We start from the raw sequence: 57671 nt of genomic DNA on the forward strand, positions 1-57671 counted from the left end.
TATTCGTCAATGCAGGCTGTTCGATGGCCTTGAACATCCAATACGCTTTTCTCAGCTGAGCATCCGTTTTATCGGCAAATGCGAGCTTTGTATCATTGAAAATACTCATATCAAGAATTTGTCCCAAAAGTAAATATTATTTCGATTTCAAAATGAATTTTTAGCCGAAATTTTATCATTAATTTAAAATTAATTGATCAGAAAATCAATATCTCAACATAATTCTAAATCCATCAAACGAACGATAATTTTTGAGTCTAATTTTTATTAATTATTAAAAATAAAACCCTTTCGAAGTTTGAACTTGAAGGGTTATATTTTATAGAAACGTTGATTTATATTGAATCTGCAGCCCGACTTGAGCGGAAATCCTTTTTTGCGTAAACTAAAGTTCTATTTGGACTGAAATCGTCTGCAAAAAAGATTGGGAGCGGAAGGCGGAAATAGCTGCCCAAACAAAATCAACTATTTTAATATCAATGCAAGAAATGTCTCATTCCCGTAAACAACATTGGGATTTGATGCTCATTCGCCGCTTCAATAGAATCATTGTCTCTCATACTTCCACCTGGCTGAATAATCGCCTTGATGCCTTCCTGCGCGCAGAAATCCACCACATCTCGGAAAGGGAAAAATGCATCCGATGCCAAAACCAACTCACCGTCGAATTTCTCTTTGGCTCTTTCAATCGCTTGTTGTGTTGCCCAAATTCTGTTTACCTGTCCTCCACCAATCCCGATGGCTTGAACGCCGTTTGAAACCACGATTGCGTTGGACTTTACATATTTCACCACCCTTTGAGAGAACAGTAATGCTTTTCTTTGTTCGTCCGTTGGAGCGCTTTCTGTCACTAATTTAATATCTTCTGAGAATTGGTCGTCGGCACTTTGAACCAACATTCCGCCATCAATTTTCACCCAAGCTTGTTTGTCTGTCACCTGGTTTTTGATTTTGATAATTCTCAGGTTTTTCTTTTTTCTGAGGATTTCCAAAGCATCTTCATCAAAGTCTGTAGCCATCACGATTTCGAGGAACGTTTTGTTCAATTCCTCAGCCGTTGCCGCATCAACTTTATAATTCATTCCGATGATACCGCCGAAGATGGAAACTGGGTCGCATTCGAATGTTTTGGTGTAAGTTTCCAAAGCTGTAGCTCCGACCGCAACACCACAAGGCGTCGAGTGTTTTACGGCACAACAAGCCAATTCATCCTTGAACTCATTCACTACTTTCCAACACAAATCCATATCTCTCAAATTATTGAAAGACAATTCTTTGCCTCCCAAAATCTCAAAATCTTTCATTGCGCCATTTTCGAAAGTCGAAGTGTAATAAGCTGCGGATTGATGCGGATTTTCGCCGTAACGCAGGTCTGAAATCTTTTTGTAGGAAGCATTCAGATAAGTTGGATATTCTTCATCTAAAAGCATTCTGGAAATCGCGGCGTCATAAGCAGATGTCAGATTGAACACTTTTCCAGCCAATTTCTTTCTGGTTTCGATGGTCGAATCACCATTTTCTGACATTTCATTTTTGATGATTTCGTAATCGTTCACGTCTGTCAAAACCACAACAGAATTAAAATTCTTGGCTGCAGAACGCAACATAGAAGGCCCGCCAATATCGATGAATTCTACTTTTTCGTCAAGAGAAATTTCTTTGTTCACGTTCTCGAAAAACGGATAAAGATTCACGATGACCATATCAATCAGTCCGATTTCGTACTCCTGAACGGTTTTCATATGTTCCTCATTGGAACGAACCGCCAACAATCCGCCGTGAACTTTCGGGTGCAGGGTCTTCACTCTGCCGTCCAGCATTTCCGGGAAATCTGTGACTTCATCGATTTGAATTGGATTCAATCCGGCGTCTTTCAAATGTTTGAATGTTCCGCCAGTGGAAATCAATTCGTAGTTCTGTTCTTCGAGAAATCTTGCGAAATCCACCAAACCGCTTTTATCAGATACGCTGATAAGTGCTCTCTTTTTACTCATACCTTCTCTTTCAAATTTTACTTTTTACAGTTTTATCCAAACTGTGATTTACCGGTTCTTTCACCTCCGGATTTACTTTTTATTACTTAGATTTTTATATTTATTTAAATAAAGTTATTTCTAAATTAAATATTGTAAACAATTATATGATAAATATTTACAATGTTTTTACTAATTTTTACTTTAAATAATTAATATCATTTATTCAAAACCATATCAATGGCTTTAGGAAAAATATCGTATTCGACAAGATGAACTTTTTCAGCTACCTTTTCAGCAGTGTCATTTTCATCAATCTCAAATTTTCCTTGCAGAATCACTTCTCCTTCATCGATTCCCGAGGTCACATAATGAACGCTTGCACCACTTTCTTTTTCGCCAGCTTCAATGACCGCATTGTGAACGTGATGTCCCCACATTCCTTTGCCACCAAATTTTGGCAGTAATGCTGGATGAATATTTATGATTTTCCCTTCCCATTTTTCACAGAATTCAGGTTTTAAAATAGATAGAAAGCCTGCCAGAACAATCAAATCTGTATTCTCAGGAACGGCTTGTTCAAGATTCTCAGCGAAGTCTTTTCCGCGTTTGATTAATTCATTCGGGATTTGATGTTTCTGCGCTCTTTCAAGTCCGTAGCACTCTCTGTCCGCAATGACCTGGATGATTCTTGCATTTCGGATTTCTCCGCTATCAATGCAGTCGATAATCCTTTGAAGATTGGTTCCTGAACCTGAAATTAAAATGGTGATGTTTTTCATTTATAAATGTAACAATGTATCAGTTTAATAATTTAACAATTGAACAAATTGGTAAACTGGTACATTATTAAATTGCTAGATTGATAATTTTATTTTCTCGCTTCCTTCCGTAATTTCGCCCATTACATAAGCGTCTTCCAAAAGGTCAAGGATTTTATCAACGTGATTTTCGTCGGTCACAAGAACCATTCCAACGCCCATATTGAACGTTCCGAACATCTCTTCTCTTGCGATGTTGCCACGTTTTTCCAATTCCCGCATCACGGTCGGAATTTGGATTTTTGAAGCATCGATGGTTGCGCAAAGTCCTTCCGGGATGATTCTTGGGACATTCTCGTACAATCCGCCTCCTGTGATGTGCGCGATGCCGTAAAGTGGTGCTTCTTCCAACACTTTGTGAATGTCTTGATAATATAATCTTGTCGGCACCAAAAGCGTTTCGTACAAAGGTTTTCCTTCAAATTGCTCTTCAAAATCCGGGAATATTTTTCTCACCAATGAAAATCCATTGGAATGAAATCCAGAACTTGGAATCACAATTATTTTGTTTCCTGCTCTGATTTTGGAACCGTCGATAATCTGGTCTTTTTCTACAATGCCGACGCAGAATCCAGCAACGTCGTAATCGCCTGGCTGATACATTCCGGGCATCTCGGCAGTTTCGCCACCAATCAATGCGCAGTTGTTGTCTTTACAAGCTTTTACCATTCCCAGAACGATTTCTGCTGCAATCTCGGAATCAAGTTTTCCACAAGCTAGATAATCAAGGAAAAACAAGGGTTTTGCACCGTGGCAAAGAATGTCGTTTGCACACATTGCGAAACAGTCGATGCCGATTGAAGCATATTGTTTGGTGTCCAAAGCGATTTTCAGCTTGGTTCCAACACCATCGGTTCCAGAAACCAACACGGGATTTTTGTAGCCAGCAATCTCATAGAAAGCACCAAAGCTTCCAAGATTGTTAAGAACGTTTTTGTTATGGGTTTCGGCAACGGCAGATTTGATTTTATCTACGGTTTTGTAGCCTTCTTCTTTATCGACTCCGGCGGATTTATAGGTATTGCTCATTTTTAGATTTTTAATTTCATTTATTCTTATTCATTGGATTGAAATCCAATGTTGATAAATCGGTCGCCACGCTTTGGCTTGTTTGACTTTTTTTCTCTTCATCAACTCTTTCAGGTTTTTGAGGCCTGAAAGAATATCAGAATTTACTAGATTTATTTCAAACTTACTTCTTCAGATTTTTTAAATAAAAAAGCCGACAATCTTTTAGATTATCGGCCGTTATTTTAGTTCACAAGTTCGGAGGTGCTGATGTAATTCTCTTTGCAAGAATTAGGATATTTCTCAAAATGAACTTGTTGAATTTTCATTGTCCTTATTTGATGGCAAAGTTACGCATTCTTAATATCAATTTCCAAAATCTTATCCAAAAAAGTTTTTAACAATAGATAATTTTTCTTCGAACTCCGCCTTTTTCTCCGCATTCACAATCCCTTGTTCTGCATCAAAACTCTCTTTGAATTTTGGTAAAGTAAAGCTTTGTAAAATATTGGCTCCGCTGAAAGGTGCTCTAGCTTCGAAAGCTGCTACCACATTCTTACCACCTCCAGGACCAGGTGCGGTTGCCAAAAGGAAAACCGGTTTTTCGCCAAAATGCTTGCGGTCTTTGATTCTTGATATCCAATCGAATACATTTTTAAAAGCCACGGTATAAGTGCTATTATGTTCCGCTAAAGAAATGATCAGCAAATCTGCAGCATCCACTTTCTCAGCAAATCTCAAAGCCAAAGTAGGAATTCCGTCGTGCTTTTCTCTGTCTGTGCTGAAGAGTGGCATCTCGAAATCATTAAGATCAAGGACTTCCACTTCTGCGCCTGTAAATTGTTTTGCTGCAAATCCAGCTAATGTTTTATTGATCGAATCTTTGGCGTTGCTTCCGCCAAATGCTAGTATTTTCATTGTCTGATTTTAAAGATGCAAATGTATACACTTTAAAATTTAAATATATCGATTTATGATATTTTCATATTATTTTATTTAATAATGGTTTATATTGAATATTAGTTAAAATATTTACTTTTGTATTTAACTAAAACTAATTATCGTGATAAAAAATCTATCCAGATCATTTTTCTTAATTCTTTTTTCACTATTCATTTTTTCTTGCAGCACCGACGAAGACAGTTTGGATAATGAAAAACCCAGCACTCCAACTAATATTACGAGTAGTGAAATTACAAAAAACTCTTTTTTATTAACCTGGAAAGCTTCTACTGACAACGTTGGCGTTACAGAATACACAATTTATCTTGATAACACCAAATTCACTACTACCGAATCAAAATATACTTTTGCAGGATTAAGCCCCAACACTTCTTACAGCGTTTCTGTGGAAGCTAAGGATGCTGCAGGAAATACTTCGGAGAAATCGCCGGCTATGCCCGTGAAAACACTCATCCCAGAAGTGGATATTTATCTCTCTGCCAGCTCCAAATATCTAAAAAATGGTGTAGCAGTTGAGTTGGAAAATGTTGCAGGTTTTACATCTTCAGGCAATCTCATCCACGTTCAGGCGGGAAATGTTTACAGTGCAGGAAACGTAAACCGCACTTCCCAGCGTATTGCAGCGTACTGGAAGAATGGACAAATCAATCTATTGGAACCAAGCAATTCCACCAGCCTAAGCAACGTAGAAGACATCTCGGTTTCAGGAAATGATGTGTATGCAGTGGGATCTGTCACACAGTACTCTCCTTTCTATTATTATAAATGCTACTGGAAAAACGGCGTCAGAACAATATTGGATGGTTCTCAGTATTCCGGATCATTTTCACAGCCAGAAACCTCCGTAATGAATATTGATAAAGGCGATGTCTATATTGCAAGTGAAAACTATAACCAAATCTACAAGCCTGTCTATTGGAAGAATGGTGTGATGCAAAGCCTTAGTTTCTCTTTGCCAATCAATCAGGTAAGTATTAATTGCATAGATGTTGAAAACAATGATATCTACATCGCAGGCTCAGCATTGGATATCAACAATTCCCGAATTGGTTTTTATTGGAAAAATAATGTGTTTCAGCGAATAGATGGCTGTGAAAATGTCTCTGCAATAGATGTTATAGGTTCTGACGTCTACGCAGCTGGCAGAACTGCTACAGGAGTTGCATATTGGAAAAACGGAAAAAAAACAGACATCCCATTTGGCCAAGGCATTCCAGATATTCAGGTTGTTAATAACGATGTCTATGTATCTGCGCAACAAATTACAGAAACAACAAGCGTTACCAAAATCTTCAAAAACGGCTTAGAAATATCTACAGTTTCCGGGATTGGACACTCCAGAATTTTTGTTGTGGAAAAATAAGACTCCTCAAACTTAATTCGTATTAGCACAACAGAATTAAATTGGTCTTAAAATTGATAATGAAAATTCAAACCAACTTCATTATTGATTGATAATTCTAAATCTGTAACGCTATGATCTTCGACAAAAATTTTATTAAGCCAAGTAACGAGAGTACATATCACGTTTACCAAGAAGAATCTGGAAATGCAGATTTCGTCAATCCATATAATGATAATCCTTACCTTATCAGCTCGCTTCAAAAGTTGAAAAATAAGGTAGTTTGCAAGAGAAAAAGAAAAGCCATCAATGAATGTCTGAATAACTACAAAGATGACATCGTGCCAAATCCAGAGATTAACGTATTTAAAAGCGTGGATGATATGAATACGACAGCTTCATTTGCAGATTACGCCAGATCATCATATTTGAAAGTTCTAAAAGACTTAGAAAACATTCAGAAACTGATTGACAAACTGGATATTAATGAACCTGACACTATCAGAATCATTCAGTAAGGAAAATTTAATCATACTTCAAATCGATATTTTATATAAAAGGACCTGAATCATTAGGTCTTTTTTTATGGTTTTGAATGAATTTAATATGAACAAATCTTACTTTTGCAGAATTACAAAACACTGTAAAGTTTTGATTTAATTCAAAATTCTTTATTTTCCCATAGTGAGATAATAAAGATTTTATTACATTTGTCAACAACCACTAAATAATTTTTATGTTAAAGAAAATTGTCTTTCTTAGTCTAATAACAATGACATATACGGCTGCCACAGCCCAAAACAAAACGACACCAATCTACCTTGACGAAACAAAACCAGTTGAACAACGGGTAAAAGATGCACTCTCCAGAATGACTCTGGAGGAAAAAGTAGCAATGCTTCATGCCCAATCCAAATTCAGTTCACCAGGCGTTCCAAGATTGGGAATCCCGGAATTTTGGACAACTGATGGACCTCACGGTGTACGCGCAGAAGTGAAATGGGACGAATGGGACCAGGCTGGATGGACAAACGACTCCATCATCGCCTATCCAGCCTTGACCGCTTTATCTGCCACGTGGAACAAAAAAATGTCTTTGAACTACGGAAAAGCACTTGGAGAGGAGGCGCGATACAGAAAAAAAGATATTTTGCTCGGACCTGGTGTTAATATTTACAGAACGCCTTTAAACGGAAGAAACTTTGAATATATGGGAGAAGATCCCTTTCTGACTTCCAAAATGGTAGTGCCTTACATCCAAGGTGTACAATCTAATGGTGTTGCGACTTCCGTAAAACATTATGCTTTGAACAATCAGGAGATGTTCCGTCACACGAGTAATGTAAAGGTTGACGATAGAGCGCTGTATGAGCTTTATCTGCCACCTTTCAAAGCCGCTGTCACGGAAGGTGATTCGTGGACTATTATGGGTGCTTATGACATGTACAAAGGTCAATATGCCAGCCAGAATCAGTATCTTTTGAATGATATTCTGAAAGGTGAATGGAATTATAAAGGCGTTGTAGTCTCAGATTGGGGCGCAGTAAATAATACGGAGCAAGCCATCAAAAACGGTTTGGATCTGGAATTTGGAAGCTGGACCAACGGACTTTCTGCCGGAACCAAAAATGCTTACGATAACTATTATTTGGCTCAGCCCTACTTAGATTTAATTAAATCAGGAAAAGTTGGAACGAAAGAATTGGACGACAAAGTTACCAGACTTCTGAATCTGGCTTACAAAACCACAATGAACAAGAACAAACCGTTCGGAAACGTGGCATCTGAAGATCATAAAGCGGTCGCTAAACAAGTGGGTGAAGAAGGAATTGTTCTCTTGAAAAATCAAAATAATGTTTTGCCGATAGACCTTAACAAAGTCAAAACCATCGCAGTAATCGGAGAAAATGCTATTAAAATGATGACTGTGGGCGGTGGTTCTTCTTCTCTCAAAGCTAAATATGAAACGCTTCCATTGGACGGTATCAAATCACGTTTCGGAAAACAGGCTGAAGTGACTTACGCAAGAGGCTACGTTGGTGATCCGGGTGGAGAATACAATGGTGTAAAATCCGGACAAGACCTGAAAGACGACCGACCTGCTGATGTCATTTTGAATGAAGCCGTTGAATTGGCAAAGAAATCCGACTTTGTGATTTTCGTTGGCGGATTGAATAAAGCGGATCATCAAGATGCAGAAGGTGTTGACAGAAAGAGTTATGGACTGCCTTACGATCAGGATAAAGTGATCACAGCACTTGCAAAAGCGAATAAGAATTTTGCAGTCGTTCTGGTTTCCGGTAATGCCGTGGCGATGCCGTGGATCAAAGATGTTCCCGCGATTGTGGAGTCCTGGTATCTAGGTTCTGAGGCTGGTAATTCGTTAGCTTCAGTTCTTGCCGGTGACGCAAATCCTTCCGGGAAACTGCCTTTCACTTTCCCTGTGAAGTTGGAAGATAACTCAGCGCACCAGTTGGGTGAATATCCTGGGAACAAAGAAGAACTGGCGGCCGGAAAAGGCAAAGACCAGAAAAACCCGATCAACATTACTTACAACGAAGGTATATTCGTAGGTTACCGTTGGCACGATACGAAGAAAATCAAACCACTCTTCAGCTTTGGTCACGGGTTGAGTTACACAAGCTTTGAATTTGGTAAAGCGAAAGCAGATAAAACTACGATTGGTCAAGATGAGAAAATCACTTTTACATTTACTGTTAAAAACACAGGTAAAAAAGCTGGTGCGGAAGTGGCGCAACTCTATATTTCTGATTTGAAATCATCCCTTCCAAGACCGAATAAGGAATTGAAAGGATTTGAAAAAGTATTCCTGAATCCTGGTGAGGAGAAAGAAGTGAGTATTACTGTGGACAAAGCAGCTCTAAGTTTCTTCGATGCAGATAAGCACGCTTGGGTAGCTGAGCCGGGAGACTTTGAAGCTTTGATTGGAAACTCTTCTGACAATATCAAAACAAAAGTAAAATTCACTTTAAAATAATCTATTCTTAAATGAATGATAACAAAAAGCCTGAGACATTCTCAGGCTTTGTTTTTGACAAAAACTTATTTCTATAAGTCACGTACAAGTTGTAGTTTTGAAGATATCAGATGACGTTTTACATCTTGTATTCTGTCAGCCTAAGGCTCTCCAAGGCCAAGCAAAACCTCCCAATAAAACAAATAAAAACCCGGAAGACTAATCTTCCGGGTTTTATTATATAAATGATTATTATCAAATATTAATCAACAATAATCTTTGAAGACTGGTTTTTAGTTTTCACAATGTAAACGCCTTTTGACAACTTGTGAAGGCTTACTTTACCTTTGTTCTCCACTTTCTCAATGGTTTGAACCAACTGTCCGCTAAGACTGTAGATCTTTACAGTTTCGTTTTTATCAATTCCGCTGATGTAGAACTCATTGTTCTTCACTGGGTTTGGATAGATCGCGATTTTCTGATTCTTCGCATCGATGTTGTCTGTTGCCAGTTTTGCATAGCAAGTCCAAGAAAGGTTATCAAAAGATACTCTGTTGCTTGTCACATCATCTACCAATTCAATCACGATGTTTCCTTCTACATTGATATCATTCACCGTAAAGGTTGCAGCAGTTCTTGAGTAAGGAATCTGACCCTTCACCACACCATTGATTTTCAAAGTGTAATTACCATTGGAATCTGCGAATGGCAAATAGGTTTTCACAGTCAAAGATCCGATTCCACCAGAGATGGTAGAAGACTTCAACGAACCTTTTCTGATACAGATGGCTCTGTTACTTGTGCCGTCGATATTGATCTGGTTATCTGTTCTTGCGAAGGTTGCATTCCAAACGATGCCTTTGTTTGACCATTCTCTATCTGAATAAGATGAGTTGGCTGCCGGCAAATTCTCAAAATTTTCTATACCACAGCTTGGTGCTTCTTCGCCAGGATTTCCGGGACCAGGTGTAGTCACTAAAATTGCGGCACTCTCTTCAGATTTGTTACCTGCAGCATCTTTTGCAACGACATAGAAGCTATATTGAGTACTGCTCGTAAGTCCAGTTACCGTTCCGCTATTTGTAAACACTGTTTTGTTAAATACATTATCCACATAAATATCATAAGCTGTTACGCCAATATTGTCGCTGGATGCCGTCCAGGCCAAAGAAACAGTGTTGATTGTAGCACCTGTTGAAACCAGATTGAGTGGTGTAGATGGAGCTTCTGTATCAGATGTTGTTCCACCATTGAAGGTATCCGGCCAAGTGTTCTGTGCAGCAGGCCCGCCCCAAATGACAGTTGCCAGATATGGATTATCAATGAATGGATTTCTGTTTTTCTGAATACCAGCTACAACGTTATTTCTTTGAATTTCGAAAGCAGAAACAGGATCTTCCACATTCCATTTTAGAAGGATATCCGGGAAATCAGATGAATAAGTGCTTGGATTCATTGTGATGTTTAGCGGAAGACATCTTGAGTTGTATCTCACATACATGTACATCAGGATTCTAGCTACATCGCCTTTCCACTCTTCGCCAGGATACCATCCGCCACGGCTAGTTTTGTACGCCGTTGCTCCAGTTCCGTCATCAAAAAGAAGACTTCCTCTTGTGCTGTTCAGTGTATTATCTGTTGGTCTCAGGTGATGACCGTCAGAACCAGGACCAGAAGTTCCCAGGTTAGGCGTTCCTTTTGATTTTGCGTACACGTGTTCTCTGTTCCAAGATCCTGTGTAAGGACGGCTTCTCTGGTGTGTTCCCGAACTTTGTGAGCCATACATCAAAAGAAGATTGGATGGGTTCTCCGGATCAGCATCACTTGTTTTGAACAGAGATGCTAACCCCGCAGAATAAGCGATAGTCTGCGTGTGTGTAGTGGTGATAAGGGTTGCAAGATCATTCTTCAATTCGTTTTTAGTTTTGTTGAAGTTGACACCAGAATAATAAGATGGTGCCGACTGTGCAAAAGCCACGAATGAAATAATACTTGCAAAAAATGAAAACTTTAATTTCATACGATATGATTTAATTAATTTTAATAGTTGTTGCAGAATGGTCATCAAAGTAGATTTCCAGCGGATTGTCATGAATAGCGACGGAAACTGGCGCCTCAAATTCCAGAAATAAAATACGGTCAAAGAGGTAAAGTGTAGCAATCATATCAATGTCTGTAACAGCAGAATGAATGCTGACTTCTTTTCCCAACTCAGATTCATCAGGAGTCAGGTTGAGATTCTGCGACTGAATTTGATTTTCTGAGAATGCAAGAACGGTGGTCCAGAGTCCCGGATGCTTTTCACCTTCTCCTACGAACAGCTGATTGGTTTCTTCATTCATTCCAATCACATAAAGCGGGGCATTTTTTCCTCCGACATTGATTCCTTTCCGCTGTCCCAATTTGAAATGTTCCACACCTTGATGTTCTCCTACCAGAAAACCATCAAAAAGTCCGTACTTTCTTTTTGAGACATGCCTCATCAATTCATCTTTCTTAGATTGGAAAGACACTTCTTTATCTTCATAAATTGAAGAGACTGATGGTATTTCTACGATTTGACCTTTATTAATCACTTATAATGGATTATTTGTTGTTGGCGATTAAATTATAGTTCGATATTATTAACTAATATTCAACGGGGGCGCTAAAGTAATTAATTTAATTTAAATAGAGGTGCATTACAGAAAGTTTAACAAATACATGACAAACGATCCTTCATTTCAGCCCAAATCATTTATTTCAAATCTTATAAATTAAAATAAATATTATTGGAAAGACATTTACAATTCCAGATTTACATTCCGAAATACCACAAAAAAAGACCTGAGTAAAAACCCAGGTCTTGATATGATGATCTAAATGAATGGTTATAAATTTTGATCTTCGTGTTTGCCTTCATTAATTTCCTCTACCATCTTTGCATTGAAAGCCGGAAGATCTTCTGGTGTACGGCTGGTAACCAGACCATTGTCCACCACTACTTCACTGTCTTCCCAGATGGCGCCGGCATTTTTAAGATCAATACTGATGGATTTTACAGAAGTTAGCTTTCTCCCATTCACCGCTTCTGCGCTGATCAGGATTTGAGGTCCGTGACAGATTGCCGCTACAGGCTTATGCTGAGTGAAGAAGTCTTGCACAAATGACAAGGCCGCTTCATTGGTTCTCAGCTGATCGGGATTGATGACACCACCCGGCAAAACCAGAGCATCATAATCTGAAGCCGAAACCTCATCTAATGTTTTATCTACCTTATATTCTTTTCCCCAATCCTTTTCTGCCCAAGCTTTGATGCTACCTACCTGAGGACTTACAATGTGTGCTGTCCAGCCTTGTTGTTCCAAATGTTCTTTTGGAGAACTCAATTCACTTTCTTCAAATCCGTGGGTTGCTAGTATTGCAATTTTTTTTGACATAATAAATTATTTTGTGGTTGTATGTCATCTGGTAAGAAAATATAGTGCCGAGCGTGGGTTGGGAAATTATAAAAGTTTGTTAAAGCCGATAGTACTTGATTTTAGAATATTAGATTTTAAATCACTGTTGAGATTGTTTAAATTTGATGCTCCCTAAAAAATAACAGATGACAGTACAAGATTTAGTAGGCGATTATGCGGTCGAAGGCAGCAACCAGGAAGAGAAAGGATATCCTTGCCATGGCATATTGACGCTGAGTCTGGATGAAAACAACCGGATCGTCGCCCGATGGAAGATTGGTGATCATATCCAAAATGGGACAGGCTTTTTTAAGGATCAGATTCTGGTCATTAATTTCAATTATGAAGGCGATGACGAGAAGATCTACAAAGGTGTTGCCGTCTATCGCTGTCTCAATACGAATACCCTGGACGGCTTCTGGTCTGAGAAGCACGGCAACCCGCTTTATCTGGGCAGCGAGTATTGTGTGCGGATTCCTGGGGCTGCGTTTTTGAATTGATTATTATTCAAGCTATTGATTTTACTGTTTGTTTCATACATATATCCAAAAAACCCGATCCAATGATCGGGCTTTTAAGTTTGCTATTTGCTTTTTTGATTAGGGTTTTGTTGCTTTCCTCTATTCCCTTGGTTCTGGGCGTACTGTCTGTTGGTTCCAGAAGTTCCTTTGTTAGGGTTTTGGATATTAGCCTGGTTCTGTGTTGGTGTGATTTTGTTTTTCATTGTTTTTTTTAATTGGTTAAGAATGTTTACTATTTCCACTTTTAAAGTCCTTTCCTATTTATAAAATTCTAATAATTGTAATTGAGTTTGACATAAGAATTTCCAACATCTTCACTCAAAATAGGCTTACTATATTCCTGAATTCCATTTTATTAATATAAAAACTTCATCAATCATAATCACCCGAATCTCCGAAAGGTTCATATGCATCATCCCAATAATCATCGGAATTATCATAATTGGAATTGTTAGAATTTGAATCATTGTTATCCCAATCATCTGGCCTTTCATCCAGACCTCTTGATTGCCAATAAGAATCATGGTTTGGATTTAATTGATTTGAATGATTGTCTAAATCAGATTTTGAATTACTCATTGTTTTGAATTGTTTTTTTAATTACCTACTCTATCTGCTTTTCGGATTCCGCATTTTAATTTGTCGACATTAAGAATCCATCAAACTCAAATCCAAAAATCAAAAAAAATACGCTTCCGAAAACAACATCGGAAGCGCAGGAACAAAAGCTTTTTATGGAGCACCAAAAGCGGTTAGCCAAAAGTTTTTCGGATGACAGGTTGGTAGTTTTCTGCCACTTTTATCAAGTCAGATTTCGTTTTGCCATGCCCGTCAAAAATGCTCACCTCTATCTTTCCAGTTTTGGGGTCGTAGCATTTGATATGTTTCTTGTTCACACGAAAAGATTTATGGACCGTAATAAACTGGGACTTCAGCAGGCCACTCTCTTCCATTCTGGTAAATGAAAAATCTATCAGACTGGCAGCTGCCCTGTTGATGAAATAGATTTGCTTGTTGTTTGACTCATTTTTGTTGGCACAGAGATACACGATATCATCGATAAGAATTCTGTTCTTCTTTTTGTTGAAGTCCAAAGACACATATTGTGGGGGCGAAAAGAAGTTGACCTCCTGCAAAAATCTTTTAAAACTCTTTACAAACTGATCTTCTTTGTACGGCTTTGTGATATGATCAACACAGATCTCGGCATCCCGTTTCAGATTTTCGATATCTTCAATATAATCTGCAGTGTTCACGCTGGCAAAGAAGACCGGAATCTTGACTTCCTGAGCTACTTCCATGCCTGTCATGCTATCATTGCCCAGGTCCAGATCTGCTACCAATATCTCGGGATTCAAAGCTTTGACCTCATCAAAAAAATAATCAGAACTTTTGCTTTTCAGCACAATCTCCACGTTGGGAAGCTGATTGAGGTACGACTCCAATTTTTCGAGTTGCCGACTATTATCTTCTAGAAGGGCGATGCGGTAGGTGTGGGTCATAGTTTAATTTCATTAAATAAATTCAATATCTTTTCACCAAGTAATTTATCCAATTCTTCTTCGTCATTAAATATCGAAATTTTACCGAGTGAACATGAGTGATCTTTATTATCATAAGCAATAAAATCCTCATTTCTTAGCATAGTTTCTTGCGAAGGATATAATAATAATGCTTTTGTTGATCCCCAATAGTCATTATAAACATACATTTGTCTTAAATCATGCGTTGATGGTCTTGATTGGTCAATATTCTTCCATTTAGTATCTACAACTAAAACTTTACTTTTTTCACCATTAATTCTTTTTTCCAAAACAATATCTGGACGAATGGTGATACCATCCCAAAAGCCAGTTGAATTTTGGCCATACACTTGGACATCTTTATCTTGGCAAACTTGTTTCAATCTTACCAAAACATATTCTTCCCATAGACTGTTCATATCAAAAAGCAAAGCCAGCATCTTTTCGGAACCGCTGGAAACATTGGGTGCATAATTAAGAATAATTAGTCTGGCGATGGCTAAAGCATTCTCATAGGGTGCGGTCTTTCTTGACTTTGGAATTTTCGAAAATGTATTTTCGTTGGCTTTGATGGGTTTCACCTCAGGAAAATCGAGTTGTACCTTTTTACACCTGCTGTAGAGGTAACTTCCTTTCGATAACGTAGCAATAATTTCCAAAGCCTGTCCCAAAACCTGGTGTATCAAGTGGTCTTTGTCATAAACTTGATGCGTGGTGTAGAATCTCTCTTTGTGAACAAGATTCTTCTGAATGTGACCTGCAAATTCAAGCTTGCCTTTCAGTGCTTTTACGTTTCCGGTTTCTTTGTAATATTGTTTGATCAATCCTTGATGAATTAATAATTGAACCTCTTTCAAAAACCATTCAAAATAAATATCTAATAAATGGATGGATTGTTTTGTTACGTTTGCCTGACCAACCTGCTGAATGTTCAGTTTTTTGGTGACACGCAACATTTCTATCAGAACTTTCTGCCACTTTGTTTTATTTCCTTCACTTTCACTTTCATAACGGTCTATCTTTGGGAGAATTTCTATCGTAAGGTTATCCACTTGAATGACTCCTACAAATTGCTTGAATACTACTCCATTGTGTTTTAAATCAAAATATTGATAATTGTGTAAAACATTGAGTTTCGATAAAGCCACAAAATGACGTTGCTCAAACTTGCCTTTTTCAATAGGCAAAAAGCTGTGTTCGAAAACTTGAATCCTACTCATTAATTATTAACCTCTATTTTCAGAAGAACTTTTAAAGCTTCGATGATATTAAAACCATCATCAATAACTTTTAAACGAATCATACTGCCACTTTCTGGATAATTCTGTGAGGGGAAACTCGCGAAAACATCTTTGTTATATTTCTCAGGAACATCAAAAAACTTTTCTCCTAAAATCATTCCTATTTTCTCGTAATCTCCGTAGAAATATTCTTGCAACAACGGGATGATATTATTCTTAAAAGTATTTCTGAGATCTTGCTCTGTTTTTACATCAATGAAGTAAGAATGACCGATGGTATGGTCTCTGTCCAGCAATATTTCAACTCTTTTATTAATTGTTGATAATAATTTTTTCAGTTCTATTCCTTCGATAATTTTATCGTTAAGAACTTCAAGATTGGGTAACATTTCTTCAAAACAAAAACGTCTTCTCAATGCGGTATCAAGAGATTCTACGCTTCTATCTGCGGTGTTCATTGTACCGATAATATAGAGATTGGAAGGAACGCCAAATTTATCTTTGCTGTAAGGTAGTTCAACTATAATCTCATCCTTACCGAGCCTTTTTGTATCTTCAATAACAGTGATTAACTCTCCAAATATTTGGGAAATGTTACCTCGATTAATTTCATCAATGAATAAACCGTAAGGACAAGCATTCTCAAACTTAACTACTCTTTCCTCTTTAGTGTAATTTTCAATGGAATCTTTCAAGCTCAAAAATCCAGCAAGCTTTGCTGCCTCATTACAACACTCATAGAAAATTCCTTTTTCAATAGTGTAACTTACTTCAGAAGATTCATCGTTTAATTCCTTATCCAATGTAGGTTTAATTCCTTCAATAAAATCTTCATAAGAAAAAGATTGATGGAAAGTAATGAATTTGTAGTTTTTAGAGGTAACAACTTTTTCCTTATAATTTCTAATCTTTTGTGATAATTCTAGTAGCTCATCAATTAGTTCTTTTTTGTCATCAACAATTTCCCAAACAGAACCAGTTGATTTGTTGAAAATCAGGGGTTCAGTTCTTTTATTATATTGAACAGTAGCTGAGTCTTCAATTGTGTGTGCAGATAATTGTCCCCAAACTGTTTGGCTTAAGCTTTTAGTATTTGAAACTTGCAGTTTATAATCTACAAACCTATGTTTCTTAATATCCGGTACCGTTGAACTTTTATTTTCAAGAAGTATGAGAGCAAATACTTGCCACCAACTAAGTTTATTAATAATTTCAAATTCAAACTCTTGTTTACTTACAGTTTTATTTTGAACTTCGAAATGAGTGTAATACTCATTCAGTAATTTGTGGGTCTTCCCTGTTCCTGGAGGTCCGTAAAGTATTTTATTTAATGGTATAATTATATTATCATTTTCTACGTAAGAAGTAGATTTTTCAAAGTATTCGCGTAAAAACCGTAAGTAATTTTTTTTACCTAATATTGCTTCCTTGCCTCCACTGCCAACTTTGCCATAATAGGAAGAAAATGAGGATTTTTTTTCTTTTAGATTGTTGGCTATTATAGTAATTTGATATTCAATGTTATTACCATTGAAAGTGAATAATTCAGTATCAAAACTACTTCTGTAGAAGTTTTCGTATTCTAAAAATTCAGCTGTAATTACACTTTTGTCAGATTTAAAATTTTTTGAAAAATAGTTGTTTTCTTCTCCGTCCCTTTTAATAAACCAATCAATAAAGTTTTCTTTTACATTTATTGAATATAAACTTCTGACCATAGTGCCTAATATCTCATCAAATTTAAACAAACCACTTTCCAGCTTTTTCAGAATTTCATTGTCGTTGAAATCTATGTTTTCTTTCAGTGCTAAACTTAGTTCACCACCTTTATGATCTGAATTCCAAAAAAAATCTTCATCTAAGCTGTTGATTAATATTTTTTTTGCTTTTGTCTTCCACTTCTTATCAAAATGTAACTCAATCCAAATCTTTTGAGGATATTCTTTTCTCGTAATCAATTCATAATGGCAGAAACCACTTTTACCTATAATTCTTACATTATCGGAAATCCAAACATAATGATCATGGACTTTCTGAATCTCAAAATTATTTATTAGGCAGTTACTGTTTAGAATATATTGTTTGAAATCTTCTGTAATTTCACGAAAATTTTTATTTGTATCCAACTTATTTATATGTTTTTCTAAAAGAATATTATACTCCTTTAGATTTATTACTTTTTCTTTAAGATATTTAGCTGTTGAATATTTTTCTAATGACTGATAATTATCAATATTGCTAATAAGTTTTTCAGCAATAACACTGAAATAAGATCCGAATTGGGTATTCCTATTTTCATCAGGAAAAGTTCGAAACAACCTACATAAAGTATCATAATCATCATTTTGGTGTAAAACTTCTTTATTTATTTGCTTCCAAAACTTATAATATACTGGGTAATTCTGTGGATCTTGACAGTTTTTAATTACTGAAAATAAGTGAGGAATAAAAGATTGTAGATTTTTATTCAATGTAAAATCAAAACTAATTAGAGAATCACTTAATTTGATATAATTAAATAATTCATAAAGTTCTAAGTAACTATTGTTTTGCAGTTTTTTCCCATCTTTGAAATTATTAATTCTGTCTGCAACATTAACAATTGAGTTAATTTTTGATACAAAAATTGATAAAATTCTTTTATGTGATTCAGTAAAACTTTCATTAGATTTTAAAACATTTATAACCTCACTTATAATTCTTTGATCTTTATCATCTAATTTGTATAATTTATCCTCAATTGGAACTAGCCAATTCAAATTTATCTCACTATTAAATCTTGTTCGATATTCATCAGGATACAATTCTTTCAATTTATCAAATGAAATATTATGTATTTCTAAATATTCTTGTATTTTCATAACCTATTCCTCTTAAAATTCTCCGCCTGCTCCAGCACATTTTTATAAACCTCATCCTGCGTAATCGGCGGATACCCAAACTGATGCAGCTTTACAATAATCTCCATTTTCAATTGCGCTTTAATGTCATCTCTATCACTCCAGTCGGGAAATTTAGCGGTATCATCTACAATCTTTTTGATTTCTCGGGCAAGCTCCAGCATTTTGTCTTTGTCGAATTCAAACCCATATTGTTTGCAGACCATATCGAGAATATCGTAGAAAGCTTTCTCTTCATAGTTGATTCCCAGATCTTCAAACGAAGCCATTTCGGTACGCAGCTTTAAGATCAGGTCGAGAATCTGTTCCGAAGTATCAGCTTGGATGCCGTCGTAATCCAACAGGTCAGCTTCACTTCGCTCGTTGTAGCTGTTGATGATTTTCTGTAGTCTTTCAGAGAACTCGATGCCTTTTACTTTGTTTACTTTTTTGAAGTCAGAGATGGCCTGTTTTAAAAGGCGCTCAAGGATTTTTATCTTGGTATTAGGCAATTCAAGGTCATTGATTTTCTCAAGAAACTTATCGTTAAACAAATCAATTGCATTGGCCTTATTGTCATCCAGTTTAAAGATTTCTTCCACGCCTTCCGAGATAATGGCATCTTCTACCATCTTGCTCACTTTCGCATTCATCTGTGCAGTATCTGGAACTTCGCCTTTGGTCAGCTTGACCACAATTGATTTAATGGCAAAATAAAAATGAATCTCATCGGTTTCTTTGTCATTAAAGATTTCCGAACCGCAAGTGAGATTGTAGGCAGCCTTTAGTTTTTTGGTCACATCTACAAAGAACTTTTCCGACTTTTCTGTGAGCAAAACCAATTCAGAGGCACGGTTCAGACAATGCAACTGTTCAACAGGCGAACCTTTGAAATAGTCGGTGGTATCAAACTGATAGAAAAACTGTCGCAGTAAATCCAACTGATCTCTCACGATAATCACCGCTTTGTCAAGATCTTCAAAATCATCGGCTGCAGTGGTATTGTTGAATAAGCCCAAAGCGTGATTCAGGTTTTTCTTGATGCCGATGTAATCGACCACCAGACCTTTATCCTTGCCTTCAAACTTTCTGTTCACACGGGAAATCGTCTGTATCAGATTATGCTTTTGCAAGGGTTTATCAATATAAATCGTATCCAAAAACGGAACATCAAAACCTGTGAGCCACATATCGACCACGATGGCTATTTTGAAATTGGAATGGATCTGTTTAAACTGCCGGTCCAATTCTTTTCGGTCTTCTTTGTTGCCGAGCAGATTCCACAAACTTTCTTCGTCATCTTTGTTTCTGGTCATTACCATTTTAATGCGCTCGATGGGTTTGATTTCTTTCTGCTCTTTTTCGCTAAGGTTTTCCGCAATACTTTTTTCACTCCATTCTGGTCTTAGCCTGATGATTTCTTTATAAAGTTTATAGGCAATCTCACGCGAGGCACAAACGAACATTACCTTTCCGGCAACGGTTGCTTTCTCCTCGATTCGCTTTTCATAATGCGTAATGAAATCCTGCGCAATCGCTTCGATTCTTCCAGGGTCACCCAAAATCACTTCCATTCTTGCAATGGCTTTCTGGCTGGCTTCCACGTGGTATTCCGAAGCGCCTTCTGCTACAGCGTTTTGATAATACTGTTCAATTTCAACCACTTTTATATGGTTAAGATTAACCTTTGCAGCACGTCCTTCATACACCAGTCGAACCGTGATTTCATCCACCACAGATTCAAACATCGTGTAGGAATCTACCACAGGACCAAATACATCCAGAGTTTTATCGATAGGCGTTCCCGTAAATCCTACATACGTCGCATTCGGAAGAGAATCGTGAAGATATTTTGCAAAACCATACGATTTTTTAACTCCATCTTCATCAATGCGGACTTTCAAATCAAGATTGACCTGCGAGCGGTGGGCTTCGTCGGAGATACAGATAATATTGGTACGGTCACTTAAAATCTCACTATCCTCTGCAAATTTCTGAACGGTCGTCAGAAAAACACCGCCACTTTCTCTGCCCCGCAATCTTGATCTAAGATCGGCTCTGGATTCTATATTCACAATATTTTCGTCCCCAATGAAATCTTTTGCATTAGTAAAATCTCTCGACAGCTGATCATCCAGATCGGTACGGTCGGAGATAATAATGATGGTCGGACTTGCCAATTGCGTGGAACGCATCAACAGTCTCGACAGGTAAAGCATTGTATAACTTTTCCCGCAACCTGTCGCTCCGAAGTAGGTTCCGCCTTTCCCATCGCCTTCCGGTTTGCGGTGTTTCTGGATATTGTCAAACAGTTTGTTGGCAGCATAATACTGCGGATAACGGCACAGGATTTTTTCTTCTTTTTTAGACGTATCTGGAAACAGGATAAAGTGATGCAGAATATCACAAAGCCTCTGCTTGTTCAGCATTCCGTGGACAATGGAAGTTACGGTATGGATTCCCGTTAAGGTTTTTTTTTCTTCGCCCGTTATTTTGTGCCAACCGTAGAAGAAATCGTAAGGCGCAAACAGAGAACCTGCTTTGTTGTTCACGCCGTCGCTGATGATGCAGAACGCATTGTATTTCATCAGTTCCGGAATATCTCTTCGGTAGCGTAAACTCAGTTGTTTGTAAGCATCGTGAATGGTAACCCCTTCTTCTATCGTTGTTTTAAACTCAAATACCACCACCGGAATCCCATTGATGTACAGAATCAAATCCGGAATCCGTAGTTCTTTTCCCTGAATCTCCAGCTGGTTTACAATCTTAAACCGATTGGTTTTCAAAAGACTGCTTTCATCAATATCGATATAACGGATGTGCAAATCTTTCTTAGAAGGATTGTTTCTCTTAAAAATGAGACCGTCTGCCAAGAGTTTGCCAATGTATTTATTACTGTCGTAAAGATTGGAGGCAGGTTGATACGCCAGTTCATTGATTAGGGTTTCCAGCTCTATCGTTTCCAAATCGGGGTAGCGAGACAGCAAAAAATCACTCAAATCTTCCCGAATTAAAACCTCCTGATGCGATGCCCGAACTACGCCTTTGCCATTCACGTACTCATAGCCTTCCTCTTTCAGAAGATGGATGAATGATTTTTCTAGTTGGGATTCGGTGTATTTCATTTTTATTTTTATATCGTCCAAACTTTTTCTGCTATATTATAAAGGTCTTTTGCTCGTAAATTTATAGCGTTCTCATCCCAAATACTTAATATCAAGTACTTGTTCATTGTTTCAAGACCTGACGCATAGTCCTCTAACCCTTTTTTATCACCTTTTCCTTCTTTTTTTGTTTGCCAATCCGAATCCCGGATTGACGAATTTAAAGACTGCGTGATGATAGTTAAGTTACCTAGTGTCAACAATTTTCTACTCCTTTTGATGGTATCATCTTGGGTTGGTAATGTTCCCCAGTTTTTAGACCAATTCTTAGGCATTAGGTGCTCTAAACTGTATTTGTTAATTCCTAACAAAGCTGTAGAATGCAGATGAGATTTTCGATGTTTAGATTCTAATAAATATAAAATTCCAGCAGACTGTTTATTGATTAAAATTGATTTATTAAAGCCTTCCAAAACTTCTTGATTTGTCGGAATAAACGTAGATGTATCTGTACTTTTTTCAATAAATTCTTTAATAGCTTGAACAGTCAGAATCTTGTTACCTATGAATCTTTCCGTAAATAATTGATTATAATTTTTATTCATTGTATGTGCAACCATCCTTCTCATTATGTATGACTCTAGGAACTGGAATATATTATCTTGTTCTACGGTATTTGTTACATTTTTTAAAACATAGAGTACATATGAAATCAATGTGCTATTATCTAGTCCGAAAATTATAGCATTTAATCTTTCTATATGGTTGCTTGAAGATATCTCTCTATTGATGATTTCGTAATCAAAGTTTTTTGCAAATATTTCTGCATACTCCTTAATTTCATCTAGTAATGTATTATTGTTTCCATCGAGATAATTTTTTATGAAGTCTTTATATGATTCAAACAGATGTTCACCACGAGCATAAGCAATTTTATCTTCAGTTTTTACACCGAAACTTTTGTCTTGTATCTTAATTTGAAGGAATGCATCAAAAAATAAATCTATAAATGTTCTCTTAACGCGACCAGCTGTTATCTCGCGATCCCAATATTTTTTGACATCTTCATCCTTTTCAAAAAGATTTTTCCAGTACTTTTCGTATAGTTTAATATCACGGTTGAAAAAATAGTTTTTCAACAACTCAGCAGTTGTCAATGTTACCCCTAAAGAATTAATCGTATCAAATATTTGTTGCTCATCTTCATTTGGATCTAAGTCGATTCCAACAAATAATATATTGGCAAGTATTTTTTGAAAATCTAAATTATCAACATTGATTGATTTTTTAAAGTAACCATAACATTTGGTTATGTTATCTTCTCCAGGCAAATCAACTAAATCAATTACAGACAAAACCTCGGTAAACTTATCTATATCATTATGACTGTGTGATAAAGCCAGTTCATCGGTCATTAATCTGAAAGTCCTATCAAACATTGCGTTTTTACCACTTTTCAAACAGAGAACTTTAAAAAAAATATTTAATGTTGTTAGCCTTTGTTGACCATCAATTAAGGTTCGAATATCCCCAACTTTACTTGCTGACGAGGTTGGTTGCTGTTTAAGAATTACAGAACCTAAAAAATAAGGTTTGTTCGTTTTTGAAACTGCTTCCATATCTTCTAAAAGTCTCTCCCATTGTTTTTCACCCCAAACGTAAGCTCTCTGAAAAAAGGGAATTTCTAAAATACGGTTACCGTTAAAAATATCATTAATTGTTTTTTTTGATGCGTCCATTTATATTATACTGTTCTATTTAATAATCGAATAATATTTTAATTTTGTCAAAGAGTGGATTAAAATCGTCAAAATCTTCTTTTGGTAAACCTCCAAATTTTTGAAATGCTTTTGATTTAATTTTATCTTTAATTTTATAAAAAGGTCTATCCAAAATTTGATCTTCTTCCACGCAATCTAAATCTATTAATTTTTGCTGCGAAATCAAATTCTCAATCTCTACAAAACTTTGAAATTTGCCATTAATGACATTACTAGTTACATTTTCTAATCTATCTGGAATTGGTAGTAAGAGCGCAAAAAAATGCTGATGATTTTTTCTTTTCTTGTAAAAGCCCGATTTTTTATCTCCCAATATTTCATTATCCCAATCCGTTCTTTTTTGAAGATGATAGAAATTTTCACAACCTTCCTTGTCGTGGTCAAACAAACCTATGATTTTCTTATCCTCATAACCATCAGTTGTATTCATTGCTAAGAAGCCCGCTACTGATCCTGCCCCGCAAGCCCTTCTAATAGCAAAATAGGCATTTTCCTTAAATTTCTCAATTAAATCATTTTCTTCAAAATCAATATCATTTAATTTAAGATATGCAATCATATATATTTCTGGATATTTATCCTCAACAAATAATATAGGCTTTAAAATTTCTTCAATTTTTTCCTCAGCGGATTGTAGATTATCTGCACAAAGTTTATAATCCTTTTCAAGTTGAGCATAAACACTCTTTTGTTGATCGATCGTCAATGATGATTTTTGAATCTCTTCGGTTTGATTAAGTATTTTCTCTTGTAGTTCATCAATAATTCTCGCTTCTTGAATTACACCTAAATCATCACAGATATCATTCCAAGCATTATTTTTTTCATCAAATCGAGTTATCAATGAAGTTCTTTTTTCATTTTTCCACACTCTGTAAATTGAAACTTTACTTGATGTCAAGCTATCAGATAATTTTGACATTAAGTCATTTCTTATTACAGCAGCTAATTTGGTGTTATTCAATAAATCTTTTTCTTCTTGTGTATAATCACGTTGTGTAGCAAGAAATTCTTTAGTATGTGTTGTAATGAAAATTTGATATTTTTTTGAGTATCTATACTGGAAATCTTCTTTTATCTTTCTAATATTTCTTGCTTCATATGAGTTTTCAGGTTCTTCAAACCCCCAAATAATATTTTTATTTTTTCCTTGGGATATTTCATCTAAAATTTCAGGTATAAATCTGGCTTGCACACCATCACCTCTTTCAAACAGAGAAACATCATTTTCGGTTTGGACAGATAAAGTTCTAAAAAAGTCAACTAAAGTATTTGGTATATGAAAATTAGCCTGAACACCGCTACTATCAAAAAAATTTTCAAAAAGCTTACCTGTTTCGCTCTTTAATACCTTGTTGAAGTCATCAGAACTTTGACGGAATTTGTTTTTTCTAAGTTTATCTTTTTTCTCAAACAAATAGTTTTGCAATCTAGTAAAGAGATAGTTGAAGAAATTCCTATCTTTTATCGCTGGAATGTATTCAAATTGAAAATTATTAAGAAAAGCGGTTGTTTGAGCCTTATTTAGCGCCTCAGGATAATTAAATGCTCCTGCAAAATTATTATACTGTGAAAAAATTTTAGAAATCCAAAATTTTTCAGGTAGACCCCTTTGTTTATTTTTATTGTTAAAAGTTAGCTTAATTGTTAAAACTTCATCAGACCTTCTTAAGTCTTTGAATTTAAATATCTCATCTGTTGTTTCAAGAATTTCTTTGTCAGATTTTTGTTGCTCTCTTCTCTTCTGAATATCGTCATCAAATCTTTGCGAAACAATTTTTGAGAAATCTCTTTCTCTATCGAATTTTACACCTGGCGATATTTCATTATTAAAAAATAAATTTAAGGCTCTCAAAACATTTGACTTTCCACTATCATTTGCTCCAGAAAAAATATTAAAATCTCCTAATTCTTCGATATGAACTTTCTCTTGATCTTTTCCGCCATCAAAAGATCTAAAATGTTTAATTTCAATTTTTGATATAATATCCATAGTTATAGTTTTATTTAAGCACCCACTTCCTCCCCAACCGCCAACCGCGACAACAACAAACTTTGCAGTTGTGTGAGTTTTTCGGTTTCTTGCGTTTTAAATTTTATTAATTCTAGAAGATTATTTCCAACTAAGTTAAATTGGTTCAAAACTTCTTTTTCAGGCATATTTATTTTCAAAGAAGCTAAAATTGGAACATATAAATTCGCTTGAGCACTACCTACAGCCATATCAATTAACTCATTATACTTAGTTCTTAATACAAAAAATATAAAAGGCAAATTACATTCATCATTTGGTTTTATATTTATTACCGCCCTATTTCCACACATATAATCACATAAGATTCCGAGTCGTCCTATTGTTCCCGATTTTGTAATAACAATTGTTTGTGGAGAGAAAAGCAATGCACTCGTTCCTGCACTGTTAAATCCTTCTTCAGTCAATGTTCTACTTGTATTTAAAATAAAACCTCCGTTAACATCATTCGCTCTTAGCCATTTAATATTCCCATCAAAATATTTTGAATGTTCTTGAGAGGGATTTACATAACCCTCCTGAAATGAGCACATATCTTTTAATATTGATTCTTTACATTGGTTTTCTTTAACCATATTGTAATACAAGGTCTGCGCAGTAGCTTCCAACTTTTCGCATATCTGCTCGTTGACTTTTATTTTGTTGGTTATGCTTTGGTATTGCGCAACAATTTGTTGCTGTTCTTCGATGGAAGGAACCGGAAGTTGCATTCCACAAAAATCTTCCCATTCAAGACTTCCTCTTACACCGCCTACTGCGTGAAAACAAGCTTCTCTGTCAAATTCAGAACGGGAAAACCACAACATCAGATAATCAGGTAAAATCACATTTTCATCAATGACTTCAAAAACCGGATATGCTTGCGAAATAATAGCGATGTCAAATTCCTTTAACAAAGCAATTGGCATTTTTTTATCTCTGCGAACCTGCATTGTACTACAGGCAAACTGATTTTTCCTAATCAACTTATAATTTGCCATATCCGTCCCAATAATATTTGCAACAGACGGAATAAACTTTTTATTAATCGTTAATCCCACAAGATGTGTAATCGCCAAATCTCTGTTGCGCTGATCAATAACTTGAATCAAATCTCCAATTTTTCTATAACTCATAGCCCAAAGTTTTAAAAACATTGGAAACCTCTTCTTTCAATTGGCTTTCCTGCTGAAACAGATCTTTCAAATCAGTCTGTAAACTTTGCATCTGCTCAGCATAATCCAGACTTTCGTCACGGTTTACAAATTCAATATATTTACTCGGCACCAGAGAATAGTCTTTCTTTCGGATGTCTTCCAGACTTGCACTATAAGAAAATTCAGGAACGTCCTGATAAGTTTCCTTCCAATCGGTCTGTTGCCAATTGTGATAATGCTTCGCTATTTCCGAAATTTCTTCTTCTCCAAACTGAATGAATTTCTTTTCAAACGGTTCACCTTTCTGACGCAAATCCATAAACAGAACTTCGCCCTTTCGGTTACGGTAATTTTTAATGCCGTCGTTCACTTCAAAAGTTCTCTCTTTTTTATTGCGATTAAGAATCCAAAGCGTCACCGAAATATTGGTTGAATAGAACATATCTTGTGGTAAAATCACAACTGCTTCCACCAAATCATTTTCAATAATCTGCTTTCGGATTTTATATTCTTCGCCACCACCGCTCAAAGCACCGTTTGCCAAAATAAATCCTGCAACACCATTCTGAGAGAGCTTGGAAATCATATTCAGAATCCACGCATAATTGGCATTGGATTTCGGGGGTACTTCATAGCCTGCCCAACGCGGATCGGTGGTCAGTTCATTTTCGGCACGCCAATCTTTTAAATTAAATGGTGGGTTTGCCATAATGTAGTCAGCTTTCAAATCTCTGTGCTGGTCATCATTAAAAGTATCTGCCGCCTTATTCCCCAGATTGGAAGAGATCCCACGGATGGCAAGGTTCATCTTCGCGAGTTTGTAGGTGGTATTGGTCAGCTCCTGACCGTAGATCGAGATGTCTTTTTTGTTTCCCTTATGCTTTTCTATAAACTTCAGCGACTGTACAAACATACCGCCCGAACCACAGGAAGGATCATAGATTTTCCCTTTGTAAGGTTCTATCATTTCAGCGATGAGGTTGACGATAGACTTTGGGGTGTAGAATTCTCCTTTTCCTTTCCCTTCGGCAATGGCAAATTTGCTCAGGAAATATTCATATACACGACCCACAATATCGTGGGCTTCGTCTTTCAGCGTATCAATATTATTGATGGTATCCAGCAAAGCCGAGAACTTTGACTGATCCAGCCCAAGACGTGAAAAATAATTATCGGGCAAAGCGCCTTCGAGAGATTTGTTGGTGCGCTCAATGGTTTTCAGAGCAGAATCGACAATCAAGGTAATATTTTCCTGTTTGGCGTTTTCCATAATGAAAGTCCACCGAGTTTCTTCAGGAAGGTAGAAGACATTTTGGGACTGATAAAATTCAGGAATTTCTAAGAAAGCTTCTTTGTGTTCATTGATAAGTTCCTGTCTTCGTCTCAAAAATTTGTCATTCGCAAACTTGAGGAAAATCAAACTCAACACCACGTGTTTATATTCGGAAGGCTCTACAGAACCTCTTAATTTATTGGCAGAATCCCAGAGGATCTCTTCGGTACTTTTTGTTTTTGCAGCTGTTTTCGTTGCCATTATGTCTTTCTATATATTTAGAAAACAGATACTTTGTACACCTGTTTTACATTCATTAATCTTATGATGTTTTGGAATCTTTCCACATTCCCACCCACTCTTCGAAATAAGCGTGCAGAGAATCAGAACTGCCAAAGTAATATTTGACAGGTTCATTCGGGAAAGAATAAAGTGTGGTCTCATCCGTATCAGGATCGGTAAAAGGAATGATAAGGTTGTTTAATTCAAAAACAAGATTTCCGCCTTGTTGCAAATATTCTATAAAAATAGATTTTACCGTGCTGAGGTCGATGGCAAGGCTTCCGTTGTAAGTAATCATGAAGTAATTTAGTTTTCAATTCCAAATATAACCAAAAAACCAAACTTCAACAATGCGGTTTTCCGTATTCACACAAATTTTCTGGTAATTTATCAAAATAGAACAAGTATACATCCAACATTGAGGTAGATCAAATCACCCCATTCATCTTCACAAAATCAAAAATGCTCTAAAAAGCTTTCTTTAAAAAAAGCAACCTCCATTAATTTGTTTAATAAGGCATTGAAATAATTAAAAAAATAAACACAAAATAATATGCAGTCCTAAATATTAAATAATTATAAATAAAATCAATTCAACAATACAAATTTATAAATCAGAATATAATACCAACAAAACAACATTTATCAGAATTAAATACATAAAAATTAGATTATTATTATAAAAAATTTATACTTGAATTAAAATAATTAATACCTTTATCTTCCAAAATAAGTTAATATGAAAAAACAATTACAATCGGAGGAGGCTAAAAAAATAGCACTTTCCAGTTTAGCTTATGAACATCCAATCAATTTGGAAGACATAGACCTCACAAAAGATGTCTATGATGACAAACAGGTCGCAGAGATTTTCAGAATCTCCTACCGCACGCTGGTAAACCACAGGAAGAAGGGTCTGATCTCCTACTTCAAAATGGGAAGCAAAACCTTATACCTCAAAAAGATTTTGATGCTCGACATCCTAAAAATCTACAACGACTAATATTCAACAACCCAAACAATCCGCAGGCTCCACCAAGCCTGCTTTTTTTATTCCAACACACATCAATTCACCCAACCCACCTCATTCCACCCGCTTTCAAAATAAATTCCCCTCCTCTGGAGGGGTGGCAATTCGCCTCAGTGAATTGACGGGGTGGTTAATTCCCTCCTAAACCTCATCCATCGAACAGTCATCGAACAGTCTATATACAAACCATAAACACAACATTTACAAAAGTCAAACAAGAGATAAACAACAATCTAAAAAAAAGTGGTCAACAACTATTCTGTAATAAAGAATCGCTGTAGCAATCTGCAAATGATAGCAATATAGGGTTAATAAAATGCTGCTATACGAATAATTAGGCATTGTTCGGCAAAGTTGGTCACATAGGTCGTATGGCTCACATTTTTACCCACCTTTACATAACAAATTTTAAAAAACAAATATCATGGGCAAACTTTATGACTCCCTACTTTCAGGCACCTCAGGACGCACAGGACGTATCGTGGTAGCCAATGTCTTTGGAAACGAGTACACCAAGATTCGACCAAGAAAGAGAACCAAAGAGCCAAGTGCAAAACAGAAACTCATCCAGGACAGGATGATCAGCTGCGCAACATTTATGCAGTCGTACCGAAGCTATGCTTGTCACTATTTCGGACACCGCCTAGGAATGAAGTCGTCGTACAATTTGGCAATGACCAATCTGCTGAGCAATTTCAACATTGATTATGTGGCAAATACCATCACGCCACACTATCCGGGCATATTCTTCTCAAAAGGAAACTTGCTCGGAGTCATTGGCAGTCCATTGGCACTTCCCACAGCGGCGACACTGGACATTTCTTGGCAGGACAATTCAGGTGGCAATGTTCTGCGCGAAGCGGATCTGGCTCAGATTCTCATTGCAGCAGAGGACGACCTCAACACTTTGTTTATAGAAAATGCATGTCCACGATCGGATGCGTCATACCAAGTCACGCTCCCCGTGCATCTGCAGGGCAAACAGCTCCATGTATGGCTGGCTTTCAAAAACGAAGATGAAACGAACGCTTGCAACTCCCTCTACTTGGGAAGCATTTAACATCAAAGCAAAAGCACAGATCGCTCTGTGCTTTTATATTTTTTTCTATGCACAAATTGAGACAGTGACTAATGCTTCCAATATCTTGATAGATCTATACTCAATGTTTAATGGCACTTTTATTTCACAAACTCACTCTCAATCCCCGCCTCTTTCAAAAGCTTCTGTAATTCCCGGATGTAAGTGATCACTTGTGTATCGGTTTCGGAAACGAAGGTCATTCGGGTGGTGAAAATGCTGGTGCGACTGGACTTTCCATTTTTGAGGTCGATGCGCATTGTGCCACCGTAACCACCCACTTTGGGATTGGATTTCACCGAGCGAAACACCACTTTTTCAATGTCTTCTATTTTGTATTTTTTGAAAAGCAGGTTGTTCAAGACCAGATGCCCATCTTTGAGAAAGAACGGATGCACCTTCACATTGCGGAACAGAAACGAGATGGCATAGACTAAAATTACGGCACCGAAGATCATCCAATAGGATTTGTACCATTCATTGTTGCTGTCGGTCACGGCTTTCAGAATGGTTTCGCCTTCTGCCTCGGTGATGTTGTTGTTTCTGCTTAATTCCCGGATAGCATCTGTGCCTACTCTGCCAGCACCCGCCAAAGATTTGAGGGTATTGATATCCCTGATCTCGTAGATGGACGAAAGCAACAACTGGGAACTGCCGAGGTCATCAAAATAGAAATAACGGTTGCCAGCCTGCCACACACTGCCTTTGTATGAATCGGGGTGGCTGATCTTTTTGAGACTGGAAGCATGCACGCCTTTGAGCGCCAGGAGATGGGTGGTTCTGCTTTGCAAGCCTGTTTTCCTGCCCCACTGTTCGGTCGCCTTTAAAAAGTAAATTTTGTTGCCACTGGTAAACACATCTGGTGCGATCTCCTGAAACTGGTTGTTTTCAAATGGATTATCGCCTGCGCGCTCCACTTTTTCAGTTTCGGTGTTATAGAAATACAACCCGTCTTTGGAAACGAACAAAGCCTGATAGGCGTGTTCGAGATTTATTCCCAGGAGTCGGTATGGGGCTTTCGATTCGTCAAACGGTTTTCCATCGACATAGACCATTCCGTTTTGGGGATTGATGAGATAATTACTTCTGGAAGGCATATCGCCCTCGATGCCGATCTGATGGATCTGGTCGTTGTAGGTCAACGGAAGAAGATCATTCTGGTAATAGACCTTTTTGCCGTCTGTAAAATAGTCGTTACTGTCCCTTACATCGCGATCCCAATAATGGGTCTTGATCGGGCGGATGGTCTTGGGATCGGATGCCTTCATTTCCTGCCCTTCGAAAAAAGCCACCTCATCATTGACGGCTATGGCTAAACCCGGCTTGGACTGGTAAACTTTTCCTTCCGCCAGTTTTTGGAAAGGGTACCAATAGTTCTGCGGTTTGTCTGCCAGTCCCAACCCTTGCCCACCCAAAAGGATGATGAAGCCGACGGCACTGAGGGATTCGTTTTTCTCAGAGTTGCGGGCACAGTAGTAGGTGGTCTTGCCATCGGTGTAATAGTTGTTGCCAAGCACTTGAAGTTGTGCAGGATCCAGACCTTCCAAAATGATGTTCCCCGCATAGACGTGCTGGTCATCGTAGCCGATGTGGGCGTCGGCATAGTTGCCGGGGATTACCCTAAAGGTCGCAGGATTGGCACCTTTCACTTCATAATAGCCGTTGCTCGGCACCGAGGCGTAGATCTTCCCCTCAAAGCGGGTGAAAACGCTGTTGAGGTCTTTCTTATTGGCACCATAGCTGATGGGATCGCCCTTTTCTGAAAGCGAGATGAACAGCACGCTAAACATCATCACGAAAATGAAAATCAGAAAACCATAAATCAGATAGCGGAATTTGTAGAGCATAGTCAAGTTATTAGTTGGTTTGAGGGTAGCAAAGGGGTTGCCAAAATTTATTGGGGATTGGTGGATTGTGTTATTTAATTCAATTAAGGTAAAATCTGACGATTTTGGTTTATCTTATGGTGCTTCGAGAGCCTCAGCAGGACAATGTGGTGGTGTTTTGATTTTGTTGTCACGATCCTAAAGGGAGCAAAATTCAATTCATCTGTAAATGAATTAATAAACATTTCTCTGTCATTCCGAAGGAATCTAAACTGGTTATTTCAGAGTGTTGAGATTCTTACAGAATGACAAAATACCGCAAAAAAATGATATTAAAGCCAATACTCTCTTGTCATTCCGGAGGAATCTAAACTGATTTACACGTGCTTCGAGAGCCTCAGCAGGACATTGGGTTGTTGTATTGATTTTTGTTTTCCCCGATCCTAAAGGGAGCAAAAATCAATTTTTTGAGTAACTAAATTTAATTAGCAATTGATAATTACTGAGCAAGATATTTCCTCTCGCAGATTGAGCTGATGGGGCAGATTTATTTTGCTAATTATAATGTGAAGTAAAATCTGTATTATCAGTCAAATCAGCGAGGATTATAAAAAATTGAACATCTTGTGCGGAATTGGCGGTAATTTTGCAGGATCCTCAAGAAAAATTAAAAGCTATGAGAAATCTATTATTTGTAATTGCTGTCGTAGGGAGTAGTGTTGCATATGGACAGAAAAAGAAAACCAAAATAATCATTCCGCCACCGCCTATCGTGATGCCAACCAAAGCAGAACCACCACAAAAACCAGCCACAGAAGACCAGTCCACGAAATGTTTTGTGTACATTACCGAGGTTCCAAAAGATTCAATGGTTGCTGTCACCGAAAATCTCTTGGAGTATAAACCGTCCAGCAGCAGCGCAAGAATGGTGATCACCACCTATGAGTACGATCCCAAATTAAGAAGTAAAGCGAATGAGTCTGGCGAAATGCTGGCCCGAACCCAGCAGCTGCAGTTCATAGATGGCACATACGCTATTGAAAAGGACACCCTGACGATGATGCCTAACAATAAAGACCGCTTTGAAACCCGCCGTTTCAAGATTGTGAACAAGCCGAAAACCCAAACCGTCATCAACTTAAAGGACGAACAAAACCACCTTTACAAAAAAGGGAAATGTTTGGAAACAATGACCAACATTTAACGTTGAAAGACTAAATGCACCTCAACACTAACATTCCCTAATGAAAAAACTCATTCTAAAATATTGGAGCATTAACATTCTTTTCTCTCTAACCCTGTTTGTTATATACAGGTTGCTGATTGCCGGAAAAGACTATGAGGACGGAGACTGGCTCGATTTCATTCTCAATATGATGGATATCCTCGTAAACCTGGGTTTTTCGTTGATTTTCCTTGTGGTCCTGCCGATTTGCTCCCTGACATTCTTTCTAAATCTGATTAAAAAAGTCAGACGTCATTATTATTTATCCTTGCTGAGTTTTGTTGCTGGTGCACTGGTGGTTGCGACTTATGTGTTGATTGCTTTCGTTGATCTTTACGCTTCCGAAAGTACTATTTTTATGACTTCCCTGATTTTATCCATCGTGTACTTGATTTTTAATTATTTTCAGTTTAGGTTGTTTCGAAAGAGCATTGCTTTGATGGATGAGATGGTTGTTGAAACCACATAGGCACATAAGGGAAAGGGGATTTTTGTGGTGGTAAAGGTCAAATAGGATTAGTTTTTCTTAGAAGCAAATTACATTTAACTAAAATTGATTTCCCCCGACCCTAAAAGGAGCAATTTAAGTGAGATGCGGAGGTGTTTTTTCATTTTCAAATTGGGAAACAGAAGACTGTCTTGAAAATTATATTTGAATCATTTTTAATCAAACGCTAACGCGTGTAACGGAAATCAATTACTTTTAGTCAACATTTGTATCATCAATTAATACCAATCAAAAAGTTAAGCTATGAGAATTACACTATTATTTCTATTAATCTTAATTTCGACAAGCGCATTTTCACAACAAAAAGAATCTGATATTTGGTCTGGCAGTTACAGCGTGCATCCCACCAACGATGCGGTGGTGCAAGATACATTGGTCATTTCCCGATCCAAAGATTTGAAGCCCGAAGATGTACCTTCTAAGCTTGAAGCGGACTTGGCCAGATGGACTGTAGAATCCAAGAGGGATTCCAAGAAAGGAGATATTTTGGTGAGACGCTTTTTGCAGAATGATGAGAATGATGAGTACAAAGAATTCGGATGGACAGCACTTCACAAAGCAGGCAAAATGAATTGCATCGACGGCGGTCACTTTTTCATCTGTAAAACCGACCCCAACTCCACCGTCGAGCTGAAAGGCGATAAACCTTTCAGAACGGAAAGTGGTGTGTTTGGTATCTGGCTTCACTACGGATTGGTGACGCTTAGGAAATTGTAGCGGGGAGATTGTGGTCTCGCTGATTTGGCGGATGGTGCAGATTAAGATTTATAATTTGATAAACATTGTAATAAAATAACGATGATGAATAGCCGAAAGATTTCGCTTTTGTTGAAACAGATTTTCACTATTAATCTGATACTGATTTCGTTGGTTGCAAATGGGCAAAAGCAAATTTCCTTCAGTACTTTTACCGTTCCTGTTCGTGAAGAAAATGGCGATTTGAATGGCGACGGATTGGCGGATCAAGTCGTCATCAAAATGGACACGGCCGACATCACCAGACCTTTGCAACTGGAGATTTTCTTTCAGCAAAAAGATTCGAAATACAAGTTGGTAGCGTCATCTACAAAACTCTTTGCTCCACAGTATAATAAGGATGGAAAATATGCCGGGAATGTGCTCCCAGACGTTGTGATTGACAATGGAATCCTAAACATATTAACCGAACTAAACGCCAATCATTCGCAACACCAATTTAAATTTCAGAATGAGAATTTTGAGTTGATTCATTACTTCAATGTGATCTGGGATGGGAAAAACACGACAACAGAAACCAAGTTTGATTTGTTAACGGGCAACTATTCCGTGGAATCCCAGCAATTGGGTTCTGATAAATTGACTGTCTTGGAGAAAAAAAAGATCGTGGTAAAACCATTGCCGAAGCTTCAAAATTTTGTACCGTTTGCCAATCAATTGTATTAAATGATGACTGTGCCTCAGAAACTTAAAATCTTAAAATTCATCAACATTCTTTTGATCGTGTTTCTGATTCCTATTCTTTTGATCTATTTGATGCTCATCATTCCGGAATATTCTGCGTGCAATGATGCGATGTTTGAAGGCGAAAAAGGGATTGACATTTGGGGAAGCAAAATAGATTGTGATGCAGAAAGCAGGGCTTTTTCTGAGGCGTTCTTTCAGATGTTTTCGATGATTGTGGGTGGGATTTCTTTTGTTTTGATTTTAATTAATATCTTTTACTTCCGATTGAAGAAGCGATTGTAAGTCCATAAAAACTAAAAACTATGCGAATTCTGATTTTATTAATGATAATTGCACTGACTATTTCAAGTTGCAAAGATAAAAAAGAGCCAGTTGAAACTTCGAAGTCTGAAAAGATAGACTCGGTGAAGATTGAACCTGAGGCCGATTCGGTTAACATTAAAAAAGTTGGTTCATCCTTCTACGATTGGTATTTCAACAATGATTTCAACGACTATGAAATTGTGAAAGATAAAAACGGGAAAGCACTTTTGGACAGTGCCACTTATTTCAAAAAACTGAGGAATTTGGGAACGATTTCAGAGCAATTCATCACGAAAGAAAAAGAAAAACTTTCGACCTGCTCCAAGTTTTTGGCGATCAAATATTTCGACGATTATAATTCGGCAGATGCTTATAACTTCAATGATTACTGTCCGGATTTGTATTATATGTATTGGATCAAAAGTCAGGAAAGACCGGAGAAATTTGTGGCGAAGAACATTAAGCAAATTGATGAAAACAATGCCACAGTCGATATTGATTTGAATTATGGCGGAAAAGATGAACCACTTTCAAAAGTGATTTTAGCTAAGGAAAACAACAGTTGGAAAATCATCGATATCAAATTTATTAATCAACAAAAAACAACCATCGCACCGAAGACGCTCAACGGAAACTGGAGCAATGCGATGGTGACTTTGCACATTGGCGATGACGGTTTGGCATTTGAGTATCACGGGCAATGTATGTACTTCTACCCGACCCGCAAAATCAGCGCGACGGAGTTTGAGATGATCTGGTCGCGGGAAATGGATTGTAAATTTGATAACGGAACCAGTAAAACGTTTGGACTGAAAAATGTGCCGGTGATTGGCAAGCCGTTTGCAAAATTTATTTTGAAAGATAATGTTCTGCAGGCGACCTACTACTATCCGGAATGGGTGAAAAGATATACGGAGAAGGTGCAGGATAATGTTTTTACGGAAGATTATTTTAAGGATGAGGAAAATCTGTAAGGTTTAACACTTAAGTTACTTTAGGATTGTTTATTTCGTATTTGGAAGTTCACTTAAGATTAGAAATTAAATTTTACTTTATGAAAAAAGATCAACGATTTTTATGGACTGGAACTTTCGTAATGCTTGTTGTTTCAGGCTTTATGCAGGCGCAGGCTTTTGAGCAGGAGTTTTTTTTCAAAGGGAAAGTGAAGACGATGACGTTGGAAAAAGAAAATGCGAGTGATAAAAAGAACAAACTGAAAACGGTTTTTGAATATGACCAAAACCAGAGAAAGATCAAGGAGATTTCGCCTTACAATTACACTACTGAGCACTTCTACCTCACGAAATCGGATGACAAACCAATTCTGAAAAAGTCATATGGAACCGGTGAATCAAAGACTCAAACCATCGAAATTGAAGATCATAACAAAGCTGGGCAAACGCTTCTGAGTGGCCATCTCAAACAGGGAAAATGGGATTATTATTTCATCCACGATTATTCAGGAAATGTTCAGAAAATCAGATGGTTCAACGATGGCGAGATCTATCTGGAGAAAACCGAGGAAACGATGGATCTGAGCAAATACAACATTCCAGCCGGGTTTATGCCTTTCGATTGGGACAGAAACCGCTCGTCGGGCACTATCAAAAAAAGCAGAGATTACACTTCAAATCAATATGACCACAATGTCGTTTTTATATTTATAGAGAAAGGAAATCCAAATAACCGTATCACTTTTCAATATAACGGCGCGGATGTTTATGATGCTGGAAAAGGCTATTGGCACCGCTACGAAGATGGCAAAAAGATTGAAGAACGTTATATTTATGGCACAGATGAGATTTCGGATTTTGGACACCGCTATGTTTACAATGCCGATGGAAAGCTGAAGAGTGATCATTACGGGTACTTCAGTCAACTGCCGAACAAATTTCTTCAAAGAAATCTTTACACCTACAACGATAATGGCGACTGCATCAAAAGGACGGAAGACGGCGAAAGTGGCAAAACGTACATCATCCATTACAAATATACTTACGACGATCAGAAGAACTGGACGAGCCAAACTTCTGTGTTTGATGATGGCTCGGGAAGTACGATCAAACGAAGTTTTACCTATTACAAACCCGGAGAATCTGAATTAAAAAACTCACTTTCGGAAACGGTTTACAATCAATATTTGAAAGAATTAAGGGCGTACAAACCCGTTGCAGAACAACAATTCAAAGATTACAATCTTGCCAAAACAAAAAAGGACAATGCGCCATCGGACAAAACCAATTACCGGGAATTGCGCTCCAAAAACTGGAAAGACTTCTTACCCAAAGGTCAAAAAGCCGACACGATCAACACTGGCGATCTCAACAAAGATGGTTTGGATGATCTCGTGATGGTCTATCAACCCGAAAAACTCTTGAAGAAAGAAAACAGCACCGGCAGAACATTGCGGATTTTACTCAAACAAAACGACGGTAATTATCAGCTGGTGGCAGAGAGCAATGGCGCGGTGGCAGGCGAAAGTATGAACAATGTTTATTTCTCCGGTATGGAAATCAAGAAAGGTTTGCTCATCATCAATCACGATTTTATCCGTGGTGGTTCTGTGCATAAATATCGCTATCAGAATGGTGGTTTTTACCTGATTGGTGGAGAAAGTCATTACGGCGATGCGTCTTATCATTCCGGCATCGATTACAATTTGAGTACGGGAAAATATATTTCAACCTACGATAATTGGGATGACAACAAAGATCTGCCGAAATCTTCCAAAAAAGAAGGCACTCAAAAATTGACGACCTTACCCAATATTGAAACGTTTGAAATTTTCAGTTTAGGCGTGGGCGACCACGAATTATAATTTATTTAAAAAAATTGAAATTATGAAAAAAGGAATTGCTGTTCTATTGTTGCTATTGCTCTTTGCGAATGCTTATTCTCAGGAACAAAATGAGGTTTTGCTGAACAAAGTTTTGACGCAACTGAAGCTTAATAAAAAGGACATTCACGAACCGCTTTATCGCTCGAAAGTTCTGCCCAACAAAACTTCCAACAGCGTTCTGGTCATCCCGAAATATAATGTGAATGAAAGCGATGAATATGGCCACGATTTCTTCGTCTTAGACGCTTACATCGTATTGGCAGACAACGAGACGGGGAAAATCCTCAGCCATTATGTTGAAAAAGAAGCGTGGACCTCGGATGCGATGGTTCTTTCGGACATCACAATTGATACGGGGCTTTATCAGCTTAATGAAAAAGACCGCGCCTTTGGAATCCGCGTAAGTTACAGTGGAAGCAGTAAGCCGAATCCTTATTATTACTCGGATTTATCGTTGTTCATCGTTCAGAACAATGCAATGAAAAGAATTTTGAAAAATTACCAAATCAACAGATCGAGTGGCGAATGGGACACGAGATGTGCCGGCGAATTCGAAGAAAGCACTGGAAATATTGATATGGATAAGAACAAAACGAATGGTTTTAAAAATCTAATCATCAAAAGTAAAATAGAACACACAAAAAGTTTTCTGGTCAATGATAATTGCGAGGAAAAAGTTACGACTAAGAATGGCATCAAAAATTTGAAATTCAACGGAAAGGAGTACAAATAAAGTGACGCTTATGAGAAAAAAGATCACGCTTTTTATATTCATTATTCTTGTGCTGATTCTAATTGGCGCGCTGTCCTACACGGCTTTGCTTTCGGAATCTGACACTGAAAAAGGCATTAACAAAATCAGTTCAATCATTTTAAAATCAGAAACTTACAAAAGCGAAGACAAAAGAACCATCACGCAGTTGAAGCTTGATTACAAAGATTCAACTTACGCTTATCAGGAAAGATACATTATGAAACCTGGCGATGACGTTGGTTACGAGGCAAAATCCAAAGGCAAATTCAAAATGGATCAGGACACTTTGATTTTGTATTCTGATATGCCTTCGAACGAATCCTTCACAGAGATTGATTTGACGGCCGAAGAAATCGCAAAGAACAAATTTTCCTACATCTTCCCGACCAATGAAAAAGTGAATCAAAATCAGGTCAAAATCTACTTTGATAATATTGCGGAGATTGATGAATACAAAGCTTTTAACATTATTGATCATCAATTAAAACCTTTAAAAATAACCGAGCGGAAAAAGATGGAAGAGGATGGCTGGATTAAAACCAAAAACGATGATATCATCCTTTTGCATTATCTGAGGATCGAAAAACCTGCGAACAATCAGTTGCTAATCACAGGTTCGAGAGGCGAAAGTTTTCTTTTTGATTTTAATAAAATCCCTTACTCATCTTTCCACTTTTTCACGAGAGCTTACTGGAGTTTTTCAGATTTTACAATGCTTAAGTTTCTTAAAACCGACAAGACTTTGAAGAGGATCATTAATCCAAATGACAAGCGCTATGAATCAAGCGGTGCGTTGAACAGTGATTTCATCAAACAATAAAATTTGAATCGATGAAAAAAATATTGTTTTTAGCTTTGATTATTCTGATGTTTTCCTGCGAAGAAAAGCAAGCGAAAACCATTGTCGCTCAACAAAACCAAACTATTCCAACTGAAGAATCCATCACAATTCGCGAGGAGGAGAAATCAACTGGTGATTCTATAAAGGCGCCAAAACCTCAAGTCATCATTCCTGTCAAAATATCAGAAACACCAGATAAAATTATTAAATGTTTCCCACCAGAATCCGTTGATTGCAAAGACAAAGGTGGCAATATGGAAAATGGTTTCGTAACGGAATGTCTTTATAAAAACCATACTCTCGAAAACGCTTACAACAAATTCCGTGAGATGAATATTTCCAATGACGATGGGAAATTTCTGGAAAAGAAAATGCCTACCGGTAAACACACAGCCGGTTTCAATGATAATCCGATTTCCGTTACTTACACCTATCCGAAACAGCATATTTTGGAGGTTGAGATTTTGTTTCCTGGTGGCGTGACGATCATTAATTTTAAGAAAGAAAAAGATGATGTAAGAGTGAATGTAAACCATTCTCCGGATTAATTTAAAAACAATAATTATGAAAAAATATTTGATGCTACTATTGTTCGCCAGTGCCTTTCTTTTCGCACAAAAACCGAACACCGACAAACGCTACAAAGAATTTGCTGGAAGATATGGCGGAAATGATGGAATCTGTCTTTTTGAAGATGGAAAATATATGTTGTACGGCTATGCAACAGCAATTTTCGGAACTTACACTTTTGAGAAAGATTACATTAACTTCTATCCAGACCAACAGGAATTATTTATGATTTTCGGAAGTCAGAATCCGACGATTGGAAATTCGGCACGACTGTACTTTTCAGGCTTTGAGCGCGATGAAAGTTTTGTGCAGTTGGACAGCGGAAAGACACAACCAGTCTTCAATGAGGATGCCAATTGTTTCGCTTCGCCATACGTTTATGAAATCAAAACTAAGCCTTCGCAAATCATTCTTTCAGGTTTGATTGATAACATTTGGCATCAAAGCAAATTTGACATTCCAAAAGGCTACAACGATCTCGTCATCGTCCACAACAAACCAAGCAGATATGAAGAAAATTTCACGGGAATGGTGAAATCTGAAGGCAAGTCTAGAATCCTAAATATCTCAATGTTCGACAGAGATTTCAAGAAAAATGAAGAGGACAAAAACGACAACAACTGGAAAGAAATCCTCGCAATGAAAAACGAATATTTCCAAGCTGAAAACAATATTAAAACCGGAGTCTTCTTCAACAAGCATTATCAAAATTTTCCAACACCTGAAAATTCAGCTTATACGTTTGACAAGAAAACCAATCAGTTCATTAGCAAAAACGCCAAAGACAACGAAGCCCATTTCCGAAACGATCAATACAATGACAATCGTTATTTGAGAAAATATTTGAAAGTGGAAGGTCAAACCAATGTTGACAAAACTTTTAATAAAAACAGTATTTCGAATAAGAGTTTATTCTTCACGACTTGTGGCGAAGGTTCGGAAAAGTCTTATAAATACAGTGGTTATGAAGAATACGAGAATAAATTTGAGCCTGAACAAAGACAACCAATAAAGACTTTAGCACCTGTGGCGCCAGCAAAGAAAGAGTGAGATATTGTAAAAGATTATAACACATTTGCCTCTTCGATAATCATCTATGTTCCATTATATCTTACGTCATTTTAACCCGTAAAATTTTATATCAAAAAATAGACTCAGAAAAATCTAATTACACGATAATATCTTAGATCAAGATGAATTAGATTTCGCTCGACTACATTTGCTTTAGGATTAAGACAACAAAATCTTACAAGAAATTAATCACAAAACTAAAAAAAGTAAATTATGAGCACACTAAAATTAAAAGACGGAACAGAGATTTTTTACAAAGACCAAGGTGAAGGACCAGTTTTGATGTTTCACCACGGATGGCCTTTATCATCAGATGATTGGGATGCACAGGTCATTTTCTTCCTGCAAAGAGGTTACAGAGTAGTGACGCACGACAGAAGAGGTCACGGCCGTTCCAGCCAGGACATTTACAATCACACGATTGAACAATATGCTTCTGACGCAGCTGAACTGGTAGAATTCCTTGACCTGAAAGACGTGGTTCACATTGGTCACTCTACAGGTGGTGGCGAAGTAATCCGTTATGTTGCAAAATATGCCAATGGAAGAGCGAAGAAAGCGGTGTTAATCAGCGCTGTTCCGCCAATTATGGTGGCAAGTGATAATAATCCGGATGGTGTTCCGATGTCGGTCTTTGACGGAATCAGAGACCAAACTTTGAATAACAGAAGTCAGTTTTATATTGATTTGACTGTCCCTTTCTACGGTTACAACAGAGAAGGTGCAGATGTGAAAGAAGGCGTACAAAGAAACTGGTGGAGACAAGGAATGATGGGCGGAATCGTTGCTCATTACGACGGAATCAAAGCGTTTTCTGAAACTGACCAGACCGAAGATTTGAAAGCGACCGAAATCCCTGTTTTGGTACTTCACGGTGAAGATGACCAGATTGTCCCTTACCAAAATGCAGCTTTGAAATCAATCAAATTGTTGAAAAAAGGAACTTTAAAAACCTATCCCGGTTTCCCTCACGGAATGCCAACTACGGAAGCTGCGACCATCAACAAAGATCTGCTGGAGTTTATTGAGGCTTAAGATAATTCATAATATAAAATTGAAGGATGAACCAACTGGTTTGTCCTTTTTTTGTTTTGCGACAAAAATAAATTATCATTTTGACATTAATAATGCTTAATTTGTACATTATAATTTGAAATTAAAATGAGAACAAGTCTGATCACATTCTTTTCTGTATTAATTGCCGGCAGTTATTTTGCCCAAACCAAAGATTCTTTAGCCGAAAAAATGCTGATTTATCAGTTACCAAATGGCGCTTGGGGAAAGCATCTGGTTGGCGGAACGAGTGTGAATTACGAAGTTGCGATTGATAAAAATTTATTGAAAAAGATAAAATCGACTGGCGATGATCACGCAACAATTGACAATAATGCGACGACGAAAGAAATAAATGCACTTGTAAAAGCTTATAAAACAACTAAAAACCCAGCCTATCTTTCTGCTGCTGAAAAAGGAATCAATTATCTTTTGACGATGCAATATGAGAATGGTGGTTTCCCGCAATATTATCCTAACAAACAGATTTACCGCAAGCAAATTACCTATAATGACAATGCAATGATCAATGCGTTGACTGTTTTATATAATATATCGGAAGGCAAAAATGATTTTGATTCTGTCAACTCTGAATTAAAATTAAAATCAAAAACCGCCCTCAAGAAAGGAATTGAATGCATTCTGACAAATCAGGTTTTGCAGAACGGCATTCCTACAATCTGGGCAGATCAATATGATGAGATTACTTTGCAGCCAGCAAAAGCCAGAGCATTCGAACCAGTTTCGTTAGCAACCGGAGAATCCGTCGGCATTGTCCGATTTCTGATGATGCAGCCAGTAACTCCTGAAATTGAAAAATCAATTAAAAGTGCTGTGAAATGGTTTAAAGAAAATAAGATAGAAGGTTACAGTTACAAAGTTGTAAAACAAGATAAAATAACGGTCCGTGTATTAACTGAAGAAAAAGGTTCTGTTGTCTGGGCAAGATTTTATGATCTTAATACAAATAAACCAATTTTCGGTGATCGCGATGGCAGTGTTAAATATAATTACAACGAAATTTCGGAAGAAAGAAGAAACGGATACAGCTGGTACATTGGGTTTGCTGATAAATTGATTATTAAAGATTTTCCTAATTGGCTGACTTCTAACAAACTTTAAGAATAGGCTTTTATTTTAATTAATGTTAAAAATAGAAATTTGTTTGGCAGTTAGTAACTTTTAATTGTAGTTTTGCTAACGCTGTTAGAAAAATAAAATAATGGGCTTACACGAACGTCGTCAAAGAGAAAAGGAATCTACACGCGCCAATATATTGGATGCGGCTTTTACTTTGGCTAAGACAGAAGGTTGGGCTTCACTTTCTATCCGTAAAATTGCCGATGCGATTGAGTACAGCGCACCTGTAGTTTATGATTATTTTGAAAACAAGGAAGCGATTTTGTATGAAATTTCTTTAAACGGTTTTCACCAATTACACATCGAATTACTGAAAGCTCAGAAAAAACATTCGGAACCCGAAGATCAAATTACAGCAATTGTAGATGCTTACTGGAAGTTTGCTTTCAAAAATAAAGAATATTACCAACTGATGTTTGGACTTGGAATGCAATGCAGCGGAAAAGGAATGATGAAGGAAGAATTTTCCTCATTTCAGGATATGCTGTATGAATGTACTTTGGAAATTATCAATAAAAAAGGATCAAATCCAGATAATGCCTGCCACTCTTCTCACGCTCTTTTTTCAGCCGTTCACGGTTTGATTTCTATTATGATGATGAGAAATGCAGATATTCCTTCTACAATGAATAAAACGACGCTGGACGAAACTGTTTCTGCTTTTATAAAATCATTGTAATTTTTTTTTGGCTTTCAAATTAACACCGTTAGGAAAATTAACATTAAATTAATCTTAGACTTTTTAGGTCTTGAATATTTTCAGAAGTCAATTTTGTCATAAAACATTAACACTGTTAGCTATACTAACATTTTTAAGTGAAATTTAAAATCAATATTAAAATAAATTATTATGGAAACTAAAATCTAAACACCACCGAATGTTATATTTTTTTGAACAAACTATTAACACCGTTAGGAAAAATAACTATAAAACTATTAAGAACATATCTAACTTAATCTAAAATTCAAACTTCAAAATGAAAACTATCACTAAAATAAAATTTATCGTACTTCTATCGAGTATCATACTTTTACAAAACTGCACGAAAGCGGCAGAAGGCGCAGGCGCACCACCTCCAGCTCCGGAATTGCCTGTCTATACTGTCATCACTTCAAATACATCAACATTTCAGGAATTCCCGACCGCATTAGAAGGAAAAAATAATGTGGAAATCAGATCTCAGGTTGATGGTTATCTGGACAAAATTTATGTAGAAGAAGGTGCTTTCGTAAGAGCGGGACAGCCTTTATTCAAAATAGATTCCAGATCTTACGGCGAACAAGTGAATATGGCAAGTGCCAATCTACAAGCTGCAAACGCCAACATTCAAAAAATGAAAGTGGAAGTTGACCGACTTACCACTTTGGTTGCTGAAAAAGTAGTTTCTGACGTTCAGCTGAAAACGGCAAAAGCCAATTACGCAGTCGCAGTTGCCACGGCCGCACAGGCAAAAGCTTCTTTGAGCGGTTCGAGAATTACAAACGGATTTACGACTATCACAGCGCCTGTCAGCGGTTATCTTGGAAGAATTCCTTACAAAAAAGGAAGCCTAATCTCAAGAACTGACGCTACTCCATTAGCTTTCGTATCGGACATTAGCGAAATATACGCTTATTTCTCCATCAGCGAAATCGATTTTATTGCTTTTCAAAAGAAATACGTCGGCGCAACGCTTGAAGAAAAAATGAGAAATATGCCTTTGGTAGATTTAGTCATTGCTGATAACACGACTTATTCCGAAAAAGGAAAAATGAAAATGATCGACGGACAATTCGATAAAAGTACAGGTGCCATAACGGTTCGTGCAACTTTCCCGAATCCAAACGGAACTTTGAGAAGCGGAAATACAGGAAAAGTAAGAATGCCACAACTATTATCAAATGCCGTTGTAATTCCGCAAGAATCAACTTTCGAAATTCAGGATAAAACATACGTTTATGTTCTTGGAAAAGATAAAACCGTGACCAGCAAACCAATCACGATTTCAGGCAAAACTGAAAATTACTATTTCATCTCCGAAGGACTAAAAAAAGGCGATCAGATCGTTTACACCGGATTAGGAAGCTTGAAAGACGGCGCGCCAATCAAACCAAAAATGATTTCTTCTGACAGCTTATTGACAGCAACGCCTCTGTAAATTGCTAATAGCTTTTGGCTTACTGCTAATGGCTATCAATTCAATACTTAAGATTTAATTATTACTAATTTTTACAAATTGGTTTTAAAGCTAATTGCCAAAAGCTATTTGCCGTAAGCCACTTAAAACTATACTTCTTATGTTCAAAAAATTCATAGAAAGACCGGTACTCTCAACGGTTATTTCGATCATCTTATTATTACTGGGATTGCTTTCGGTATTCCAATTGCCGATCACATTATTCCCAGACATTGCGCCACCAAGCGTTCAGGTAACGGCATCATATCCTGGAGCTAACGCCGAAGTTGTCGCCCGTTCCGTAGCCAATCCAATTGAGGAAGCGGTAAACGGTGTGGAGAATATGACTTATATGACTTCGAATTCCAGTAACGATGGATCGATGACTTTGAGTATCTTTTTCAAACAGGGTTCAGATCCGGATAATGCGGCCGTAAACGTTCAGAACAGAGTTTCCAAAGCGATGAGTCAGCTTCCGCAAGAGGTTGTTCAAGCGGGAATTTCAACTCAGAAAGTTCAGAACAGTTTCATTATGTTTATGGGAATCACGAGTGATGATCCTAAACAATACGACGAGCTTTTTCTTCAAAACTATATGAAGATCAATATCATTCCGCAGCTTCAGCGTATTCCCGGCGTTGCTCAGGCTCAGGTTTTCGGGTCTAAGGATTATTCGATGAGAATCTGGCTGAAACCAGATCGTTTGGCTGACAACAATCTCTCGCCTCAGGAAGTTTTGGCCGCGGTCAAAAACAGCAATCTTGAAGCTGCGCCTGGACGTTTCGGACAAGGAAGTACAGAAACTTACGAATACATTTTAAAGTATAAAGGGAAATTAAACAAAAACGAAGATTACGAAAATATCGTCGTAAAGTCCAATAGCGATGGTTCTTTCCTAAGGTTGAAAGATGTTGCCAGAGTAGAATTCGGATCATACAGCTATACCGCAGCAAACAGAGTTGATGGAAAGCCTGTTGCAGGTTTCGCAATCCTTCAAACTGCAGGATCTAACGCGAATGAAATCTTGACCGAAGTTGAAAGACAGGTTGAAGAATTCAAAACAACACTTCCAAAAGGGGTGAAACCGATCATTATGTACAACTCCAAAGACTTTTTGGATGCATCTATTCATCAGGTTGTTGAGACTTTGGTAATTGCATTTATCTTGGTTTTCATTGTGGTTTATATTTTCCTTCAGGATTTCAGATCGACTTTGATTCCCGCGATTGCGGTTCCGGTTGCGATTATCGGGACATTTTTCTTCCTGAATTTATTCGGATTCAGTATCAATATGTTGACGTTATTTGCCTTGGTTCTAGCGATTGGAATTGTCGTCGATGATGCGATTGTAGTTGTGGAGGCCGTCCATTCCAAGATGGAACATACGGGATTACCAGTTGATCAGGCCACCAGAGAATCGATGAGTGAGATATCGGGAGCGATTATTTCCATCACTTTGGTAATGTCAGCGGTGTTTATTCCGGTTGGATTTATGCAAGGACCGGCAGGTGTTTTCTACAGACAGTTTGCCTTCACTTTAGCCATTGCGATTTTGATTTCGGCTATTAATGCATTGACTTTAAGTCCAGCTTTGTGTGCACTTTTACTGAATGATCCTCAGGGAGAACACGCCGATCACCATCAAAAAACAGGTTTCGGATCCAGATTTTTCAACGCTTTTAATACCAGCTTTAATAATCTGACAAAAAAATATATTTACAGTCTTAAATTCTTAATCAAAAACAAATGGGTAAGTGTTGGCGGACTTGTATTGATCACGGCGATTACAATTTTATTGGTTAATAAAGCGCCATCAGGATTTATCCCGACAGAAGATCAAGGTTTCGTTTTGTATGCTGTGAACACGCCTCCGGGAAGCTCATTGGAAAGAACCAACAAAGCGACAAAACAAATTGATAAGATCATCGAGAAAGAAAATATAGCCAAATATCTTTGGGTTTCTGATGGATTAAATTTCATTAGTAATGCCAATGCATCGCCCTACTCTGCTGGTTTTATCAAGCTGAAAGATTATGAAGATCGTGGCGAGGTGAAAGATCCGGATCAAATCGCAGCAGGATTGACAGGAAAAGTAGCGCAGGTAAAAGATGCGAGTGCTTTCTTCTTCAACTTCCCTACTGTACAGGGTTTTGGTAACGTTTCCGGTTTCGAATTTATGCTTCAGGATAAAACCAACGGTTCTTTTGAACAATTGGGAACTACGACTCAAGCTTTTATCGGGGAACTGATGAAACGTCCGGAAATTGCTTTTGCATTCACCACTTATGCGGCAGGAAATCCACAATACACCATTCAGGTAGATGCGGATAAAGCCAATCAGTTAGGCGTTTCTGTCAACGATTTGATGCAAACGATGCAGATTTATTACGGAAGTAGTTTCGTCTCAGATTTCAACAGATTTGGAAAATATTACCGAGTAATGGCTCAAGCAGATATTCCTTACAGGACCGATGCAAACTCATTGGAAGGAATCTATGTAAAGAATAATCAAAGTGAAATGGTTCCGGTTAAAACTTTAGTGACTTTGAAAAGATCTTTCGGACCAGAAACAGTTACAAGAAACAACTTGTTTAATGCGGTGACAATCAATGGAACGCCGAAACCCGGTTATAGTACAGGAGACGCAATCAAAGCGGTGGAAGAAACGGCAAAAAAATCATTACCAAGAGGTTACGGCTATGAATGGACAGGAATCACACGTGAAGAGAGACAAACCGGCGGACAAACGGCTTTCATCTTTATGTTGAGTATTTTGTTTGTGTACTTCCTATTAGCAGCTCAATACGAAAGTTACATCTTGCCTTTCGCCATCATTTTGACGATTCCTACAGGGATTTTCGGAGTTTATGCTTTTACAGGTTTGGCTGGAATTGATAATAATATTTATGTTCAGGTTGGATTGATTATGCTAGTCGGATTACTTGCGAAAAATGCGATTCTGATTGTCGAGTTTGCTGTTCAAAGAAGAAAAGCTGGCAGGACTTTAATCGAATCAGCTTTACAGGCTTCGAGATTAAGATTAAGACCAATTTTAATGACATCATTTGCCTTCATCATTGGGATGTTGCCATTGGTTTGGTCGCAAGGTGCGGCGGCGAAAGGAAATCATTCGATTGGAATCAGTACTGTTGGTGGGATGTTTACGGGTGTTGTTTTCGGGATTTTCATCATTCCGGTGATGTATGTGATCTTCCAATATCTGCACGAGAAAATGCCAAGCAGAAAGAAACGTAAACTGAAAAAGGAAAAAGCGGCTTTAAATTATATTTAAAAAAAGAAAATCAATGAACATCATAACAAAAATAAAAGAGATTTTGGTCTCATCAGTAGTCGTAGCGAGTGCGGTTTCCTGTATGCCAAAATTAGCTTTAGATAAAGTAAGTCCAGAGTTGCCGGAAACATTCAAGTACACGGCAACCGCGGATACAGCAAGTGTTGCCGATCTGGAATGGAGACAATTTTTCAAAGATCCGATCCTGCAAAATTTGATCGAAAAAGGGATCAAGAATAACTATGATTTACAGATTGCTTTGAAACAAGTCGCTTCATCACAGGAACGATTGAATCAGGCAAAATATCTGCAATATCCGGACATCAGTTTTGGTGTTTCGGGACAGATTTCCAGACCTTCGAAAAACAGTATGAACGGACAAAGTCTGAATTTGTTTCTCGGTCAAAGTCACGTTGAGGATTACAACGCCGCTTTCAATTTAAGTTGGGAAGCTGACATTTGGGGAAAGATAAAAAATCAGCAGGAAGTTTCGAGAGTTCAGTTTCTGCAGACTTATGAGGCTTCAAAAGCAATCCAAACCCAAGTTGTTGCAGCTATTGCTCAAGGATACTACAATCTTTTGATGCTTGACAAACAAATGAAGGTGGCAAAATCCAATCTGGAACTCAGCAAAAACACTTTGGATGTGACTGAAAAAATCTGGAAAGGTGGCGAGACAACATCTTTGGGCGTTCAGCAGGCGAAAGCCAGAACAGAATCGACAGAACTTTTGATTACTCAACTCGAACAAAATATCGCCATTCAGGAAAATGCATTGAGTATTTTAGTGGGTGAAAATCCAGATAAAATAAGCAGAACGATTGAAATGTCCGATTCGTCTTTACCACAAAATATCTCGGCAGGAATTCCCGCTGCGATGGTGAGCCGTCGTCCTGACGTTCGCCAACAGGAATTGGTTTTGTTGGAATCAAATTCGATTGTGGGAATTGCTCAGGCAAGCATGTATCCCGCTTTGAGGATTACTGCAAATGGTGGCGTGAATTCATTTAAAATTGATAATTGGTTTCAGATTCCGGCTTCGTTGTTTGGATCTGTTTTAGGTGGAATTACGCAACCAATATTCCAGAAAAAACAATTGAAAACCGATTTGGCGGTTGCAAAAATTCAGAGAGAGAAAAATGTTTTGGCTTTCCGTCAATCTGTTCTGAATGCTGTTGGAGAAGTTTCCGACGCATTGGTTTCGAATGAAAGTTTAAAAGCTCAGGAAGCAAAAGCTTCGGAACAAGTGACAACGCTGAAAGACGGCATCAAAAGCGCCGAACTGCTTTACAAAGGCGGAATGGCTAATTATCTTGAAGTGATCACAGCTCAGGCCAACTCGCTTCAGGCAGAATTGAATCTGGCTTCCATCAAGAGACAAAGACTTAGCAGTATTGTTGATCTTTACAGAGCTCTTGGAGGCGGATGGAAATAAATAAAGTTTAAGTTATTTTTTGTTAAAAGTTACTTCGGTAACAAAGATGGTCGGAAAAGTTCCGGCCATTTTTGTTGTATTATTTTTATTGATATGCATTTAAAGTTATAAAATTCGACAGTAATTACTAAATAATCAATTTAGAAAAACAATATATTAAGTTATTGGAACATCTTTTGTGTAGCTTTGAAATGAGAAAGATTTACAATTGATGGAAAAAAATATACCGGAGAAAACACACACACGCAAAAAATGGTTTTTGGGAATAGGAATTGGTTTCCTGGTTCTGATTTTAGCATTTCCTTTTGCTTTAGATTTCTATCTTCAAAAAAAATTACCAGATCTGGTCAATGATAAAACAGCTTACAAAATTGAGTTGAAAGATTTTTCATTAAGTCTTCTGAAAGGTGATTTCACGGCAGACGAATTGAAAATTTCTACTAAAAATCCCAAAGATTCTTCCATCACTCAAATCAATGGAACTGTAAAGAAAATAGAGCTTCATGATATTTCTATCTGGAAAGCCATTTTCAACAAATCTTATCACGCGGATCAATTGTTATTGACTGATTCTAAAATCAATGTAAGACTTGCTCCTAAAAAGAAAGACCAAAAAAAACAGAAAAAAGCGACGGATATCCATATCAATAATATTTTGATTAATAATGTTTTTGCAGATATCAAAAATGCGGATGGGAAACCGGTTTTCGTTGGAGAAAATATCAATATCAAACTGACAGACATCAAACAAAGCGATAATAACTCTAAAATTCCAATTGCTTTCCAGGAATTTAAAATCGATGCAAAAAGCGTCAAAATTGGCGTAAATGAGTTTTATGAAGTTGACGCTGACGAAATTCTGGCTGCAAACAAAACACTTGAACTTAAGAAATTTCATCTAAAACCATTGCAGAATGCTGCCAATTATAATGCAAAAAATATCTTTGATTTCTATTCTGAAAACTTACTGGCAAAGGATTTCAATGTGAGCGAGGACTCCCTAATTGTTTCTGATATTATCTTCAAACATCCGGATCTTAAAGTGATTTCCACAGGAAAAAACATTGTTGAAAAGGAGAAAGATCCGAAAGAAATCGATATGAAAATCGGTTTGAAAAACATCAGTTTTGAGAAAGGTAAAATTGTGGTTTTGCAGGCAAATCTTGACAAAACAGCTTCGATAGATCAATTCAATTTCAAACTTACTAATATTGTTTTTGATAAAAATACAGTGAAGGAAAAAATCCCTTTCAGATTTACCAATCACGACATCGAAGCGGATAATATTTACTTTAAAGCCAACAAACTTCAAGCAGTCAGAATTAAAAAAATCGATTCTCACGATTCTAATATTCTGTTCGAAAAAGTTCAGGTTACAGCTTTGGCAAAATCTGCGAACAAAGATCTTTTCAACATCAATACGGACGAAATCAAGATCGTAAACAACCAGACAAAATACATCGGTCAAAAACTGAATATCCTGATGGATGGAATCGAAATTAAATCGCCTGACATCAAAATAATTTCATCCAATCACAAACAAAAACCAAAACAGAAAAAATCAAGTTCTACTCTACCTGATTTTGCTGCGAAACTTGGTTTCATCAATATTTCGAATGGAAAAATGTCTCAAACCAGTCAGGGAAAACAGAAATTGGCAGTTGGAAAATTCGATATCAACTTGCAGCAATTGTCTTCCAACACTGCAGATTTTAAAAATCATAAACCTGTGACGATTGGCAAAAGGTTAATCAGTGCTCAGAAAATTGACCTTGATGCCGGGAAATATTATACCCTTAAAATTGCTCAGCTTAAAAATTCCGGGAACAAAACGGACATCAAAGATTTCAAATATCTGCCAAAATATTCCAGAGCCGGCTTCAGCAAAGTAATTGCAAAAGAGACTGATCTTTATACGATTTCTGTAAAAAGTATTGGGATCACAGATCAGAATTCGGACTTCTTCAGAAATCCTTTGATTTATATTAATAAAGTCGAAATCGATGGCTTGAACTGCAATATTTATCACGATTTAGCTCCGGCAGACGATCACGATCCACGAATATTATTCAGTAAAAAATTGAGGAATGTGAAAATGCCTTTGTTCGTCAAAACTGTGGTGATCAAAAACTCAGCGTTGGTTTATGAGGAAAATGCAGAAAATAGCAATATTCCGGGGAAACTGAAATTTGATAATTTCGGAATTTTAATTAATGATGTCAACAACGGAAAAATCAAAGGAAGACCAACCGTGATAACAGCTGACGCTAATTTTGCTTTTTACGGCACTGCTCCTACAAACATCGTTTGGAAATTTGATGTAATGGATATGCAGGACAAATTTACCATCAAAGGCAATATCCAAAAGCTTTCAGCGGATAATGTAAATTTATTTGTGAGACCTTATCTCAATATCACGCTGGATGGAAAAATTGATTATCTGAAATTTGATTATTACGGAACGAATGCCGGAATTGCAGGAAAGTTCTATTTTAAATACAACGATATGTACGTTAATTTCCTTAATAAAAAAGGCAAGGAACGCAAAGTGCTGTCAACTGTCGCAAACTGGTTCGTAAAAGATGAATCGAAAGGTGAACCAACGCATGTAGTGATTGAGAAAAAACGCGATCCGGACAAGAGTTTCTTCAATATGCTGTGGCAGGGCATTATGGAAGGACTCAAAAAGTATGTGATCTAATAAGCAATCAAAAGTTAACAATTTCTTAACAATAAAATTTCTCTTAGGAACTATCTTTGATACTGTTGAGAAAATAAAAGTTATGAATTTTTTTGATCTTTACGTTAGATCTGTATATTTTGAAAATGGCAATATTGGAAAGCTGAAACTTTCTATAAAACATTTTGTCTTCGGAATAATCAATTTGCCACTATTAATTATCTGGGCAGTTTGGAAAGGTCTTTTTCAATAGAGATAAAAAAATCATATCGGAAACTCCACTTTGAAGCCGATTCCACGCACGGATTCGAACTTGATCCTGTCGTCTTTTTGAAGATATTTCCGAAGTCTTGTCATAAAAACATCCAGACTTCTGCCGAGGAAATAGTCATTTTCGCCCCAGAGATTTTCTAGGATTTCTTTTCGGTTGATAATCTTATGATTGCTTCTGGAAAGCATAAGCAAAAGTTCGGACTCCTTCTCTGTTAACTGAATGGTTTCGGATTCAAATTTCAATTGGAGCTGCGATGGAATGAAGGCATAATTTCCGATTTTTATAATATCTTTTGCAGAGTTCTGTTGTCTTTTCAGAATGTTTTTGATGCGCAGAATCAACTCTTCCGGTTCGCAAGGTTTTGTGATGTAATCGTCGGCGCCGAGTTTTAAACCCAAGATTTTATCAATACTTTGACCTTTCGCGGTTAGAAATAGGAAGGGAATATCAGAGGTTTTTCTGATTTCTTTTGAGAGTTCGAAACCGTCCATAAAAGGAAGCATCACGTCCAAAATCGCCAATTGATAATCTTGGATGATTTCTTTATTATTAATGATAAATTCGGGATTCGGAATCCAATTGACCTCGAAATCTGAGAATTCCAGATATTGTTTTAAAACCATTCCCAAGTCTGCATCGTCTTCTACCAAAAAGATTTTAGTTTTCATTTGGAATCTGGATTTTAAAAGTTACACCTTTGCCAAGATTGGATTTTACAGAGATTTTTCCTTTGTATTTATCAACAATGGATTTCACCAAAAATAAACCAACACCCAAACCATTGATGTTCAGATTTTCGGCTCTGGAAACGCGGTAATATTTATCAAAAATAAATTTCAAATCGTCTTTTGGAATTCCGATTCCGTCGTCGGAGATTTCGATTTCAAGATTGTCATTAATGATAATATCAAGATTTTTTGCGCCGTATTTTACAGAATTATCGATGAGATTATCCATCATTTGTGTGAAGTCGTTTTGACGAAAAACATTGTTCTTTAGTAAATCCAGATTAATCTTAAAGTTAATGTCTCTGTAAGTTTTTTTGATGTTCGCAAAGTAATTTTCCATTTCCATCTTATCCATCAAAACATCTTCAGAATCCGAATGGTGAATGGACTTTACAATATTTTCCAAACGTTTGATTTGACGTTCCAGCAAAGCTTTGGTTTCAGAATCTGAGGTTTGGACGATGGAAAATTTCAACGTTGTGATTGGCGTGTTCAGTTCGTGTGCGATGGAATCGATGGTGGTGTGAAGTTGCGAGATTTTCTTTTCTTGGCGATTCAGGTTTTTTAAACTGTTCCAGAATAAATAAACAATTAAAATCACAATCAATAAACTAATGATAATCAACGGAATCACTTTTTTGAAAATCAGAAACTCCATATTCAGCAATTGAAATGTCGCCTTCGATTTTACGAGATAGAAATGTTTTTCATCGAGATTCAAATCCGTGTTTTCTCTGGATTGATGGCTAGACCATTTGCCTTCGTACATCAAAATCGGTGCGGTCATTTTGTTCAACGTTTGAAAAAGAATGATAGAACGATTCTTGGGCAAAAGTTCTTCATTTTTCACTTCATCAAGAACGGAAAACACTTCGTTTTTGATGGCAATCTTAAAATCACTGTCGCCAATATTTTTCTTTAGAATCTGCTCGAGTTGCTTGCTGTGAAATGGTTCTGATGTGTAAATCCTTTCTGGGTGAATGATTTTTTCTTTCTGAATTGTGATTTCTGTTTTGAGCCTTTCGAAATCGCCAACCAACTTGTCATCCCGTTTGTCATTGTCATATTTTTCCATTTCATCAAGCACTTTATCGGCAATCAATCGGGCTTGTCGAGTCAGGTCTTTTTCCTCCAATCGGTAGGAATTGTGGATGTAATACGCCTGAAGCGCAACCAAAATAATCAGGCTGAAGGTGAACAAAATGATGGTGATGTTTCTCTTGCGATTCATAGTTTTTCATAGGAATGAATTCCTATGTTGGGATATGGTCGTCCCAATGGGACTTTGGTTGGTTAAAATTTCCAAGTTCAAAAATACAATCAAATTTCTTTCAAAAATAGCATTAACCGTCCGTTAACCCTTCATTAACAAAACTTTGATGTAAACTGTCTCAATTTTGGAGAAAATTAATGAAATGAAATATTACATCACAATTTTGCTGATATTCCCAATTTTGATTTGGAGTCAAAGCGTCAAAGGACATCTTGAAAATGAAAATCAGGAGCCTATTTCGGACGGCATTATTCAAATTAATGAAAATAAAATTTACAATTCTGATGCGCAAGGGAATTTTGTGATTGATGGAATCTCGTCGTTTCCAGTTTCTTTAATCATCAAAAAATCGGGTTTTCGGGATTATGAATTGACGCTCGAGGAAAGTGATTTGGCATTGAATATTATCCTTAAAAAAGATACTTTGAACAACATCGAAGCGGTGACCATCAAAGCAAATAAACCTTTATTGAAAAGGAAAATCGACCGATTGGAATTCAATATCGATAATACACCACTTCAAAATCTGAACGCTTGGGATATTTTGAAAAGCACGCCGAACGTCTTGGTGAAAAATGAAGAATTGAGCGTTCGTGGGAATTCGCAAATCATCGTGACCATTAATGATAAAAAAACTTTGATGACGCAGGAACAACTGAAACAACTTCTAGAGAACACCGATGGAAGCAACGTCTCGTCCGTGGAAGTCATCACCAATCCGCCTGCGAAGTATGAAGCTCAGGGAAGCGCCATCATTAATATTAAAATGAAAAAAAATGTGCTTTCTGGTTACAAAGGACGGATTTCGACGCGTTATCATCAATCGATTTATGCGAAAGGAATGATTGGAACGGCGCAATCTTACAATACGGGAAAATGGCAACTGAGCGGGAATTACAATTTTGTGACGGGCGATTACGTTCGGAAAAATTTCGATGTCGTGACTTTCAACAATGACAAAACACGCTGGGAAAGCGATATGACGCGGAAAACGCACGCACACGAGCAACATATTTACAATTTCGCCGGACAATACAGTTTGGATAGTTTGTCAACCGTTCAGTTTGGTTTTGATGGCTACAATGCGCCGAATAATAACGGTCATTACAAGGTTCCGACGAATATTTATAGTACGGAAAATGGTCAATTGCAGTCCAACTATTTGACATCGAATCAGAAAAATCAGTTTAATAATAGTTTTAATTCTTATTTGGTTTTTGATAAGAAATTTGTTGACCAGAATTTGACCTGGACCAATAATTTCAGTACTAAAAAATATAAGGAAAATCAGGACATTGAAACGCAACTGAATTTTGTGGACCAGCCGGAAGATTACAACCGATTTGGAAGTAAAAATATGCAGAATATTTCGCTTTACTCTTCGCAGTTGGATTATCGATTGACAAAGGAAAAATTCACGTTGGAAGGTGGAATTAAATATAGTTTTGTACATAATGAAAACGACTTGGATTTTTTTGATGGAACTCGGGAATCCATCATCTACAATCCGTTGAAAAGCAATTTGTTTGATTATAAAGAGAATATTTTTGCTGTTTATGTTTCCTCAGAATATAAATTGAAAAAGTGGGAACTGAAAGCTGGATTAAGGTCGGAAACAACCGCTATCAAAACAAAATCTGACAATCCAACTGTTGAAAACAACAGAACGCGAACTGGACTTTTCCCCACTTTTTACGCGATGTACACTTTGAACGATGACCAGCAATTGGGATTTTCGTACGGCAAAAGAATCGACCGACCGAATTACGATTTCCTGAATCCATCGAGGTCTTATTATAACTTGTATTATTATTTTCAAGGTGATGCGAATTTGAAATCGACGATTATTCACAATC

47 protein-coding genes (2 of these 47 running past the window's edge) are annotated in these 57671 nt (G+C 37.1%); 25 read left to right on the plus strand and 22 right to left on the minus strand.

The genetic code is table 11. The features are described 5' to 3' along the window. The 5 genes from PQ459_12930 to PQ459_12950 all read right to left on the minus strand — a co-directional run. Positions 1-109, minus strand: partial view of a proline dehydrogenase family protein gene (locus PQ459_12930; protein ID WDF45800.1) — the 5' portion only. 1061 nt of this gene lie to the left of the window's left edge; only the first 109 of its 1170 coding nucleotides appear in the window; the start codon lies at positions 107-109; the stop codon falls past the left edge of the window. Between the two features lie 367 nt (positions 110-476). Beyond that, the gene (gene purH / locus PQ459_12935; protein ID WDF45801.1) at positions 477-1994 is read right to left on the minus strand and encodes a bifunctional phosphoribosylaminoimidazolecarboxamide formyltransferase/IMP cyclohydrolase; all 1518 of its coding nucleotides are present in this window, start codon (positions 1992-1994) and stop codon (positions 477-479) included. Between the two features lie 197 nt (positions 1995-2191). Then, positions 2192-2755 (minus strand): phosphoribosylglycinamide formyltransferase, encoded by a 564-nt coding sequence (purN, locus tag PQ459_12940; GenBank protein ID WDF45802.1) that lies wholly within the window; start codon positions 2753-2755, stop codon positions 2192-2194. A 75-nt stretch (positions 2756-2830) separates the two neighbouring features. Further along, positions 2831-3823, minus strand: a complete 993-nt coding sequence (gene purM, locus PQ459_12945) for a phosphoribosylformylglycinamidine cyclo-ligase (GenBank protein ID WDF45803.1) — start codon at positions 3821-3823, stop codon at positions 2831-2833. A 360-nt stretch (positions 3824-4183) separates the two neighbouring features. Next, positions 4184-4720, minus strand: coding sequence for an NAD(P)H-dependent oxidoreductase (locus PQ459_12950; GenBank protein WDF45804.1), 537 nt, complete (start codon positions 4718-4720; stop codon positions 4184-4186). A gap of 145 nt (positions 4721-4865) precedes the next feature. Here PQ459_12950 and PQ459_12955 point away from each other — a divergent pair, with 145 nt between their 5' ends. From PQ459_12955 to PQ459_12965, 3 genes are all read left to right on the plus strand, one after another. Beyond that, positions 4866-6128: a fibronectin type III domain-containing protein gene (locus PQ459_12955; GenBank protein ID WDF45805.1), complete on the plus strand. Its 1263-nt coding sequence runs from the start codon at positions 4866-4868 to the stop codon at positions 6126-6128. A gap of 113 nt (positions 6129-6241) precedes the next feature. After that, positions 6242-6625 carry a hypothetical protein gene (locus tag PQ459_12960; protein WDF45806.1) on the plus strand — a complete coding sequence of 128 codons (384 nt, stop codon included), beginning with the start codon at positions 6242-6244 and terminating at the stop codon, positions 6623-6625. A gap of 254 nt (positions 6626-6879) precedes the next feature. After that, a complete protein-coding gene (locus tag PQ459_12965) occupies positions 6880-9105 on the plus strand; it encodes a glycoside hydrolase family 3 C-terminal domain-containing protein (protein ID WDF45807.1) in 2226 nt (741 codons plus the stop codon). Between the two features lie 241 nt (positions 9106-9346). On the opposite strand, the gene PQ459_12970 is transcribed toward PQ459_12965, so the two are convergent. The 3 genes from PQ459_12970 to PQ459_12980 form a co-directional block, all read right to left on the minus strand. Further along, a complete protein-coding gene (locus tag PQ459_12970) occupies positions 9347-11104 on the minus strand; it encodes an endonuclease (protein ID WDF45808.1) in 1758 nt (585 codons plus the stop codon). Between the two features lie 10 nt (positions 11105-11114). After that, on the minus strand, positions 11115-11660 hold the full coding sequence (locus tag PQ459_12975; protein WDF45809.1) for a hypothetical protein: 546 nt from the start codon (positions 11658-11660) through the stop codon (positions 11115-11117). A gap of 294 nt (positions 11661-11954) precedes the next feature. Beyond that, positions 11955-12503, minus strand: a complete 549-nt coding sequence (locus PQ459_12980) for a type 1 glutamine amidotransferase (GenBank protein WDF45810.1) — start codon at positions 12501-12503, stop codon at positions 11955-11957. Positions 12504-12670: 167 nt separating this feature from the next. On the opposite strand from PQ459_12980, the gene PQ459_12985 reads away from it, so the two are divergent. Beyond that, positions 12671-13024: a hypothetical protein gene (locus tag PQ459_12985; GenBank protein ID WDF45811.1), complete on the plus strand. Its 354-nt coding sequence runs from the start codon at positions 12671-12673 to the stop codon at positions 13022-13024. 83 nt (positions 13025-13107) lie between these two features. On the opposite strand, the gene PQ459_12990 is transcribed toward PQ459_12985, so the two are convergent. The 11 genes from PQ459_12990 to PQ459_13040 form a co-directional block, all read right to left on the minus strand. Further along, positions 13108-13248, minus strand: coding sequence for a hypothetical protein (locus PQ459_12990; GenBank protein ID WDF45812.1), 141 nt, complete (start codon positions 13246-13248; stop codon positions 13108-13110). 169 nt (positions 13249-13417) lie between these two features. Next, positions 13418-13624 carry a hypothetical protein gene (locus PQ459_12995; protein WDF45813.1) on the minus strand — a complete coding sequence of 69 codons (207 nt, stop codon included), beginning with the start codon at positions 13622-13624 and terminating at the stop codon, positions 13418-13420. 173 nt (positions 13625-13797) lie between these two features. After that, the gene (locus tag PQ459_13000; GenBank protein WDF45814.1) at positions 13798-14547 is read right to left on the minus strand and encodes a LytTR family transcriptional regulator DNA-binding domain-containing protein; all 750 of its coding nucleotides are present in this window, start codon (positions 14545-14547) and stop codon (positions 13798-13800) included. After that, positions 14544-15788, minus strand: coding sequence for a restriction endonuclease (locus tag PQ459_13005; GenBank protein WDF45815.1), 1245 nt, complete (start codon positions 15786-15788; stop codon positions 14544-14546). The genes PQ459_13000 and PQ459_13005 overlap by 4 nt, the downstream gene beginning before the upstream one ends. Continuing rightward, complete coding sequence (locus tag PQ459_13010) at positions 15788-18670, minus strand: AAA family ATPase (GenBank protein WDF45816.1); 2883 nt, start codon at positions 18668-18670, stop codon at positions 15788-15790. The genes PQ459_13005 and PQ459_13010 overlap by 1 nt, the downstream gene beginning before the upstream one ends. Then, positions 18667-21813: an HsdR family type I site-specific deoxyribonuclease gene (locus tag PQ459_13015; GenBank protein ID WDF45817.1), complete on the minus strand. Its 3147-nt coding sequence runs from the start codon at positions 21811-21813 to the stop codon at positions 18667-18669. The genes PQ459_13010 and PQ459_13015 overlap by 4 nt, the downstream gene beginning before the upstream one ends. A gap of 8 nt (positions 21814-21821) precedes the next feature. After that, positions 21822-23531 (minus strand): DUF262 domain-containing HNH endonuclease family protein, encoded by a 1710-nt coding sequence (locus tag PQ459_13020; GenBank protein ID WDF45818.1) that lies wholly within the window; start codon positions 23529-23531, stop codon positions 21822-21824. A gap of 19 nt (positions 23532-23550) precedes the next feature. Continuing rightward, a complete protein-coding gene (locus tag PQ459_13025; protein WDF45819.1) occupies positions 23551-25566 on the minus strand; it encodes an AAA family ATPase in 2016 nt (671 codons plus the stop codon). A gap of 14 nt (positions 25567-25580) precedes the next feature. Next, on the minus strand, positions 25581-26720 hold the full coding sequence (locus PQ459_13030) for a restriction endonuclease subunit S (protein WDF45820.1): 1140 nt from the start codon (positions 26718-26720) through the stop codon (positions 25581-25583). Further along, positions 26710-28275, minus strand: a complete 1566-nt coding sequence (locus tag PQ459_13035; GenBank protein WDF45821.1) for an N-6 DNA methylase — start codon at positions 28273-28275, stop codon at positions 26710-26712. The genes PQ459_13030 and PQ459_13035 overlap by 11 nt, the downstream gene beginning before the upstream one ends. Before the next feature lie 61 nt (positions 28276-28336). Continuing rightward, positions 28337-28594, minus strand: a complete 258-nt coding sequence (locus PQ459_13040) for a hypothetical protein (protein WDF45822.1) — start codon at positions 28592-28594, stop codon at positions 28337-28339. 441 nt (positions 28595-29035) lie between these two features. On the opposite strand from PQ459_13040, the gene PQ459_13045 reads away from it, so the two are divergent. Next, positions 29036-29299, plus strand: a complete 264-nt coding sequence (locus tag PQ459_13045) for a helix-turn-helix domain-containing protein (GenBank protein ID WDF45823.1) — start codon at positions 29036-29038, stop codon at positions 29297-29299. A 451-nt stretch (positions 29300-29750) separates the two neighbouring features. Further along, the gene (locus tag PQ459_13050) at positions 29751-30386 is read left to right on the plus strand and encodes a DUF6266 family protein (protein ID WDF45824.1); all 636 of its coding nucleotides are present in this window, start codon (positions 29751-29753) and stop codon (positions 30384-30386) included. Positions 30387-30505: 119 nt separating this feature from the next. Here PQ459_13050 and PQ459_13055 read toward each other — a convergent pair whose 3' ends face one another. Next, a complete protein-coding gene (locus PQ459_13055) occupies positions 30506-32251 on the minus strand; it encodes a DKNYY domain-containing protein (GenBank protein ID WDF45825.1) in 1746 nt (581 codons plus the stop codon). Between the two features lie 655 nt (positions 32252-32906). On the opposite strand from PQ459_13055, the gene PQ459_13060 reads away from it, so the two are divergent. From PQ459_13060 to PQ459_13145, 18 genes are all read left to right on the plus strand, one after another. Further along, positions 32907-33434: a hypothetical protein gene (locus PQ459_13060; protein ID WDF45826.1), complete on the plus strand. Its 528-nt coding sequence runs from the start codon at positions 32907-32909 to the stop codon at positions 33432-33434. Positions 33435-33474: 40 nt separating this feature from the next. Next, on the plus strand, positions 33475-33924 hold the full coding sequence (locus tag PQ459_13065) for a hypothetical protein (protein WDF45827.1): 450 nt from the start codon (positions 33475-33477) through the stop codon (positions 33922-33924). 282 nt (positions 33925-34206) lie between these two features. Next, on the plus strand, positions 34207-34680 hold the full coding sequence (locus PQ459_13070; protein ID WDF45828.1) for a phosphate ABC transporter permease: 474 nt from the start codon (positions 34207-34209) through the stop codon (positions 34678-34680). Between the two features lie 81 nt (positions 34681-34761). After that, positions 34762-35385, plus strand: coding sequence for a hypothetical protein (locus PQ459_13075; protein ID WDF45829.1), 624 nt, complete (start codon positions 34762-34764; stop codon positions 35383-35385). 9 nt (positions 35386-35394) lie between these two features. Beyond that, a complete protein-coding gene (locus tag PQ459_13080) occupies positions 35395-35688 on the plus strand; it encodes a hypothetical protein (protein WDF45830.1) in 294 nt (97 codons plus the stop codon). A gap of 20 nt (positions 35689-35708) precedes the next feature. Beyond that, a complete protein-coding gene (locus PQ459_13085; protein WDF45831.1) occupies positions 35709-36683 on the plus strand; it encodes a hypothetical protein in 975 nt (324 codons plus the stop codon). 80 nt (positions 36684-36763) lie between these two features. Then, a complete protein-coding gene (locus PQ459_13090; GenBank protein WDF45832.1) occupies positions 36764-38527 on the plus strand; it encodes a hypothetical protein in 1764 nt (587 codons plus the stop codon). Positions 38528-38549: 22 nt separating this feature from the next. Beyond that, positions 38550-39281: a hypothetical protein gene (locus PQ459_13095; GenBank protein WDF45833.1), complete on the plus strand. Its 732-nt coding sequence runs from the start codon at positions 38550-38552 to the stop codon at positions 39279-39281. A gap of 10 nt (positions 39282-39291) precedes the next feature. Further along, a complete protein-coding gene (locus PQ459_13100) occupies positions 39292-40122 on the plus strand; it encodes a hypothetical protein (GenBank protein WDF45834.1) in 831 nt (276 codons plus the stop codon). A gap of 11 nt (positions 40123-40133) precedes the next feature. Beyond that, positions 40134-40691, plus strand: a complete 558-nt coding sequence (locus PQ459_13105; GenBank protein ID WDF45835.1) for a hypothetical protein — start codon at positions 40134-40136, stop codon at positions 40689-40691. Between the two features lie 16 nt (positions 40692-40707). Beyond that, positions 40708-41763, plus strand: coding sequence for a hypothetical protein (locus PQ459_13110; protein ID WDF45836.1), 1056 nt, complete (start codon positions 40708-40710; stop codon positions 41761-41763). Positions 41764-41997: 234 nt separating this feature from the next. Next, complete coding sequence (locus tag PQ459_13115) at positions 41998-42819, plus strand: alpha/beta hydrolase (GenBank protein ID WDF45837.1); 822 nt, start codon at positions 41998-42000, stop codon at positions 42817-42819. Between the two features lie 126 nt (positions 42820-42945). After that, positions 42946-43959, plus strand: a complete 1014-nt coding sequence (gene pelA / locus PQ459_13120; protein WDF45838.1) for a pectate lyase — start codon at positions 42946-42948, stop codon at positions 43957-43959. Positions 43960-44059: 100 nt separating this feature from the next. Beyond that, on the plus strand, positions 44060-44656 hold the full coding sequence (locus PQ459_13125; GenBank protein WDF45839.1) for a TetR/AcrR family transcriptional regulator: 597 nt from the start codon (positions 44060-44062) through the stop codon (positions 44654-44656). 298 nt (positions 44657-44954) lie between these two features. Beyond that, positions 44955-46115, plus strand: coding sequence for an efflux RND transporter periplasmic adaptor subunit (locus PQ459_13130; GenBank protein ID WDF45840.1), 1161 nt, complete (start codon positions 44955-44957; stop codon positions 46113-46115). A gap of 139 nt (positions 46116-46254) precedes the next feature. Next, positions 46255-49425 carry an efflux RND transporter permease subunit gene (locus PQ459_13135; GenBank protein WDF45841.1) on the plus strand — a complete coding sequence of 1057 codons (3171 nt, stop codon included), beginning with the start codon at positions 46255-46257 and terminating at the stop codon, positions 49423-49425. Between the two features lie 13 nt (positions 49426-49438). Next, positions 49439-50860 (plus strand): efflux transporter outer membrane subunit, encoded by a 1422-nt coding sequence (locus tag PQ459_13140; protein WDF45842.1) that lies wholly within the window; start codon positions 49439-49441, stop codon positions 50858-50860. Positions 50861-51071: 211 nt separating this feature from the next. Further along, entirely contained in the window at positions 51072-53561 is a 2490-nt protein-coding gene (locus PQ459_13145) for a hypothetical protein (protein WDF45843.1), read from the plus strand. Positions 53562-53804: 243 nt separating this feature from the next. Here PQ459_13145 and PQ459_13150 read toward each other — a convergent pair whose 3' ends face one another. Next, on the minus strand, positions 53805-54482 hold the full coding sequence (locus PQ459_13150; GenBank protein WDF45844.1) for a response regulator transcription factor: 678 nt from the start codon (positions 54480-54482) through the stop codon (positions 53805-53807). After that, the gene (locus PQ459_13155) at positions 54472-55773 is read right to left on the minus strand and encodes a sensor histidine kinase (protein WDF45845.1); all 1302 of its coding nucleotides are present in this window, start codon (positions 55771-55773) and stop codon (positions 54472-54474) included. Before PQ459_13155 ends, PQ459_13150 begins: the two co-directional genes overlap by 11 nt. A 184-nt stretch (positions 55774-55957) precedes the next feature. Here PQ459_13155 and PQ459_13160 point away from each other — a divergent pair, with 184 nt between their 5' ends. Continuing rightward, positions 55958-57671: the 5' portion of an outer membrane beta-barrel family protein gene (locus tag PQ459_13160; GenBank protein ID WDF45846.1), read on the plus strand. Its footprint extends 638 nt past the window's final position; 1714 of the gene's 2352 nt are visible here — the first part of the coding sequence; it begins with the start codon at positions 55958-55960; the stop codon falls past the right edge of the window.

It is taken from the genome of Chryseobacterium sp. KACC 21268, assembly GCA_028736075.1.
In the GTDB taxonomy this organism is placed as follows: domain Bacteria; phylum Bacteroidota; class Bacteroidia; order Flavobacteriales; family Weeksellaceae; genus Epilithonimonas.

Coding starts and splice junctions, on each gene's coding strand:
- PQ459_13020 (WDF45818.1), bottom strand. CDS start 23,531: ATGGACGCATCAAAAAAAACAATTAATGATATTTTTAACGGTAACCGT.
- PQ459_13085 (WDF45831.1), top strand. CDS start 35,709: ATGCGAATTCTGATTTTATTAATGATAATTGCACTGACTATTTCAAGT.
- PQ459_13050 (WDF45824.1), top strand. CDS start 29,751: ATGGGCAAACTTTATGACTCCCTACTTTCAGGCACCTCAGGACGCACA.
- PQ459_13100 (WDF45834.1), top strand. CDS start 39,292: ATGAGAAAAAAGATCACGCTTTTTATATTCATTATTCTTGTGCTGATT.
- PQ459_13130 (WDF45840.1), top strand. CDS start 44,955: ATGAAAACTATCACTAAAATAAAATTTATCGTACTTCTATCGAGTATC.
- PQ459_13000 (WDF45814.1), bottom strand. CDS start 14,547: ATGACCCACACCTACCGCATCGCCCTTCTAGAAGATAATAGTCGGCAA.
- PQ459_13090 (WDF45832.1), top strand. CDS start 36,764: ATGAAAAAAGATCAACGATTTTTATGGACTGGAACTTTCGTAATGCTT.
- PQ459_13060 (WDF45826.1), top strand. CDS start 32,907: ATGAGAAATCTATTATTTGTAATTGCTGTCGTAGGGAGTAGTGTTGCA.
- PQ459_13005 (WDF45815.1), bottom strand. CDS start 15,788: ATGAGTAGGATTCAAGTTTTCGAACACAGCTTTTTGCCTATTGAAAAA.
- purM (WDF45803.1), bottom strand. CDS start 3,823: ATGAGCAATACCTATAAATCCGCCGGAGTCGATAAAGAAGAAGGCTAC.
- PQ459_13055 (WDF45825.1), bottom strand. CDS start 32,251: ATGCTCTACAAATTCCGCTATCTGATTTATGGTTTTCTGATTTTCATT.
- PQ459_12980 (WDF45810.1), bottom strand. CDS start 12,503: ATGTCAAAAAAAATTGCAATACTAGCAACCCACGGATTTGAAGAAAGT.
- PQ459_13145 (WDF45843.1), top strand. CDS start 51,072: ATGGAAAAAAATATACCGGAGAAAACACACACACGCAAAAAATGGTTT.
- PQ459_13025 (WDF45819.1), bottom strand. CDS start 25,566: ATGGATATTATATCAAAAATTGAAATTAAACATTTTAGATCTTTTGAT.
- PQ459_12965 (WDF45807.1), top strand. CDS start 6,880: ATGACATATACGGCTGCCACAGCCCAAAACAAAACGACACCAATCTAC.
- PQ459_13045 (WDF45823.1), top strand. CDS start 29,036: ATGAAAAAACAATTACAATCGGAGGAGGCTAAAAAAATAGCACTTTCC.
- pelA (WDF45838.1), top strand. CDS start 42,946: ATGAGAACAAGTCTGATCACATTCTTTTCTGTATTAATTGCCGGCAGT.
- PQ459_12985 (WDF45811.1), top strand. CDS start 12,671: ATGACAGTACAAGATTTAGTAGGCGATTATGCGGTCGAAGGCAGCAAC.
- PQ459_13150 (WDF45844.1), bottom strand. CDS start 54,482: ATGAAAACTAAAATCTTTTTGGTAGAAGACGATGCAGACTTGGGAATG.
- PQ459_13075 (WDF45829.1), top strand. CDS start 34,762: ATGATGAATAGCCGAAAGATTTCGCTTTTGTTGAAACAGATTTTCACT.
- PQ459_12995 (WDF45813.1), bottom strand. CDS start 13,624: ATGAGTAATTCAAAATCTGATTTAGACAATCATTCAAATCAATTAAAT.
- PQ459_12950 (WDF45804.1), bottom strand. CDS start 4,720: ATGAAAATACTAGCATTTGGCGGAAGCAACGCCAAAGATTCGATCAAT.
- purN (WDF45802.1), bottom strand. CDS start 2,755: ATGAAAAACATCACCATTTTAATTTCAGGTTCAGGAACCAATCTTCAA.
- PQ459_12970 (WDF45808.1), bottom strand. CDS start 11,104: ATGAAATTAAAGTTTTCATTTTTTGCAAGTATTATTTCATTCGTGGCT.
- PQ459_13140 (WDF45842.1), top strand. CDS start 49,439: ATGAACATCATAACAAAAATAAAAGAGATTTTGGTCTCATCAGTAGTC.
- PQ459_13065 (WDF45827.1), top strand. CDS start 33,475: ATGAAAAAACTCATTCTAAAATATTGGAGCATTAACATTCTTTTCTCT.
- PQ459_13115 (WDF45837.1), top strand. CDS start 41,998: ATGAGCACACTAAAATTAAAAGACGGAACAGAGATTTTTTACAAAGAC.
- PQ459_13155 (WDF45845.1), bottom strand. CDS start 55,773: ATGAATCGCAAGAGAAACATCACCATCATTTTGTTCACCTTCAGCCTG.
- PQ459_13070 (WDF45828.1), top strand. CDS start 34,207: ATGAGAATTACACTATTATTTCTATTAATCTTAATTTCGACAAGCGCA.
- PQ459_13110 (WDF45836.1), top strand. CDS start 40,708: ATGAAAAAATATTTGATGCTACTATTGTTCGCCAGTGCCTTTCTTTTC.
- PQ459_13135 (WDF45841.1), top strand. CDS start 46,255: ATGTTCAAAAAATTCATAGAAAGACCGGTACTCTCAACGGTTATTTCG.
- PQ459_13040 (WDF45822.1), bottom strand. CDS start 28,594: ATGATTACTTACAACGGAAGCCTTGCCATCGACCTCAGCACGGTAAAA.
- PQ459_13125 (WDF45839.1), top strand. CDS start 44,060: ATGGGCTTACACGAACGTCGTCAAAGAGAAAAGGAATCTACACGCGCC.
- PQ459_13010 (WDF45816.1), bottom strand. CDS start 18,670: ATGAAAATACAAGAATATTTAGAAATACATAATATTTCATTTGATAAA.
- PQ459_13015 (WDF45817.1), bottom strand. CDS start 21,813: ATGAAATACACCGAATCCCAACTAGAAAAATCATTCATCCATCTTCTG.
- PQ459_13095 (WDF45833.1), top strand. CDS start 38,550: ATGAAAAAAGGAATTGCTGTTCTATTGTTGCTATTGCTCTTTGCGAAT.
- PQ459_12990 (WDF45812.1), bottom strand. CDS start 13,248: ATGAAAAACAAAATCACACCAACACAGAACCAGGCTAATATCCAAAAC.
- PQ459_13105 (WDF45835.1), top strand. CDS start 40,134: ATGAAAAAAATATTGTTTTTAGCTTTGATTATTCTGATGTTTTCCTGC.
- PQ459_12960 (WDF45806.1), top strand. CDS start 6,242: ATGATCTTCGACAAAAATTTTATTAAGCCAAGTAACGAGAGTACATAT.
- PQ459_13035 (WDF45821.1), bottom strand. CDS start 28,275: ATGGCAACGAAAACAGCTGCAAAAACAAAAAGTACCGAAGAGATCCTC.
- purH (WDF45801.1), bottom strand. CDS start 1,994: ATGAGTAAAAAGAGAGCACTTATCAGCGTATCTGATAAAAGCGGTTTG.
- PQ459_13030 (WDF45820.1), bottom strand. CDS start 26,720: ATGAGTTATAGAAAAATTGGAGATTTGATTCAAGTTATTGATCAGCGC.